This is a genomic window from Nostoc sp. (assembly GCF_036917575.1).
Taxonomy (GTDB): Bacteria; Cyanobacteriota; Cyanobacteriia; order Cyanobacteriales; family Nostocaceae; genus Nostoc.
Genome location: NZ_JBALDC010000076.1, coordinates 57,672 through 114,910 on the forward strand (window position 1 = coordinate 57,672; position 57,239 = coordinate 114,910).

At 39.4% G+C, this 57,239-nt stretch carries 59 protein-coding genes, 2 tRNA genes and 4 pseudogenes (2 of these 65 cut by a window edge); 24 read left to right on the forward strand and 41 right to left on the reverse strand.

The genetic code is table 11. The features are described from left to right. Together V7K79_RS23025 and cysK are read right to left on the reverse strand one after the other, a co-directional pair. Positions 1-471 carry the 5' portion of a LabA-like NYN domain-containing protein gene (locus V7K79_RS23025; protein ID WP_335050759.1) on the reverse strand. 228 nt of this gene lie to the left of the window's left edge, so only the first 471 of its 699 coding nucleotides appear in the window; it begins with the start codon at positions 469-471; the stop codon falls past the left edge of the window. A 675-nt stretch (positions 472-1,146) separates the two neighbouring features. Next, complete coding sequence (gene cysK / locus V7K79_RS23030; RefSeq protein ID WP_335050761.1) at positions 1,147-2,106, reverse strand: cysteine synthase A; 960 nt, start codon at positions 2,104-2,106, stop codon at positions 1,147-1,149. A gap of 1,016 nt (positions 2,107-3,122) precedes the next feature. Between cysK and V7K79_RS23035 the strand changes: the two genes are divergently transcribed. From V7K79_RS23035 to V7K79_RS23060, 6 genes are all read left to right on the forward strand, one after another. Continuing rightward, positions 3,123-3,545, forward strand: a complete 423-nt coding sequence (locus V7K79_RS23035; RefSeq protein ID WP_335050763.1) for a hypothetical protein — start codon at positions 3,123-3,125, stop codon at positions 3,543-3,545. A gap of 39 nt (positions 3,546-3,584) precedes the next feature. After that, positions 3,585-3,881, forward strand: a complete 297-nt coding sequence (locus V7K79_RS23040; protein ID WP_335050765.1) for a hypothetical protein — start codon at positions 3,585-3,587, stop codon at positions 3,879-3,881. Between the two features lie 2 nt (positions 3,882-3,883). Continuing rightward, the gene (locus V7K79_RS23045) at positions 3,884-4,195 is read left to right on the forward strand and encodes a hypothetical protein (RefSeq protein ID WP_335050766.1); all 312 of its coding nucleotides are present in this window, start codon (positions 3,884-3,886) and stop codon (positions 4,193-4,195) included. 354 nt (positions 4,196-4,549) lie between these two features. Then, positions 4,550-4,885, forward strand: a complete 336-nt coding sequence (locus V7K79_RS23050) for a hypothetical protein (RefSeq protein WP_335050901.1) — start codon at positions 4,550-4,552, stop codon at positions 4,883-4,885. Positions 4,886-5,043: 158 nt separating this feature from the next. Beyond that, positions 5,044-6,051 (forward strand): LLM class flavin-dependent oxidoreductase, encoded by a 1,008-nt coding sequence (locus tag V7K79_RS23055; RefSeq protein WP_335050768.1) that lies wholly within the window; start codon positions 5,044-5,046, stop codon positions 6,049-6,051. Then, positions 6,041-6,415 (forward strand): hypothetical protein, encoded by a 375-nt coding sequence (locus V7K79_RS23060; RefSeq protein WP_335050770.1) that lies wholly within the window; start codon positions 6,041-6,043, stop codon positions 6,413-6,415. The genes V7K79_RS23055 and V7K79_RS23060 overlap by 11 nt, the downstream gene beginning before the upstream one ends. 186 nt (positions 6,416-6,601) lie before the next feature. On the opposite strand, the gene hypB is transcribed toward V7K79_RS23060, so the two are convergent. The 11 genes from hypB to V7K79_RS23115 form a co-directional block, all read right to left on the reverse strand. Further along, on the reverse strand, positions 6,602-7,450 hold the full coding sequence (gene hypB, locus V7K79_RS23065; protein WP_335050772.1) for a hydrogenase nickel incorporation protein HypB: 849 nt from the start codon (positions 7,448-7,450) through the stop codon (positions 6,602-6,604). Further along, positions 7,441-7,782 (reverse strand): hydrogenase maturation nickel metallochaperone HypA, encoded by a 342-nt coding sequence (hypA, locus tag V7K79_RS23070; RefSeq protein WP_335050774.1) that lies wholly within the window; start codon positions 7,780-7,782, stop codon positions 7,441-7,443. Before hypA ends, hypB begins: the two co-directional genes overlap by 10 nt. Positions 7,783-7,951: 169 nt before the next feature. Continuing rightward, positions 7,952-9,055, reverse strand: coding sequence for a hydrogenase expression/formation protein HypE (hypE, locus tag V7K79_RS23075; RefSeq protein WP_335050776.1), 1,104 nt, complete (start codon positions 9,053-9,055; stop codon positions 7,952-7,954). Positions 9,056-9,113: 58 nt separating this feature from the next. Beyond that, a complete protein-coding gene (hypD, locus tag V7K79_RS23080) occupies positions 9,114-10,292 on the reverse strand; it encodes a hydrogenase formation protein HypD (RefSeq protein WP_335050778.1) in 1,179 nt (392 codons plus the stop codon). Positions 10,293-10,422: 130 nt separating this feature from the next. Continuing rightward, positions 10,423-10,683, reverse strand: a complete 261-nt coding sequence (locus V7K79_RS23085) for a HypC/HybG/HupF family hydrogenase formation chaperone (protein WP_335050780.1) — start codon at positions 10,681-10,683, stop codon at positions 10,423-10,425. Between the two features lie 82 nt (positions 10,684-10,765). Next, entirely contained in the window at positions 10,766-13,114 is a 2,349-nt protein-coding gene (hypF, locus tag V7K79_RS23090) for a carbamoyltransferase HypF (RefSeq protein WP_335050782.1), read from the reverse strand. Positions 13,115-13,134: 20 nt separating this feature from the next. Next, a complete protein-coding gene (locus V7K79_RS23095) occupies positions 13,135-14,349 on the reverse strand; it encodes a hypothetical protein (RefSeq protein ID WP_335050784.1) in 1,215 nt (404 codons plus the stop codon). A gap of 543 nt (positions 14,350-14,892) precedes the next feature. After that, complete coding sequence (locus V7K79_RS23100) at positions 14,893-15,738, reverse strand: NifU family protein (RefSeq protein WP_335050786.1); 846 nt, start codon at positions 15,736-15,738, stop codon at positions 14,893-14,895. 56 nt (positions 15,739-15,794) lie between these two features. Then, positions 15,795-16,019, reverse strand: a complete 225-nt coding sequence (locus tag V7K79_RS23105; RefSeq protein WP_335050788.1) for a hypothetical protein — start codon at positions 16,017-16,019, stop codon at positions 15,795-15,797. Positions 16,020-16,027: 8 nt separating this feature from the next. Beyond that, the gene (locus V7K79_RS23110) at positions 16,028-16,294 is read right to left on the reverse strand and encodes a hypothetical protein (RefSeq protein WP_335050790.1); all 267 of its coding nucleotides are present in this window, start codon (positions 16,292-16,294) and stop codon (positions 16,028-16,030) included. A 103-nt stretch (positions 16,295-16,397) separates the two neighbouring features. Then, complete coding sequence (locus V7K79_RS23115) at positions 16,398-17,372, reverse strand: hypothetical protein (protein WP_335050903.1); 975 nt, start codon at positions 17,370-17,372, stop codon at positions 16,398-16,400. Positions 17,373-17,792: 420 nt separating this feature from the next. On the opposite strand from V7K79_RS23115, the gene V7K79_RS23120 reads away from it, so the two are divergent. From V7K79_RS23120 to V7K79_RS23135, 4 genes are all read left to right on the forward strand, one after another. Then, positions 17,793-18,608, forward strand: coding sequence for an Rpn family recombination-promoting nuclease/putative transposase (locus tag V7K79_RS23120; protein WP_335050792.1), 816 nt, complete (start codon positions 17,793-17,795; stop codon positions 18,606-18,608). A 20-nt stretch (positions 18,609-18,628) separates the two neighbouring features. Next, positions 18,629-18,826, forward strand: a complete 198-nt coding sequence (locus tag V7K79_RS23125) for a hypothetical protein (RefSeq protein WP_335050794.1) — start codon at positions 18,629-18,631, stop codon at positions 18,824-18,826. Positions 18,827-19,252: 426 nt separating this feature from the next. Then, positions 19,253-20,215 carry a hydrogenase small subunit gene (locus V7K79_RS23130; protein ID WP_335050796.1) on the forward strand — a complete coding sequence of 321 codons (963 nt, stop codon included), beginning with the start codon at positions 19,253-19,255 and terminating at the stop codon, positions 20,213-20,215. A 94-nt stretch (positions 20,216-20,309) separates the two neighbouring features. Further along, on the forward strand, positions 20,310-21,905 hold the full coding sequence (locus V7K79_RS23135) for a nickel-dependent hydrogenase large subunit (RefSeq protein WP_335050798.1): 1,596 nt from the start codon (positions 20,310-20,312) through the stop codon (positions 21,903-21,905). Between the two features lie 88 nt (positions 21,906-21,993). On the opposite strand, the gene V7K79_RS23140 is transcribed toward V7K79_RS23135, so the two are convergent. After that, positions 21,994-22,443, reverse strand: a complete 450-nt coding sequence (locus tag V7K79_RS23140; protein ID WP_335050800.1) for a hypothetical protein — start codon at positions 22,441-22,443, stop codon at positions 21,994-21,996. Next, entirely contained in the window at positions 22,397-22,939 is a 543-nt protein-coding gene (locus V7K79_RS23145; RefSeq protein WP_335050802.1) for a DUF262 domain-containing protein, read from the reverse strand. The genes V7K79_RS23140 and V7K79_RS23145 overlap by 47 nt, the downstream gene beginning before the upstream one ends. 276 nt (positions 22,940-23,215) lie before the next feature. On the opposite strand from V7K79_RS23145, the gene V7K79_RS23150 reads away from it, so the two are divergent. From V7K79_RS23150 to V7K79_RS23160, 3 genes are all read left to right on the forward strand, one after another. Beyond that, positions 23,216-23,383, forward strand: coding sequence for a PIN domain-containing protein (locus V7K79_RS23150; RefSeq protein WP_335050904.1), 168 nt, complete (start codon positions 23,216-23,218; stop codon positions 23,381-23,383). Between the two features lie 265 nt (positions 23,384-23,648). Next, on the forward strand, positions 23,649-24,071 hold the full coding sequence (locus V7K79_RS23155) for a hypothetical protein (RefSeq protein ID WP_335050803.1): 423 nt from the start codon (positions 23,649-23,651) through the stop codon (positions 24,069-24,071). A gap of 187 nt (positions 24,072-24,258) precedes the next feature. Further along, the gene (locus tag V7K79_RS23160; RefSeq protein ID WP_335050809.1) at positions 24,259-24,729 is read left to right on the forward strand and encodes a hydrogenase maturation protease; all 471 of its coding nucleotides are present in this window, start codon (positions 24,259-24,261) and stop codon (positions 24,727-24,729) included. A gap of 25 nt (positions 24,730-24,754) precedes the next feature. Here V7K79_RS23160 and V7K79_RS23165 read toward each other — a convergent pair whose 3' ends face one another. From V7K79_RS23165 to V7K79_RS23185, 5 genes are all read right to left on the reverse strand, one after another. After that, complete coding sequence (locus V7K79_RS23165) at positions 24,755-25,129, reverse strand: hypothetical protein (RefSeq protein WP_335050811.1); 375 nt, start codon at positions 25,127-25,129, stop codon at positions 24,755-24,757. An 18-nt stretch (positions 25,130-25,147) separates the two neighbouring features. After that, on the reverse strand, positions 25,148-26,434 hold the full coding sequence (locus V7K79_RS23170) for a nitroreductase family protein (RefSeq protein ID WP_335050813.1): 1,287 nt from the start codon (positions 26,432-26,434) through the stop codon (positions 25,148-25,150). Then, entirely contained in the window at positions 26,397-26,885 is a 489-nt protein-coding gene (locus V7K79_RS23175; RefSeq protein ID WP_335050815.1) for an ankyrin repeat domain-containing protein, read from the reverse strand. Before V7K79_RS23175 ends, V7K79_RS23170 begins: the two co-directional genes overlap by 38 nt. A gap of 339 nt (positions 26,886-27,224) precedes the next feature. Then, positions 27,225-28,364: a homocitrate synthase gene (gene lysS, locus V7K79_RS23180; protein WP_335050817.1), complete on the reverse strand. Its 1,140-nt coding sequence runs from the start codon at positions 28,362-28,364 to the stop codon at positions 27,225-27,227. 36 nt (positions 28,365-28,400) lie between these two features. After that, on the reverse strand, positions 28,401-29,282 hold the full coding sequence (locus V7K79_RS23185) for an AAA family ATPase (RefSeq protein ID WP_335050819.1): 882 nt from the start codon (positions 29,280-29,282) through the stop codon (positions 28,401-28,403). A gap of 301 nt (positions 29,283-29,583) precedes the next feature. Here V7K79_RS23185 and V7K79_RS23190 point away from each other — a divergent pair, with 301 nt between their 5' ends. Then, positions 29,584-29,793, forward strand: coding sequence for a TOBE domain-containing protein (locus V7K79_RS23190; RefSeq protein WP_335050821.1), 210 nt, complete (start codon positions 29,584-29,586; stop codon positions 29,791-29,793). A gap of 485 nt (positions 29,794-30,278) precedes the next feature. On the opposite strand, the gene V7K79_RS23195 is transcribed toward V7K79_RS23190, so the two are convergent. From V7K79_RS23195 to V7K79_RS30070, 12 genes and pseudogenes are all read right to left on the reverse strand, one after another. After that, a complete protein-coding gene (locus tag V7K79_RS23195) occupies positions 30,279-30,578 on the reverse strand; it encodes a 2Fe-2S iron-sulfur cluster-binding protein (RefSeq protein WP_335050823.1) in 300 nt (99 codons plus the stop codon). Positions 30,579-30,808: 230 nt separating this feature from the next. Continuing rightward, positions 30,809-31,183, reverse strand: a complete 375-nt coding sequence (locus tag V7K79_RS23200) for an iron-sulfur cluster assembly accessory protein (RefSeq protein ID WP_335050825.1) — start codon at positions 31,181-31,183, stop codon at positions 30,809-30,811. A 93-nt stretch (positions 31,184-31,276) separates the two neighbouring features. Further along, on the reverse strand, positions 31,277-32,083 hold the full coding sequence (locus tag V7K79_RS23205) for a HesA/MoeB/ThiF family protein (RefSeq protein ID WP_335050827.1): 807 nt from the start codon (positions 32,081-32,083) through the stop codon (positions 31,277-31,279). A gap of 10 nt (positions 32,084-32,093) precedes the next feature. After that, entirely contained in the window at positions 32,094-32,411 is a 318-nt protein-coding gene (nifW, locus tag V7K79_RS23210) for a nitrogenase-stabilizing/protective protein NifW (protein ID WP_335050829.1), read from the reverse strand. Continuing rightward, entirely contained in the window at positions 32,408-32,608 is a 201-nt protein-coding gene (locus tag V7K79_RS23215) for a CCE_0567 family metalloprotein (protein ID WP_335050831.1), read from the reverse strand. Before V7K79_RS23215 ends, nifW begins: the two co-directional genes overlap by 4 nt. A gap of 209 nt (positions 32,609-32,817) precedes the next feature. Beyond that, positions 32,818-33,294, reverse strand: coding sequence for a NifX-associated nitrogen fixation protein (locus V7K79_RS23220; protein WP_335050833.1), 477 nt, complete (start codon positions 33,292-33,294; stop codon positions 32,818-32,820). Beyond that, positions 33,291-33,704, reverse strand: coding sequence for a nitrogen fixation protein NifX (gene nifX / locus V7K79_RS23225; RefSeq protein WP_335050835.1), 414 nt, complete (start codon positions 33,702-33,704; stop codon positions 33,291-33,293). Before nifX ends, V7K79_RS23220 begins: the two co-directional genes overlap by 4 nt. Positions 33,705-33,928: 224 nt before the next feature. After that, positions 33,929-35,266, reverse strand: a complete 1,338-nt coding sequence (gene nifN / locus V7K79_RS23230) for a nitrogenase iron-molybdenum cofactor biosynthesis protein NifN (protein ID WP_335050837.1) — start codon at positions 35,264-35,266, stop codon at positions 33,929-33,931. Continuing rightward, the gene (nifE, locus tag V7K79_RS23235; RefSeq protein WP_335050839.1) at positions 35,266-36,645 is read right to left on the reverse strand and encodes a nitrogenase iron-molybdenum cofactor biosynthesis protein NifE; all 1,380 of its coding nucleotides are present in this window, start codon (positions 36,643-36,645) and stop codon (positions 35,266-35,268) included. Before nifE ends, nifN begins: the two co-directional genes overlap by 1 nt. A gap of 89 nt (positions 36,646-36,734) precedes the next feature. After that, positions 36,735-37,082: a Mo-dependent nitrogenase C-terminal domain-containing protein gene (locus V7K79_RS23240; RefSeq protein WP_335050840.1), complete on the reverse strand. Its 348-nt coding sequence runs from the start codon at positions 37,080-37,082 to the stop codon at positions 36,735-36,737. A gap of 342 nt (positions 37,083-37,424) precedes the next feature. Continuing rightward, positions 37,425-38,960 carry a nitrogenase molybdenum-iron protein subunit beta gene (nifK, locus tag V7K79_RS23245; RefSeq protein WP_335050841.1) on the reverse strand — a complete coding sequence of 512 codons (1,536 nt, stop codon included), beginning with the start codon at positions 38,958-38,960 and terminating at the stop codon, positions 37,425-37,427. Positions 38,961-39,164: 204 nt separating this feature from the next. Further along, positions 39,165-39,332 (reverse strand): annotated as a pseudogene (locus V7K79_RS30070) (nitrogenase molybdenum-iron protein alpha chain); the annotation flags it as partial. A gap of 172 nt (positions 39,333-39,504) precedes the next feature. Here V7K79_RS30070 and V7K79_RS23255 point away from each other — a divergent pair. Both V7K79_RS23255 and V7K79_RS23260 read left to right on the forward strand, forming a co-directional pair. Then, positions 39,505-40,840: pseudogene (locus V7K79_RS23255) on the forward strand (site-specific integrase); the annotation flags it as partial. A gap of 173 nt (positions 40,841-41,013) precedes the next feature. Continuing rightward, on the forward strand, positions 41,014-41,292 hold the full coding sequence (locus V7K79_RS23260) for a TetR-like C-terminal domain-containing protein (protein ID WP_335050844.1): 279 nt from the start codon (positions 41,014-41,016) through the stop codon (positions 41,290-41,292). Positions 41,293-41,577: 285 nt separating this feature from the next. Here V7K79_RS23260 and V7K79_RS23265 read toward each other — a convergent pair whose 3' ends face one another. Both V7K79_RS23265 and V7K79_RS23270 read right to left on the reverse strand, forming a co-directional pair. Continuing rightward, the gene (locus V7K79_RS23265; protein WP_335050846.1) at positions 41,578-42,180 is read right to left on the reverse strand and encodes a hypothetical protein; all 603 of its coding nucleotides are present in this window, start codon (positions 42,178-42,180) and stop codon (positions 41,578-41,580) included. A 183-nt stretch (positions 42,181-42,363) separates the two neighbouring features. Then, positions 42,364-42,903: a DUF2267 domain-containing protein gene (locus V7K79_RS23270; RefSeq protein ID WP_335050848.1), complete on the reverse strand. Its 540-nt coding sequence runs from the start codon at positions 42,901-42,903 to the stop codon at positions 42,364-42,366. Between the two features lie 284 nt (positions 42,904-43,187). Between V7K79_RS23270 and V7K79_RS23275 the strand changes: the two are divergent. After that, positions 43,188-43,409: pseudogene (locus V7K79_RS23275) on the forward strand (dienelactone hydrolase family protein); the annotation flags it as partial. 125 nt (positions 43,410-43,534) lie between these two features. Continuing rightward, positions 43,535-44,119, forward strand: a pseudogene (locus tag V7K79_RS23280) (dienelactone hydrolase family protein); the annotation flags it as partial. Between the two features lie 45 nt (positions 44,120-44,164). On the opposite strand, the gene V7K79_RS23285 reads toward V7K79_RS23280, so the two are convergent. After that, positions 44,165-44,812: a class I SAM-dependent methyltransferase gene (locus V7K79_RS23285; protein WP_335050850.1), complete on the reverse strand. Its 648-nt coding sequence runs from the start codon at positions 44,810-44,812 to the stop codon at positions 44,165-44,167. Positions 44,813-45,176: 364 nt separating this feature from the next. Then, the gene (locus tag V7K79_RS23290; RefSeq protein WP_335050852.1) at positions 45,177-47,363 is read right to left on the reverse strand and encodes a sensor histidine kinase; all 2,187 of its coding nucleotides are present in this window, start codon (positions 47,361-47,363) and stop codon (positions 45,177-45,179) included. A 420-nt stretch (positions 47,364-47,783) separates the two neighbouring features. Between V7K79_RS23290 and V7K79_RS23295 the strand changes: the two genes are divergently transcribed. Next, positions 47,784-48,668 (forward strand): glycoside hydrolase family 75 protein, encoded by an 885-nt coding sequence (locus V7K79_RS23295; RefSeq protein ID WP_335050854.1) that lies wholly within the window; start codon positions 47,784-47,786, stop codon positions 48,666-48,668. 239 nt (positions 48,669-48,907) lie between these two features. Here V7K79_RS23295 and V7K79_RS23300 read toward each other — a convergent pair whose 3' ends face one another. Both V7K79_RS23300 and V7K79_RS23305 read right to left on the reverse strand, forming a co-directional pair. After that, entirely contained in the window at positions 48,908-49,333 is a 426-nt protein-coding gene (locus V7K79_RS23300) for a hypothetical protein (protein WP_335050856.1), read from the reverse strand. 917 nt (positions 49,334-50,250) lie between these two features. Next, complete coding sequence (locus V7K79_RS23305; RefSeq protein ID WP_335050858.1) at positions 50,251-50,892, reverse strand: TraX family protein; 642 nt, start codon at positions 50,890-50,892, stop codon at positions 50,251-50,253. Between the two features lie 243 nt (positions 50,893-51,135). Here V7K79_RS23305 and V7K79_RS23310 point away from each other — a divergent pair, with 243 nt between their 5' ends. The 4 genes from V7K79_RS23310 (at position 51,136) to V7K79_RS23325 (ending at position 54,345) form a co-directional block, all read left to right on the forward strand. Further along, the gene (locus tag V7K79_RS23310) at positions 51,136-51,714 is read left to right on the forward strand and encodes a hypothetical protein (protein WP_335050860.1); all 579 of its coding nucleotides are present in this window, start codon (positions 51,136-51,138) and stop codon (positions 51,712-51,714) included. Positions 51,715-52,026: 312 nt separating this feature from the next. Then, positions 52,027-52,102: transfer RNA gene (locus V7K79_RS23315), tRNA-Met, on the forward strand. Further along, positions 52,102-52,176 (forward strand) — tRNA-Met (locus V7K79_RS23320). The genes V7K79_RS23315 and V7K79_RS23320 overlap by 1 nt, the downstream gene beginning before the upstream one ends. A gap of 642 nt (positions 52,177-52,818) precedes the next feature. Next, a complete protein-coding gene (locus V7K79_RS23325) occupies positions 52,819-54,345 on the forward strand; it encodes a slipin family protein (protein ID WP_335050906.1) in 1,527 nt (508 codons plus the stop codon). Here the strand turns inward: V7K79_RS23325 and V7K79_RS23330 are convergent. Beyond that, complete coding sequence (locus tag V7K79_RS23330) at positions 54,253-54,450, reverse strand: DUF5615 family PIN-like protein (protein ID WP_335050862.1); 198 nt, start codon at positions 54,448-54,450, stop codon at positions 54,253-54,255. The genes V7K79_RS23325 and V7K79_RS23330 overlap by 93 nt on opposite strands. Continuing rightward, a complete protein-coding gene (locus V7K79_RS23335; protein WP_335050864.1) occupies positions 54,447-54,698 on the reverse strand; it encodes a DUF433 domain-containing protein in 252 nt (83 codons plus the stop codon). The genes V7K79_RS23330 and V7K79_RS23335 overlap by 4 nt, the downstream gene beginning before the upstream one ends. 390 nt (positions 54,699-55,088) lie before the next feature. On the opposite strand from V7K79_RS23335, the gene V7K79_RS23340 reads away from it, so the two are divergent. Further along, positions 55,089-56,162, forward strand: coding sequence for a lipase family protein (locus V7K79_RS23340; RefSeq protein ID WP_335050865.1), 1,074 nt, complete (start codon positions 55,089-55,091; stop codon positions 56,160-56,162). A 462-nt stretch (positions 56,163-56,624) separates the two neighbouring features. Here the strand turns inward: V7K79_RS23340 and nifD are convergent, their stop codons facing one another. Next, positions 56,625-57,239, reverse strand: partial view of a nitrogenase molybdenum-iron protein alpha chain gene (gene nifD, locus V7K79_RS23345; RefSeq protein WP_335050867.1) — the 3' portion only. 774 nt of this gene lie beyond the right edge of the window; only the last 615 of its 1,389 coding nucleotides appear in the window; the start codon falls outside the window, past its right edge — the gene reads right to left on this strand; the stop codon is at positions 56,625-56,627.

Sequence of the window (57,239 nt, forward strand, 5' to 3'; positions counted from 1 at the left end):
GTAAGGAGCTAAAGTTATCATATCTACAGCAATTTCTACGTTCAGATTTGATTTTTTGAAATTCTCGCTTGGTACAACGAGTTCCTTTGCCACTACGCGATAGCCATTACGACGCATCCACAATAAAAAACCCTGTTGCTTTTCATTACTGATATCAACTCCAGTATAGAAAAAAGCACGCAACAGTCTGGAACCGCTGGTTAAATGACCAAGCAATTTAACGTAGTCAATTTCTATACCGAGTTGTAAGGCTGTATGGAACAGGCTTAAGCCATCAATAAAAATAGCAACTCGACCGCGATTTAAGTTATTCAAAATCAAACTATCTGGTGCAGGATCTTGCATCTTGGTATCTTTACCTTTGACAGCAGTATCGCTCAAATTTTGCCCTTGCCAATGTGGTTTAGTTTTGAGTACTTTAGTAGATTCCTTAAATTCATTTCTTTGTTTGCTAAAATTAGTTATAATCATTGATACCTCTGATTTTAAAGCTGGAAAGAGTTTTGAGTAAATTGTCTATAGTATAGTCTGTACTGATTTATAACCTAGCAGGTAATGGTCTTAAGTCACTATATGCAGATAAGCTTAACTAGTCCTAAACAAGATTTAAAATAGACAGATCAAAGTTTTCACTGCTGTTACGGTTGATTTAAGAAGATATTGCTTCTGCCCACAGATATGTTAATCTTTACCCACAGAGACAGCAAGAGTTTGGAGAAAATAAATCTTTTTGTAAGGATAGGGACTGTTTTTGGTCTCTACTGCACTCAACCCAGAAACCCTATATCTATAGTTCAGGCAAACATAAACTGTAAGACATCTAATAGGGGCAACCTAATATAAGCAAGTTTTGCACAAAAATACCACGGCTTTTAAGAGGAATGAGCGTAGCAATATTTACGCAGCCGTGGAAATTCAAGGAGTTATAAGTAGTAGTACCGCAAGCCGAAATTCCAAATTTAAAATTCAAAACGAATGCAGTATAACCGTTTCGTTGATTGGAAGGGTTAGTTTATTTATGCCGTACTGTACTAGTAATGTAATATGATATGCGATCGCACCTCAAAAGGTAAGTTGCCTTAATTTTATGTAAGAGACAAATGAGAAGGACAGGGAGGTTGATTGCTCTCTTGTCCCCCTGTCTTATTAACGCACCGCAGCAGTTTCTAAAGACAAATCTTGAAACATGGGTGTGCTGAGATAACGTTCGCCAAAGGAAGGCTGAATCATCACGATTAAACGTCCGGCATTTTCTGGACGTTTACCTACTTGAATTGCGGCACACAAAGCTGCACCAGAAGATATCCCAGACAATAAACCTTCTTCTTTTGCCAAACGTCGCCCATAGGCGATCGATTGTTCATCGCTGATTCTAATTACTTCATCAACCAATTCTAGGCGGAGGACATCTGGGATAAATCCAGCCCCAATACCTTGAATTTTATGTGGCCCGGCTTCACCGCCAGAGAGGACTGGGCTATTGCTGGGTTCAACTGCGATCGCCTTAAAAGTCGGCTTGCGCTGTTTGAGTACTTCTGCAATTCCAGTAATCGTTCCACCAGTACCTACCCCAGCAATCACAATATCTACTTCCCCGTCTGTATCTGCCCAAATTTCTTCGGCGGTGGTTTCTTGGTGAACTTTGGGATTAGCAGGGTTGCGGAACTGTTGCAGCATAAAAGCATTGGGAGTATTAGCCACAATTTCTTCGGCTTTGCGAATTGCTCCCCGCATACCCTCTGTGCCTGGTGTCAATTCTAAAGCTGCACCATAAGCTCTGAGCATCGCCCGTCGTTCTTGGCTCATAGTCTCTGGCATCGTCAAAACCAAACGGTAGCCACGTGCTGCTGCTACCATCGCTAGAGCAATTCCTGTATTACCTGAAGTAGGCTCTACTAAAATGGTCTTTCCTGGGACAATTGAGCCAGCCGCTTCTGCCGAGAGTACCATACTTAACCCGATGCGGTCTTTTACCGAAGCTGCTGGGTTCATCCCTTCTAATTTGACAACTATCCTTGCAACTACTCCTTCAGCTTGAGGAATTTTGTTCAGTTGAACTAAAGGAGTTCGTCCAATCAGTTGTGTTACGTCTTGAGCAATCCGCATTACTTAACTCCTAAAATTCTAAATCTTAGTACAGAGTATTTACTTATAACAATAAGCTTCGATGTATTTATTTTGCCGTTTAATCTCAATGAGTGCATATACTATATATTCTAACTTAACCACAAAATATGAAAGTTTAGGAAGAACTTTTATTAGATATTCCCATTGATTCTCACATTAGAAGAGGCTAGCTTACCATTCTTCTAGTTTACCATTTGGAATTGCCAACTATAGTCTTTTGGGTTGAAATTCAATTTTAATAATTCTGTATATATGAATAATTTTTCCAGTATTTTCTATTTGTTATCAATATATGATTTATTTTTAAAATATTTAATTGCTTTTTCTAATTTATTATTCTATCTTTATCAAGAGACATTGATATTTTTTTGAGTGCAAATTGTGTCAGTCATAAATTGGATATAAAACAGTCTTTAACCATTGCCTACATTGCTTTTAGATTGAGTACAAAAACACTAGAACCCCACCTCATAAATACTAGAACCCCGTCTGAAAAACACTAGCACCCATACCCCAACTATTTTTTATAAAACTTATCAGGTAAGGATTACAGGCTTTGAGTACTATTTTAATGAATTTAATAATCTTAACAGGGCTGGGGTAAACTGTTTTGTGGAGAACGGCTGATATAAATCGTATAGGATTTACGCAGAGATTCCCCTCTACCCCCCAACATTCCTGAGCGCAAGCTTAGTGAACTAGGGGGGACTTCTTAATCTCTCTTTTGAGAGTAAGATGAAACCAGATTACCGAATCTAAGTGCGTTAATTGTAACTGAATAATCCTACGTTTTGTGAAGATGTTGGTAATTTTTTATTAGTTAGGGATCAGTGGTGATGAGAAGAATAACTGAAAACTAACAATTGTGAAAATTACCAATTACACACATTTTAATCTCAAAGCTGTTTGATAGGTAGAAATATACAACTACTTTAGATAAACAGCAAAAGATATTTTCTTACTGGGTGCATACTACCTAGCAAGGGAGAGCCAAGATGAAAGCCAAACTTTTAAACCTTCTTACAGTTTGCGTCATTATTTTAGCAGTGCTTTCACCAGAAATAGTAGTATTTGGCATCATTTGGGAGCGACATCTGGAATTAGTAAAATCTCAGAATTTAGCTTGCGAAGTTAACAACACGATTACAGATGCTCCCGCCTTGGCTCTCCACATAGAGGGTACACATTCCCCTCAGACTAGCATTCAATCCTTTGATCGTAATGTGGTTCATCAAATGTTGACTGTTGCTGAACAATATAAATTTGCCACTATCCTGCAATGGTTCTTCCTGTTAACCCCCATTTGTATTGGGTTAGGAATTCTTTTTTACGACAGATATCTTGTTCATCGTGCTGCTGTCTTAAAAGAGCAAGTTGAAATGTTGGAAAGACTGTGGCACCAAAGTATCGAACAGTAACTTATTCACAATTTACTCACTAAAATCAACAAAATTACCATGACAGAACAACGCAAACAACTGTATTTTAATCTGATTGATGAGTTACTTAAATGCCCTAATGGTCAAGAACCAGAAGTTTTAGAATCTCACCCCGAATTGCTTGATTCCGGTTTAGTAGAATCAATGTTGCAAGTAGCTACTATGTTTGCCCATGAAGGCAATCAAGATGGTGCCCAATTTTTATTTTTTGTGGGGCGTGAGCTAGCTAAAGAGTTAGGTTTATACCCGGAAGTTCCCAATACTGAAGTTGCAAATCCTGAAGTTACAAATCCTGAAGTTGCAAATAAGGAGTAAAAATGTTGTTGACTTCAACGGATGCGGGACAAATAGCTTTAGAACTGCTGATAGCAGACTGGAATATTTCAGAAGAGAACAGAGAGTGGTTCACAATCTTTAACTCTCGTTTGATTGGCGAGACTTGGTACACTGTGGAACTAGGTATAGAAGGATTTCCTGATAGGTGGTTTCTTCAAGTATATGACAATGGAGTGTGCGATCCAAACTATACATTTATTTCACCAATCCTTGCGAACCAAGGATTTACAGACGTTGTAAATGTGCCGGATATCATAGCAGAGGTTTTAGTTTGTGAACGCAATGCTCGGTAATAATTGAAAATTCAAAATTGATAATTCTACAATAATTCGTAGTTAAATTAAGACTTTGAGCCAGCGATCTCTAAAAATTGTAGTATTTATTATGGATAGGGTTTAAATCCCAATCTCTATATATAATTACCTTGGCAATTTTGCAAATACTATTACGAATTAAGAATTAGAAACTCTGAATTTTTAATATAAAGATGCTTTACGTAAATTTGAGGTGTTCCCGAATAAGGTACACCTTTTTTTGTCTAATATTTAATATTTTGTTCCAGCTTAATAGAAGATTTTGTCATATTTAACTGATAAAATAATGTTATATTAAATAGCGTGATAGACGCTACAGAAATATCAGTTCCAATGATTGCTGAAGATATCTTAGCCAAAGAATTCACAAGAGTCGTCAATCATTACTACCCGCAAGTTGGAGAATTGCTGGATGGGTGTTATGTGAAAGTCATCACCTGTTTTTGGGGACGACCTGCTAGACGTTTGCAATATATAGGAATTTATTGCTCTGACGAAATGATTTCCTGCGTGCAAGCTCAAAAAGAAATACTCAGAGAAGTAGCAGACAATATGGGTTTAATCCAAGTTGTTTGCATGAATGCCAAGCGATTGTTGCGTGATCCGATGTCGAAGGTCAAAGAGAACAACCCACATTTATGGTTGGAGTTGCAGTGGGTTGTAACTTAGTGATTCATCGCATTCATTAATTGAGAGGGGTAAATACTTTTGTAGAGAGGATTTTATTCCTCAAATTCAAATATTTAAGCACTAAAGTGCTTACTACAAACCTGTCGATCGCTAGAATAACTAGCACCTGCGGTGAATACAAAGTATCAACACAAGTAATGAAAACTGGAATTTTCTGCAATTACGATAATTTTCACCAAGATGCTCATCGTGCCATCTTTGAGCAAGTTGCACTGGTAAAACAGGCAGAAAGTTTAGGTTTTGAGGAAGCGTGGGTAAGCGAACACCATTTTAGTGAATCCAATCTCAGCCCGTCCATGTTAGTGTTAATGGCACATTTGGCGGGATTGACTTCAACTATCCAATTAGGCACTGCGGCGGTGTTGCTGCCATTCCATAACCCCATTAGGGTGGCGGAAGATATTGCCACTTTGGATAACTTGTGCAATGGACGATTATTATTTGGAGTTGCCAAAGGTGGCCCCTTTCCCCAACAAAACAAGCATTTTGCGACCCTCCCAAATGAATCCCGTCCCAAAATGCTAGAGGCGATCGCATTGATTCAAAAGCTGTTATATGAAACTGATGTATCATTTAACGGGCAATATTTTCAATGCGATCGCTTGACAATTTACCCCAAACCATTGCAGAGTCAAATCCCAGTGTATGTTGCCACTGGTGGTGATGACGGTATCGAGTTGGCTGCTAAACATTCCTTCAGCTTGATGGGTGGGCCGCCATTTTCCTTAGAGAGATTGAAGGATACTGTTAGCAAATATCGAGCCTTAAATTCTAATGGTACGGAAAACTTTGTGCTGGCACGCTTCTTTTTTGTTGGCAAAACATTTGACGAGGCAGTGAGTGAAGCGTTACCTTTTGTTCGCCAATTTAGCCAGAAAATGAAAGCTAATTCGGCTCAACTATTGCAGAATAGTGCGAATCCCAACCAAAAACCATTCGATCGCACAAATATTTGTTTCGATGAAGACTATTTGATTGAGAACTCAATTATCGGTGATGTGGGGACTTGTCGAGACAAAATCAAGAAATTTCAGGACGAATTAGATTTAGGTACGCTAGCACTCAAACCCTCGTCTGCGAATCTGGAAAAAAACCTGGAGAGTTTGACGCGCTACAACCAAGAGGTGCGAAATTATGTCTTCTAAACTATACTTGCTTCCTCCCGATGACTTACCTCCAACTGAGGTAACAAAACAGGATGGAATGCTGCAAATGGAGCTAGAACAGTCTACTGGCAGATGCTTTTATCAAGCTTGCGATCGCATTACGCGAGTACTGTTATCTAATTGTCAGTGGTATCTGACAACAAATGCTAGTATCCTCACACTAATTATTGATTGCCCTGACTTAGTATCTTACTGGCATATCGTCAGCAATATTCCCCAGTTGGGTAATAGATTAGAGCGGTTTACTAGCAATGGTAAAATCCGCGTTTATCCGCCATTTGGCAAAGGGATGCCATTTGAAATCAGCGTAAATGAAATATCAGCTTATCGAGATTGGCTTTGAGGTAAATAGAAACTGGGAATCACACTAAATATATGCTGTCTTTCACCCTGTACTCCTAAAGTGCAGGGTGTTGCAATTTTGAGCAAAATAATTTCCCAAAATTACAGTTTTACTGAATATAACAATCTGATTTGATATCTGAACTTACTTGCACGACAGTCGTGACAATCTTGTACAGTTTAGTAATTAGACAGGAAAAGGTGTTGATAAATCTGTTACCTTTTCAGTTAGCCATTTATACCAATTATCTAATCCTATATTAGTAGTTGCAGAAATCTGAAAAATCTGAATTTGAGGATTTACTTCTGTAGCATAAGCAATGCACTTTTGAACATCAAATTGTACATAAGGCAGCAAATCAATTTTTGTGAGAATCATAATGTCACTAGCACGGAAGATATGCGGATATTTTAGCGGCTTATCTTCTCCTTCTGTAACCGATAGAATCACAACTTTTGCATTTTCTCCCAAATCAAATAAAGCTGGACAAACCAAATTTCCGACATTTTCAATCATCACAACTGAGTTTAATGGCGGATTCAGTTGTTGTAAACCCCTATCGATCATTGATGCATCTAAATGACAGCCTGTTCCGGTGTTTATCTGAATTACTTTGCAACCTGTTTCTTTAATTTTTTGAGCATCATTAGCAGTTTCTTGGTCGCCTTCAATGACATTAATAGATAATTGCTGCTTTAAATCATTAATGGTTCGCGTTAAAAGAGTTGTTTTCCCTGCACCAGGAGAACTCATTAAATTTAAGGTGAGAATATTTCGACCTTTAAACCATCCGCGATTTTGGGCCGCTATTAAATTATTCTTTGCTAATATATCCTGTTCTAAGGATATCGTCGTGTTGTGTATTTTGGCATGAAGTTGAGGCACTTCTATATGAGTGTCGTGACTGTGAGAATGAGTGATTATAGTACCATCGGGTAAAGTGTGAGTATGATGATGGTTATGTTCAGCTTCAGTTGCTTCTAAATTGATAATTTTAGTTTCGCCATCATCAGAACAACCGCAGGTTACACACATAATTCCTCTATTTCTATTTCTTTAATTTTCAGTTCTTCACCATTAATTAAATCTAATTGTGCGCTTTTGCAGCTACAGATTCCAAATGGTTTATCTAGAACAATTTCGGCACCACATTGGCGACATCGCCCTAAACCTGGAATTTCCAAAATTTCTAATGTCGCCCCTGCTAAAACTGTGCCTTGAGTGCAAATATCAAAACAAAACCGGATAGCATCGGGCATAATGGCTGAAAGTTTGCCAATTTCTAATGAAACTCGTTGCACTTTTGCGCCTTTGGCGTGTTCATTCACAATTGCCACAATATTTTGGGTAATTCCAAGTTCGTGCATACGATAAAATTTATTAAGATTACTGAAAAACAATGCAACAATCTTCTCTATTTATTATCTCTTCACGTCGTGCCAGTTGCTTCTCCCAAGGGGAACCGCAAGGGCGCACTGGCTTCTGTGTACTTCTATGGTTCGCCTATTAAATATTTTATTTTGAAAATTCCAAATATTAACAAATTCGTGGCAATTGGTCGCCTACTAACATATCAACAATCCTTTCAGCACCAAAAGCTGTTTTTAATGAAACGATACCTGGAGGTGAGGTAATAACTTCGCCAATTATACAAGCATCTTTGCCTTCTGGGTGAATTTTCATAGCTGATAAAACATTGTCAGCATTCTTTTTTGGAACCACCACAACTAACTTCCCTTCATTAGCTAGATATAATGGATCTAAACCGAGAATTTCACAAACTCCGTTGACTTCTTCACGCACTGGAATAGATTCTTCAAATAAACGAATTCCCACATTGGAAGTGAGGGCAAATTCATTTAGTACTGTAGCTAAACCACCGCGTGTGGCATCTCGCATAGCATGAATTTGGGGACACACATGGAGAATAGTTTCTACTAAACTATGCAACGGTTGACAGTCGCTTGTAATATCGGTTTCTAAGGCTAATTCGCCACGGGCAATTAAAATTGCTGTCCCATGATTGCCTATTTCACCATTAATTATTATTGTATCTCCAGGTTTAATATTATGAGCAGAAATGTTAACTTCTCGCGGGATTATACCAATCCCAGCAGTATTAATAAAGAGTTTATCGACAGCACCGCGATGTACAACTTTTGTGTCACCAGTGACAATTTGAACATCGGCTTTTTTCGCGGCTGCTTTCATACTGGCTGCGACACGCCGTAATATTTCTACTGGTAATCCTTCTTCTAAAATGACGCTACAAGTAAGATATAAAGGTTTAGCACCGCTAACTGCTAAATCATTAACTGTGCCGTTAACTGCTAGTTCTCCTATATCACTACCGGGAAAAAATAAGGGGTCTACAACATAAGAATCTGTTGTAAATGCAAGTCTGTCTCCTTGTTGGAAGAGAGGGGCTAAGTTGAAGCTGGCTTGGTCTTCTAATTGTGAGAGAATTGGGTTATCAAAATTGCTGACAAAGATATCATCTATTAAATCACGCATGGCTTTACCACCGCTACCATGTGCGAGAGTTATATGAGTGTCTTGCACTTTACTTTGGCGACGGCGGGCTTGTTCTATTTTTTGGAATAGAGGATTTTGTATTGAGTTTGTGGGGTAAATATTCATATTAAAGTTTTTTAAACGCAAAGGGACGCGGAGGGAAGCGCAGAGGTACGCGGAGTATTTAGTCTGAGGAGAACCCGCAGGCGGGGAGGGGTTCTTGAGTTATTTTTGGTTTTTGGGTGATTGTTCTTTTGGCAATTGTGGAGAGTCGCCCATATTTGTAATAGGCTGCACAAGCGCCTTCAGAAGATACCATACAAGTACCAATGGGTGTTTCTGGTGTGCAAGCTGTACCAAATACTTTGCACTCCCAAGGTTTTAAGACTCCTTTAAGAATTTCTCCACATTTACAAGCTTTATGGTCGGCTATTTTGAGGTTAGGAATGGTAAATTTAAGTTCGGCATCAAATTGGGCATATTCAGGTTTAATTTGTAATCCTGAATAAGGAATGTCACCTAAGCCGCGCCAATCGAATTTATCTCGCACGGCGAAAACTTTGTTTATCGCTTGTAGGGCTACTGTATTTCCGCTTTTTTCTACAATTCGGTTATATTGGTTTTCAACTTCACAACGATTTTCTATTAGCTGTTGCAATAACATCCAAATCGATTGGAGAATATCTAAAGGTTCAAATCCTGAGACGACAATTGGCTTATTATATTGTTGGGAAATAAATTGATATGGGTCAGTGCCAATTACCATGCTGACATGACCAGGCCCAACAAATCCATCTAGTTGCAAATCGGGATTATCTAATAGTGCTTTGAGGGCGGGAATCACGAGGACGTGATTGCAAAACATACTAAAGTTATGAATTTTTTCGGCTGCTGCTTGCAGGATGGTGAAGGCGGTGCTGGGGGCTGTGGTTTCAAAGCCCAAAGCGAAGAAAACTACTTCTTTGTCGGGGTTATCTTTGGCAATTTGCAGGCTGTCTAGGGGAGAGTACACCATACGGATGTCTGCACCTTGTGCCCTGGCTTGTAGTAAAGTGGTTTTGGAACCGGGAACTCGCATTGCGTCGCCAAAGGTGGCAAAAATGACGTTATGATTTTGAGAGATAGCGATCGCATCATCTAATCTCCCTTTTGGCATAACGCATACTGGACAACCAGGCCCATGAATTAGCTCAATAGCTTGGGGTAAAATTTCTTCGATACCATATTTAAAAATAGAATGGGTATGTCCGCCGCATACTTCCATGATTTTTATGGGTTTTTCTAGCTGGTTGCATAATTTGGCGATTTCGCGGTTTATGGCTTCAGCTTTTTCAGGTTCGCGGAATTCGTCAACATATTTCATAGAAAGTGAGGAGTAATAAGTTTTAGGTATCTGTTAATTTTGCTTTTGTGGTAGAGAGTTTTTTTAACAAGTCGTGTTGGCGTAGCGTTTCTAAGAGTTGCCTCATATAGATTTCAATTTACTGCTTTCTTCACATACTAATCCCTGCTTCTGCTGCTGTTAATTCTTGGAATAGTTGTAATGTTTCTGCCGCTTCTTGTTCGTTAATTCGATTCATCGCAAAGCCAACATGCACTAGCACCCAATCTCCAATACAAGCTTCGGGGGGATGTTGTTCATCTACGATACAAGCAATATTTACTTCGCGCTTAACACCACCAATGTTAACTATGGCTAATTTATGGTTAACGTTGGTAATTTCTATAATTTGTCCGGGGATTCCTAAACACATTTTTTTATTTTTTAAGATAAACGAACCACAGAGGCGCAAAGAACATACAGAGAATTATTTGTCAGAACAATTTTGTCAAATATCAAGACTCATGTATTAATTGTGCGGCTACAATCACTGCTTGTCCTAAAGATAAGCCGCCGTCATTAGCTGGAACTAAGCTATGAGTGAGTACTTTTTTTCCCAATGTTTGTAATTGTTTGGTAACTTGCTCTAACAATATACAATTTTGAAATACTCCTCCTGTTAATGCTACTTGATAAATCAGATTTTCTTCACAAAGATGGTTAACCATTTGCACAATGGCATTCGCTAAACCTTGGTGAAATTTGGCAGCCATAACTGCTTGGGGAATCTGCTGCTGTAAGTCATAAAGTAAGGCTAGCCACATTGGGCGTGGGTCTATACAATAAATACTATCTAAAAAGCTAAAACTAAAAGGATATGTTAGCGTTTCTTTATTATTATTTAAGCTGCTAACATCTACTATAGCTTCCATTGCGATCGCAGCTTGTCCTTCATAGCTACATTCATCTCGACAAATACCGATAGCTGCTGCCACTGCATCGAACAATCGTCCCACTGAAGAAGCTGGAGGAGAGTTAATCCCTTTATTTATAAGTTGATTGAGTAGCTTAAGTGGTTTATTTTTCAAAAACTTAAATATTTCTAACTCAGCATACTTTTGTTCGCATTCATCCCAAAGATTAGCAGCTATTAATTGAGCATAAGTATTACGCCAAGGCTGATAAATTGCTTGTTTGCCACCAACCATCGCTACTGATTTAAATGTTGCTAATCGTTTAAAACTTCGGTAATCTGCTAAAAGAAATTCTCCACCCCAGAGTGTGCCATCATCGCCGTAACCTAAACCATCTAAAGCAATACCTAATATTGGAGATGAATCTAGAGGAATCCCATTTTCTGCCATACAAGCGGCGATATGGGCGTGATGATGTTGAATGGGATAAATTTTGATTTGATTTGTGTCCGCCAGCTCTTTACCAAGTTTGCTTGAGAGATATTCAGGATGTTTATCAATGGCGATTACTTCTGGATTATACTCAAATAAATTTAAGTATAAATTTAAATTTTCTTGGTAAGCGTTGAAAGTGGCAGCCTTTTCTAAATCTCCTAAATGTTGAGAGAGAATTGCTTCTCCTTCACGCAATAAGCAAAAGGTATTTTTTAACTCACTGCCCATTGCTAAAATTTGCGGTACTTTGTGAAATCCCAGTGGTAAACTAATTGATGCTGGTGCATATCCTCTAGCACGGCGAATTGTTTGAGCTTTATCACCGATAACACGCACAACCGAATCATCTACCCGATTAATAATCTCTCGATTGTGCAAGAGAAAATAATCAGCGATTGTCCCTAATTTTTCTCTTACTTCGTCATTATCAATACATTGTGGTTCATCAACCAAATTGCCACTTGTTAAAACAATTGGGCGATTCATCCGCCGCAAAATTAAATGATGCAAGGGCGTATAAGGTAGCATGAAACCAAGAGTATTTTGCCCTGGTGCTACTGACGATGCTAATTGTTTTTTATCTGAAGCCTGTAATAAAACAATTGGTGCAGCAGAACTTGTTAATAATTCTTTTTCTTTGGCGTTGACAATACAATATTGTTCAATTATCTCAATATCCCGCGCCATTAAAGCAAAGGGTTTATGATAGCGCTTTTTTCGCTGACGTAGTTTGTGTACAACAATTTCCTGTGTTGCATCGCAAGCTAGATGAATACCACCTAACCCTTTAATTGCCACAATCTCACCCTTTTGCAACAAGGTACAAACAGCATCCACATCATCCAACATCGAAAACATGGAAGCAGTAACCGATTTCCCATCAGCACGTTCTAACCAAGCTGCGGGGCCACAAACATGACAAGCTACAGGTTGGGCGTGAAAACGGCGGTTTTCGACATCGTGGTATTCCTTTCCACATTCTGAACACATCGCAAACGCAGACATACTGGTATTGCATCTGTCATAAGGAATTGCACGAATAATACTCAAGCGGGGGCCGCAATGAGTACAATTAGTAAAGGGGTAGCGATAAAAACGGCTAAAGGGGTCGAATATTTCTTGTTGACACTGTGGACAAGTGGCTGCATCAGGGGTTATTTCTGTTTTTATGGCATTATTGACACTAATAGAAATCACGAAATTATCAAATTTCAATTCACCTTCATAAGGAATTCTAGTTAGTTGATTAATTCTTGCCAACGGTGGACATTCTGTTTGCAATTTGCCAACAAATTTTGTAATTGCTTCCTCACTACCAGATACCCTAATTAATACACCTTGGCCATCATTACAAACATCTCCAGTCAAACCACAGGCTTTAGCAAGACGATATACAGTAGGGCGAAATCCTACTCCTTGAACAGTACCGCCAACTCTAATTTCTTCAGTCGCCATATAAATCTGACTTTCCAAAATTACGAATTATTAAACTGCCACAGCAATATTCGGTTATTTCCAGAATCAGCTATTACCGCCGTATCACCGCAAATTTTTATCCCGTAACACCAATTTAAGCTATCTCGTTTAGGTAGTCCAAAATTCCGATTTTCACCTTTACTTTGAAAATTTATTTGTCCTGCCAACCCATCTGCGATTACACCTTGCAGTGAGAAAATAGATTCTAGTTTTCTCCATCCTAACAAGCGAGAATTAGCAGTATCTGCAACCACCAACCAATCTCCAGCCACACCGACACCATAGGGCATACTCAAACTACTAGCACTAGGATAATAAACTCCTTGATTCATTTCCACAAAATCAAAGCTTTTTTGTCCTAAAACTACTGCACAAGGAGCATTATTTTCTGTTGGTATTCCCTGCCAAATCATCACCCGGTGATTACCTGCATCGCTGATAACCAAATCTTCTCCCCAAAGGGTGATATCATGACACCAACGCATACTCGCTGCGGTTGGAGAAGCACCGCCGTTTTCATTGCGAGATATCATATCTGGTTGTCCCAAAACTAAATCAGCAGGTTGACCATTTTCTGTTGGTAATTGATGCCAAATTAATACTCTGCGATTACCTGTATCAGCAATAAATAGCTGTCCTTGATGATAAAAAATACCATAAGGCCAATGCATTGTATTGGCAGATGCTTGTTGACTTCCTCGATTTGGTTTATTATCAATAAAATTAGCTTGTCCTAACACCAAATCTGCTGGAACATTATTCTCTTGTGGTAAATTTTTCCAAATCAAAACTCGATGATTCCAAGCATCTGCAACAGCTAACCCTTCACCACAAGCACAAATTCCAGTTGGTACGCTTAAGGTTGCGCTTCCCGGTGTACTTTTAGCATTTTGTCCTTCATAATAAAAGTCAGGTTGTCCAATTATCCAATCAGCAGGTTGACTATCTCTTGTGGGTAATTCTTTCCATCCTAATAATCGATGATGTCCTGTATCTGATACCCACAAAGGGCCGGTTTTTGATAACAAACAAGCACTACGAGGTCCAAACATTGTTGTGGGACTAGGTGCTACAGGTATCACTAATTGTTGTGGTTCAATAATATTACCTAAAATTACCTCTGCACCTTGAGGTGATAGAGGTAAATGTTGAGAAATTTCTATGGCTTCTAGCGGTAATTGTGATCTGGGATTAATTATGATTGGGATATCCATGAACCGCAGATAGACGCTGATAATTATTTAAAAACATAAATGTTAATCAGCGTGTAACAACAGTAACGATTTTTCATTATATTTTTTAAATTAAATGAAAAATTTTAAGATACTTCCCTATTAATCAATTTTGAAAAATTATATCTTACTTTCACTAGCTTTTATTATACAGGAATATTTGGCAGGAGTACGCGATGTGCTGAAAAAAGAAAGTCAAAGCTTATTTTGAGTAAGTCAAAGTTTGTTTTGCTTGCGGAAAACACTAAAATGAGTAAGTCAAAGCTTATTTTGAGTAAGTCAAAGTTAGTTTTACTTGCGGAAAACACCAAAATGAGTAAGTCAAAGTTCATTTTACTTTCTCAAAACTCTAAAAGGAACAATTAAATTACACAAATCAGAAAAAATTTTAAAATCTTGACAAAGCATTTAGATATTTTGCTTACACACAATGCGAAAGTGAATGTGCGAACTACTGATATGAAAAAGCAAAATAGCTGTGATTTCCTAATTACCAAGTATATTTGCTGAACTGTTACTTTCACATCATGATTGTTGCAGTTTCACAAAAACCTTATCGTCTTTAATTTTTACTGGATAAGACTGAAGTGAAACATCGGGTACTGTTAAGCATTCACCTGTCTCTAACTTGTACTGAAATCCGTGGGAAGGGCAGGTAATAATACCATTTTCAACTTTACCCCGATCTAAAGCAGATCCTAAATGAGCGCAAGCATTACGGTAACATCTTACTGTAATACCTTGACGATGTAAAATTAATGAACTACCAGCAACTTGTACTGCTAATACATTAAATTCAGGAACTTGCTCAATAGTAGCCACTTTGATCCAAGTAGAAGTTATTTTGGAAGAAAATGGACTGATTAAACCAGAAGTTGTATTGTTACCTGTAGGGTTATTGACCGCAACTACTCTGGTAATTTCGGGACAATGATTTTTGATTGCCTGTTCTACTCCCTGAGATAAAGTCAAAGTAGAAGCTAGACAATTGCTGCAAGTTCCTATTAATCTGACTTCTACCGTATCTGGAGGCTTAATTGCCACTAGTTCTACATCCCCATTATGGCTTTTTAAACCTGGGCGAACTTCTTCAAGGGCTGTTTGAATTCGCTGTGCTAATGGTGGTTTTGGTGGTTTTACTAGTTCGTGATAAAGTAGCACTGCGTATACTACTTCATCATTAACAGCATGGCGCAAAGCTGACATTGATTCTTGCTTGAGGCTTTTAATTAAATTAGTCAATGCTGCTTTGTGCAAAGCTTCAATTGCTGTTTTTAGACCAACTGCTACACATCGTTGGCTTTCATCCCACTCGGATATAATTGCCTCAAAGCGGTTAATTTCTCGAACTAATTCTTCAAGGTTTGTCATTGGTCATTGGGCATGGGGCATGGGGCATTGGTTGTTCATAAATGATTAAGGAAAAACTACTTCATTTTGAAATCCTTGAGGAGAAATGGCATAATCAAACCTGTGACTAAGCTAGATAATGTTATTGGTAAGTAGAAGGGAATGTCGAATTGTGCAGATAACACTAGTAGTAACGAACCTACAACAGTAGCAATAGCAGTTTTTTGGACAAAATAGATAGGGTTACGTAGTAACTTTCCTTTTAAAAACAACTTGGCAGAAAACCAGCCAATTTCTAACATATTTACTCCTAATAGATTCTCAATAAATTTATGATTACAAACCCTAAGAGAATAGCAGGAATTACACCAGCAGGCGCAAATAATGCCCCAAGCATTGCTGAAAACCGATAGCCGATATCTTTTCCAGCTAATAGCATTCCACCAATAGCACCGCCGATCATAGATAAGGCTGTTGCTATGACTATCCACACTAATCCTGTTACTATATTTAAGTCACCATTTGCTAAACTTGTGAAAAAATCTCTCAGAGAAGGGTTTGTTAAAATATCTCTCATGCTGTTTTTTTCCTGATAATTAGAAAAGCGAAGGCATAAAGGAGATGAGGGGGATGAAGGAGAATAGCCAATTTCCAATTCCCAATGCCCTATTCCCTACTGCCTACTGCCTACTGCCTATTTCTGCTTCAATATCTTGTAGGGCTTGAGCTACTATCTCTGCTTGTCCTGTTTGTTGATTTTGGGTAAATATTTCCAAAGCTTGTTGATAGTAAATACGTGCTTGTGAGAGATTTTTAGGATTTCCAAATTCTGGTTTTTCTGAATTGTCGGGTAAGTTGAATAAAGCGTTAGCTTTATTTGAAATTGTGTTAGCGTACTCTAGAGGTGTATCTTTGAGATTACGAACTTTTAACGCTTCGTCATAAGCTGCGATCGCTCTTAAGTTATTTTCCACAGGATGGGAACTCACTAAATATTGCAAAGCGTTACCTAAGTTGTTTTGCAACATTGCATATTCTCTAGGATGATCAATCAAATTAATATGCTTTAGTGCTACCTCAAATGATTGCACAGCTAACCCTTGACGCAAGTATTCCCGTTCTGATGCTAGGGGCATAGAAAGGTAAGCGATCGCAATATTGTTATATAAAATCGCGTATTCTTGGGGGTAATCTTCCCAAGTAAACACCCGCAAAGCTTCATGATAAGCCTGAATGCTGTCAGTTATCCGCGCCAAATTGAATGGCACTAGTGACTGCAACACCAGCCCAAAATTCATCTGTGTCTCTGCTACTTCCTCAGGCGTTGCTAATTGCTGTAAAATCGGTAACGCCTCTTCATAACCGACTTTCGCTTGCATCAACAGTTGGTAATCAGCATCCGGTATTGCCTGTAACGTCCCTGCCATCCCCACTTGCGCCCTGGCTTTTAGTAGGGGATATTCCTCACCACACATTTCATAGGCGCGGTAATATAAGCTAACCGCATTCCGCAAGTCTTGGGCTGTTTTGGGCTTTTTTTGAAAACCCTGTGCGATCTCAATCAGCATTTGGATTTTTTCCTCTGCTGAGGCTGACTCCGATGCAACAGCTGCAATTGCAGCCTTCACTGCTGAATCTGTAATGCTGGGGGTCATAACTCTGCCGTACTCTAGCCAATTGGGAATTGAGTCTGTCAACACCCATGAACGATCGAGACACGCGATCGCATCTCATCACGGGCCATACTGATTTACGCAGGCTTCGAGTCCTTTAGGCGGAATTCCCCTTTTTAGTCTGAGACTAGGATTAATGACTGGAGGTTAAGGAAGAGTTTTCCCAGTCCCCAATCTTTAAAATATAAAACACCCTATTTCTAAAATGCTAGGGGAAAATTGCTAATATTAATGTCAGCTTTAAACACCTAATATTTTTTAAATACTTTTTGTATCATCATCTTATACAATTGAAATATTTTTATTGAATTATTGACATACATAATATTTAGTGTACTTTAAATATTCACCACGGAATCGTCGAAGTGTAAAATACATTCATCAACTGTAAAATAAGCCCCCTTGAAAACAGACAGCATCTTCTATCGGATTTTTCAAAGTATCCCCAGCACTTTCTTTGAACTGATTAACCAACCACCCCAACTAGCTAGTGCTTATCAATTTTCTTCAGTCGAAGTCAAACAACTAGCCTTTAGAATCGATGGTGTCTTTCTTCCAAATGCAGCAGAACTGCCCATTTATTTTGCCGAAGTGCAATTTCAACCAGATAAAAAGTTATACTCACGTTTATTTACTGAAATCTTTAACTATCTTGACAAAACTGAATTAATCAACAATTGGCGTGGTGTTGTCATCTTCCCCAACCGCAGCGTTGATACTGGAGATACCGAAAGATATACAGAATTGCTTAACTCACAACGGGTAACTCGCGTCTATCTTGACGAATTAAGCTTAACTGAAGCATCATCAATCGGTATAGAGACAGTTAAACTGATCATCGAACCTGAATCAACCACGACAACAAAAGCTATCGAAATAGTCAACAGTGCCCGACAGCAAATTTTAGATGTTGCTACTATTAGAGAAATTATACAATTGATAGAGACGATATTAATTTACAAGTTGCCGCGATTGAGCCAGGAGGAGATTGGAAAAATGTTTGGATCAAATGACTTGAGGCAAACTAGATTTTACCAAGATGTTTTTGCAGAAGGTAGACAAGAAGGTAAACAAGAAGGTAGGCAAGAAGGTAGACAAGAAGGTAAGTTAGAAGCTATACCCCAGTTATTAGGGTTGGGTTTAAGTATTCAGCAGATAGCTCAAGCGTTAGGTTTGGACGAACAACTTGTTAGGCAAGCTGCACAACCGAAATCCTAAAACAGGAGGAGATCGGAAAAATGTTTGAATTAAATGACTTGAGGCAAACTAGATTTTACCAAGATGTTTTTGCAGAAGGCAAACAAAAAGGTAGACAAGAAGGTAAGTTAGAAACGATACCCCAGTTATTAGCACTGGGGTTGAGTATTCAGCAGATAGCTCAAGCGTTAGGTTTGGACGAACAACTTGTTAAACAAGCTGCACAACCGAAATCTTAAAACAACTGATATATAGCTGGCGGGGCATAAAATCTTGCGCCCCTATATTTTGCTATTTTTGGCTCAGATATTGCATGAAAATCTGACGGCTAAAAATACTCATCACCTCAAGTAGATTAACAATTGATAGTAATTGTTATTAATAAATTGAGAATTTTAACGTGATAAATTAAGTATATTGAGGTTATTAACATCAAGACTTAAAAACATTTGCATTTATCAAATGTGTCACATATATAACAGACATAGCTTTTAAAATAATCTTGAGGTAATTTAATTTTTTGTTAATGATTAATTCTTTTTTCATAAAAGTAAATTAGATAAAAAATATCTTACCATTGATAAATAAATATTGATAAACAGGTGAGACTTTACAAGCATTATCACCTAGCTCATGCATGGGAACAATACAAAAATATCTAGCCGATGACTAACGTATTATGGCTACAAGGTGGTGCTTGTTCAGGCAACACCATGTCATTCCTCAACGCTGAAGAACCGACAGTCTGCGATTTAATTGCTGATTTTGGCATCAAGGTACTTTGGCATCCATCCTTGGGATTGGAAATAGGCAAAAACTTGCAAACACTGCTGTGGGATTGCATTTCTGGCAAAATTCCTTTAGATATCTTGGTGTTTGAAGGCAGTGTTGTTAATGCCCCCAATGGCACTGGTGAATGGAATCGGTTTGCCGATCGCACCATGAAAGATTGGTTACTAGACCTGGCGAAAGTTGCTCATTTTATCGTAGCTGTAGGAGACTGTGCCACTTGGGGAGGAATTCCCGCCATGTCACCCAACCCCAGCGAATCGGAAGGTTTGCAATTTCTCAAACGTCAAGAAGGCGGTTTATTAGGCAAAGACTTCGTATCACTAACCGGATTACCTGTAATTAATATACCTGGATGTCCCGCCCATCCCGACTGGATTACGCAGATATTAGTTGCGATCGCTACTGGACGCATAGCAGACATTGCTTTGGATGAACTAAATCGTCCCCAAACCTTCTTCAACACATATACCCAAACAGGTTGTACCCGCAACGTCCACTTTGCTTACAAAGCCTCAACCGCCGAATTTGGTCAGCGTAAAGGCTGCCTATTCTATGACTTGGGTTGTCGCGGCCCCATGACTCATTCCTCTTGCAACCGCATCTTATGGAACCGCGTCTCATCCAAAACTCGCGCCGGAATGCCTTGTTTAGGTTGCACAGAACCAGAATTTCCCTTCTTTGACCTCAAACCAGGAACTGTATTCAAAACCCAAACAGTAATGGGAGTTCCCAAAGAATTACCGCCAGGAGTGAACAAAAAAGAATACGCTTTACTCACAATGGTCGCCAAAGATGCAGCACCATCTTGGGCAGAAGAAGACTTTTTTACAGTTTAGTCATTAGTCATTAGTATTTTGTCATTTGTGAAAAACCAATGACAAATGACCAATGATAAATGACCAGTGACAAATGACAAAGGACAAATAACAAATGACAATTCAATCATTAGACATATCGCCTGTTGGTAGAGTTGAGGGCGATTTAGATGTTCGAGTTGATATTGAACATGGACGTGTAGTCAACGCCTGGACACACGCTGAACTATTTCGCGGATTTGAAGTTATCTTACGCGGTAAAGACCCCCAAGCCGGATTAATTGTCACACCTCGCATTTGCGGTATTTGCGGCGGTTCTCATCTAACTTGTGCATCTTGGGCATTAGATACAGCTTGGGAAACAGAAGTTCCTCGCAATGCAATTTTAGCCAGAAATCTCGGTCAAATTGTCGAGACAATTCAAAGTATCCCCCGCTATTTTTATGGATTGTTTGCCGTTGATTTAACCAATAAAAAATACCGCAATAGTCGCTATTATGAGGAAGCTACCAGACGTTTTGCTGCTTTCACAGGCAAATCTTACGAATTAGGCATCACAATTTCCGCTAAACCCGTAGAAATTTATGCACTATTGGGCGGACAATGGCCCCATTCTAGCTACATGGTTCCCGGTGGCGTGATGTGCGCCCCTACTTTAACAGACATCACCCGCGCTTGGGCAATTCTAGAATATTTCCGCACCAATTGGTTAGAACCAGTGTGGTTAGGTTGTTCTTTAGAACGCTATGAACAAATCGAGACTTATGACGACTTTAGAGACTGGTTAGATGAAAGCCGAAATCATCGAGATTCCGACTTAGGTTTTTATTGGCGGATGGGTTTAGATATCGGTCTAGATAGATATGGCGCTGGTGTTGGTAAATATGTCACTTGGGGATATTTAGCCCATGAAGATAAATACCAAAAGCCGACTATCGAAGGACGAAATGCGGCGATGATTATGAAAAGTGGAGTGTACGACAGCTTCACACACACTCACACCTTAATGGATCAGTCATTTACCCGCGAGAATACAACTCACTCCTGGTACGATGAAGGGACAGAAGATATTCATCCTAGCGATCGCACCACTAAACCCACTGCAATCAATACAAAAGACTTAGATAACGCCTACTCTTGGTCGAGTGCCGTCCTGCACAAAGACTTCGGACGTTTGGAAACTGGCCCCTTAGCGCGTCAATTAGTCGCAGGTGGCAAACATGGCGAATCTTGGCAGCACTATGACCCCTTTATCCTCGATGTCTTCAAACGAATGGGTGGTGCTAGTATTCATGTGCGTCAGCTAGCACGAGTTCACGAACTTGTCAAGTTATATCGTCAAGCTGAACACTGTTTACGCGAATTCAAGTTAAACGACCCCTGGTATATCAAACCCACTGAAAAAGATGGTCGTGGTTGGGGTGCAACGGAAGCAGCGCGGGGTTCCTTATCTCATTGGGTAGAAGTGGAGGGCGGTAAGATTAAGAATTACCAAGTTATTGCGCCTGGTACTTGGAATATCGGCCCTCGTGACGGTGATGGAATGCGCGGGCCCATTGAAGAAGCTTTAATTGGCACACCTATTTACGATTCTAGCGACCCGGTGGAAGTTGGTCATGTGGCGCGATCGTTTGATTCTTGTTTGGTGTGTACAGTCCACGCCCATGATGCGAAGACGGGTGAAGAGTTGGCGCGTTTTCGGACTGCTTAAGTTTAAACGCAAAGTGGCGCGAAGGTAAGCGCAGAGGTACGCAAAGAATTTTCTATCGTACCTCTATCTTACTTTTAGATAGTAGTATTTACTTGATAGTTGTTAACTCTTCTTCCAAATCATCAACTAAATTCGATTGTCCTTTTTTGTCTATTTCTTGCTTAATGATTCTTTTGGAAATTTCTCGACTTACAACTTTTGCTCTTTCAGATAAAAACTGCTCATAATCATCATTCCAAATACCAAAAGTATCTAAATTTTCTATTAAATGAGTTTTCATACTAGTCCCTAAGTCATGATTTCTTGCTTGAAATTCAGCCATGTACTTTGAAGGCGCATTTGCCTTAATTTCTCTTTTGTTCAAAAAGTCGTCTACTATGGTGATGTTTAGAATATGGTTGATGTACCAATCTAAGTAATCCTGTTTTTTTAAATGCGCTTTTGGGAAAAAGTGATGATAATTTTTGCTATTTGCTTGTTTTAGCCAATAGTTACTGATAGCTTTCAATCCTATTTTTATAAGCTTGAATTTTGTCATGATAGTTCTGAGGATATGCTGCTAAAAGCAAAAAACTCCCTTTGAGTAAATTGAGAATACTGATCAAACTTTTTTCATCTTTACCCGCAATATCAGTAATGACGATTTGCTCAGAGTCTTGAGCTTCTAAATCGATGAATATTTGTGAAAAATTATCTTTTCTTCCGTCTTCTCTGGTTAAAATAACGCCTTGCAGACTAGCAAATAAGCTAGTTAATCGCTGCTGTCCATCTAAAACGTAATCAACAAACTCACCTGGCTTTGGTTCTGGTAAATCTAACTTACCAATGTTTTTCACTGAGCGAAGACGTTCATTAGTGCGCCAAAAAATGAATGTGCCAATGGGATAACCTTTAATAATGCTGTCAATAAGAGCAGCAGATTTATGGATTGTCCAAACAAATTCTCTTTGAAATTGGGGAATTTTAATTTGACCATTTTCAATTTCTCCTACCAAAGTTGAAAATGTTTTTGTTTGAGGTTCTGGTAGTTTCAAATCGCACTCCTAGATAAATTTTTTATTTTGGCCGCTTCATCATAGCCTTTGCAATCAACTATGTCAGCAAAGTAAAGAAAAAAATTAGTATCTAATTGTTTGATCAGTTAAAGCAAGTGTTGACGAAAAGCGATCGCCCATATTGCCGATGAAACAAATGAATTGTGGTTCTCAGTTGCCAGTATTTGAGAAATAGGGATAAAAGTTGCGATTGGAAAGTTACCACTAATAGATCCCCTAGACAGTTATATTTCTAGTGGGATGACGGTGTTGGCAATGCGCTCGCTAGAGATTACAGCTGCTCATGCTTTACAAGCGGCTGCATTGCCTTTGCATCACCGAGATCCTTTTGAGAGAATGTTGATTGCACAGGCTCAGATAGAAGATATGACGCTTGTGAGTGCTGATTCAATGTTTAATCAGTACGACATTTCCCTACTTTGAGCAGCCAAATCGTAAGACCTCACCATCTTAAAACTTATTAGACAAAAATGCGTAGGCGTAGCCCGTTGGAGACATTGCACCATCAACTATTTTAACCAGGGAGTGAGCAGTGAGGAAAATGAGGGAGAAATAACCTATTTCCAATGCCCTATTCCCAATGCCTCATATTCAAAACTCGTAGCGTAACACACTAAAACTTATAGAAATAGTGGGTTAGGCTTGCGTTAATGCATTTGCATAAAACAGCAATTTACACGGTAAGCTTGTGTCTGATTTAGCGCTACATAATTATCTCCCTCGCGTTCCCGATGCAGCATTGCAAGAATACATAGAATGGTGTGTTATAGAGCAGGCTCAAGCCGCAGAATGTAACTTTACTCCTGATAGAAGTAAGTTAGATAATTTGCCACCAGCAGACTACGTTCCGAAACTTGTCGAGCAGTTCATGAAAGTTAAACCAGACCCAATTAAAGCAGGTTTGGTAGCAGCGATCGCTGGTAAGGAAGCTGACAAACACGCTTTATCTGGTTTAGCGATCGCAGCAGATTTTGTGTCTCTTTATATCAAGTACTTAATTCCTAAAGAGGGAAGTACTAAAGAACAGGCTGAAGAGATATTAACTAAAGTATCGCAAGATCAGTATGATAAACTTACTGAAATTGCCAAGCAACATGGTGTACAGTTCTAGATTCATGCTGAGAATTTAGTTTTTCAGAGGCTTTGTCTATATTATTAGTCAGAGCCTCTGTTTTAGTCACTACTGATTGCCTAATTTAGAAACTTTACTTAGCGTTGATTATTGAATTGCGATCGCTCCATCTTTTAATCGCGCCTTAACTGAATTTGCAACTGCTTAAACAATTAAATCTCATCTCATGCTAACTATTATCGGTTGTGGCAATCTCAATCGCAGTGATGATGCAGTAGGCGTAATCATTGCCCAACGCTTACAGAAATATCTAGCTGAAAACCCTCATCCTCATGTGCGAGTATATGACTGTGGCACCGCAGGGATGGAAGTAATGTTTCAAGCTAGAGGTAGTAAAGAATTAGTAATTATTGATGCAAGTTCAACAGGTTCAGAACCGGGTACTGTATTTAAAGTTCCAGGAAAAGAACTAGAAGCTTTGCCAGAACCTAGTTATAATTTGCACGATTTTCGTTGGGATAATGCTTTAGCCGCCGGACGGAAAATCTTTCAAAATGACTTTCCTGATGAGGTGACAGTTTATTTAATTGAGGCGGCAAATCTTAGTTTGGGACTGGAGCTAAGTCCTGCTATCAAACATTCTGCTGATTTGGTTTTTGAAGAGGTAGCTGCACTTATCAACCAGAATAACGAGTAAAAACTTCTAGATCCCGACTCTTTTCTTAAGCCCAATCTCGATAAACAGAAAGTTCATCTACCCTCATTTCAAAAGGTATACCTTGAATTTCTGGCGGACAAACACGGATTTTGGCACTGCTGATAATTCCATACAGTAATGTTCCCATTGGCACGATTTGTTGCAAAATACGCCAATTAGTAACTGTATCGGGACATTCAATTACCAATGTTAGAGCATTGGCATGGGTTGTGACATACCACCGACAATTAGATAGAAGATTTTGAATCATGCGATCGCACGCATCATAAAAATATCTGCTAATAGAATCCTCTAGTTGTTGCCGCAGTATAATATCCGCAGATGTCGGTTGTATAGGATGTGAATCATCACTATTTAAATAATACATCTTTCTAGCCATCTCTCTTTAGTTTCCTGTTTATATTCCAATCACCATTCCATAAAGTACATCTTTATTTGTTTCTAATAATTCTTGGGTTTCGTCATCATAATACGCACCAATACCACTACACTGAATTCCCAAATAATTACTAGTCAAATAAAGTCTCTGTCCAAGAAAACCAGCTATTTGCATAGCAGTTTGATAATTTAAATAATCTGACACAAAAAATAAAGTTACAGCGCCATCTCTAGCAATAGCCTGATTAATACATAAGTAACCTGTCTTTTCACTGAAATTACCCGTTTTAACCAGATGTGTACCTCTATATAACCCAGGTATCATTCCTTCGACTCGATGCACCACTGAGTAAATTTCTATTTCCTCATAATTTTCTGTCGGTATTGGCTGCTGAAGGTGTTGCACTACATATAAATAATCTTCTTGAGAAATAGACTCTTTCCGGAAACGTCTAATAGAACGTCTATCCCAAACAGTTTGGTAAAATTTATCCCGCTCCAAATCAAATTGAGGATACTCTAATTTCTGCTGGCGACTCTTTTGTAAAGCAGTTGCTTGATATGCATCTTCAAGAAATTGATTGGATTCAAAATAATCAGTACCACAGACAAAAGGAACTTTTAGCCTTAAATGTCTGATTTTCTTGTCTTGTATTTCTCCTGACACCGCACAAGCAGTGATAAACTCTTTGTTTTCAAATCCCAAATCTGAATTGAGCGCAAGTTTATCAAAGTCAAAAACTAGTTGTATATCTTTTTTATGGAGATAAGCTGAAGCCGCGATAGCACCTAAATGATGTCCGCTATCTAAGAAGCAATATCTTATGCTCCTGTTTTGATATTTCCAGCTAGACCTATAATAAACACAACTAATTAAAAAGATGAATCCGTTGATACTTTTACCCGGTATAATATAACTCTCTAACCCATCATCAATTAATTCATAGATGAGAGTTAGACAATTATTCTCAACTTCTAGATGGTATATTCCATTTACTATTCCCTCAATACCACGAACCTGTACGTAAACTTCTGTAGGATACAGAGCGCCTGCTGATGGATTCACTCGTAGTTTTAATGGGCCATCTTTATATACTTTTTCTAGGGTTATCGCACTGGTTAATGAGATAAAAGCATGAACAGGATTATTGAGATTTAATTTCACTCTTCGATAAAACTTGGGATAAACTTTAAATGAAGATGGCTGTGTTGAAGCATCTACATAATTTGGATCAAGTTGTACCGATAAGTAAGAATGCTTGGTAGCGTCATGATAGGCTTTGCCCGATATCTGACTTGATGGCATTTTTAATTATCCTTAAGACTTCTACGTTACTAGCAAAATCTATCGCTTTATAATCGTCTAAGTTTTTTAAATATAAATTAGGACGATGTTGTAAAAGTAACTTGACGACTTCTGTCTTTCCGGCTGATGCTGCATACATTAAAACAGTTGCGCCATTATCATTTTGGTTATTAATATTAATGTTGGCAGACAAAAGTAAGTTAATTAAATCGTAGTGATTACCAAAACAAGCGAACCACAGAGCATTGTTGCAATCGCTATTCCGAGCATTGATATCCGCACCTGCATCAATTAGTTCTTGAACAACTGTATAAACTCTTTCTCTTGTCGCTTTCATCAACGCTGTGTCGCCATTTTCACCCGGCTGATTTAAATCACTAGGATTATAGCCTTTTGCTATTAGCCATTGGGTTGTTACTTCACTCAAATTTTGACTATTGGTTCGATTCATCAGTGTTCCTTAGTTAACTTTATTTCTGGTAATTTACTAATATAAATTTGCTTGACAAATATAATGGTGAGCAATGCCCACCATTATTTAAAAAATGTTATCTAAATTATTTAAACTTACATATATGCTATCAATATTATAAATTTAAATTATAAATCATTTATAAAGATAGCCCGATATTTATCTTCAAAAAGCTTGAAAAATAATAAATAAGCAGTAATGATTACAGTTTTATTTGATAATACAGATTAGTAGCAGATATGTCATTAAGGTGAATTTAAATCCCCGATTTGTTCAAGAAGTCGGAAATCTAAGCAATAAGTGTGTATATTTTTAAATTTACTGGCAATGATAAGAATATAAAATATTGTCTACATCTTCAATAGTAAGATTTTGTTTATCAGCTAAAGTTTTCAATCTGTAAGTAATATCTTTAAGCTGGGATAAATTAAATGAAAGTCCTAATTCATTAGCTCGATGATTAACTGCTTGTTTTCCAGCCAATTTATGATTGATTAAAATTGAGCGGGTTACACCAAAACTCCGGGGATTAATAGCTTCATAAGTCTCCGAGTTATTAAGCATAGCCTTAGTATGAATGCCAGCTTTATGACTAAAAGCATTCTCTCCAAAAACACAGTGGTTAAAAGGAATAGAAATTCCAACTTTTCTCGCAACTAATTCATGCAAGTAACCGAGTCGCTCTAAGCGATATTTAGACTTAATCTGCTCTGGATTTGTAGCATATAATCTAGCGATGAATCCAGCTAACGAAGTAATACCATTACGTTCACCAATACCCAGAACACAAGTGTCAATATGAGTTGCTCCTGCTTCCAGTGCTGTATAACTGTTAGCATTTGCACATTCTGTATCATTATGACCGTGAAACTCAATATCTAAATTGGTGAACTGACGCAAAGTCTTCACTAATTCAAATACTTGCATCGGCGTAATAATTCCTACTGTATCAGCAATTCCGATGCGTTTTACAACTCCTAACTTTTCAATTTCTGAGTAAATTGTGATTAAATCATCTGTGGAAGTGCGTGATGAATCCTCAGCAGAAAATCGTAACTCAATATCAGGAGCTTGCTGATGAATAAAAGTTAAAACTTCAGATGCTAAATCAATAATTTGATTAATATTTTTACCATGACTGAACTTACGCATCAAAGAAGAACTACCGATGGTTAAATTAATCCCAGCGACGCCTGTCGCTAAGGCAACTTTAGCATCTTCTAAGTGGCAGCGAATGTGAGTTAATATTTTGGATGGCAAGCCTAAGTGAGCCAATCGTTCACAGTCTTGTCTAGATTGAGGTGAAGCAATTGGTGACGTTAACTCTATATATTCCACTCCAAATGCAGCAAGGGCCTCAGCAATTTCGACTTTATCATCTGAAGAAAAATTGGCTTTGACAAATTGTTCGCCTTCACGGAGAGTGCTTTCTACAATTGCAAATTTAGATAGCGACATTGACAGTCCCTTTGTGCTAATTGTTACTAATTATGTTTATTTATTAGTTTTAATATCATTATATTTGCATAATTGAGAAATAATTGCTTTAGCAGATTCTTGAGGACTGACTATAGTATCAATTATAAGAGAGCGATCGCTCGTATCCATCGCCTCTAAAATCTGTTTTGTCGAAACCGAATCATAGTTCTGACTCTCTTCGACAAATATTTTTAGTTTTTCCCGTAATTCAACACCTGTAACAACTTGTTGACTTATAAGTTCTAAGATTTGTTGTTCTTCTTTAGAAGTAAAATAAGTAGAAGCCTCTGGTACGCCCAAACTAGCAAAATTGGTCGGTAAATCTGGGATAATTTGCATATAATCGTATAACTCTTGATTAGCAATTCGGTCAAAAGAATCATGACGTTTTAGAAGCCTTTCTAAACGCACTGTATTTGGTGCAGTCAACATTACAAATTTAGCATTTTTTAAAGCATTAGCTGCATAGCGAATCTCATTTTCACCACGCAAACTATCGAAAATTAACATAGAATTTACTTGTTGTGGATTGACGTGTAGCGAAGCTAAAATGTGACCCATTCCACCAGGGAAGTATTCTCGATAAAGGCGAGTATAAGTTAGGCGATTAATCCGGCAATGGGGTTGCATAAGTTTCTCTTGCATTTTTAACATCGGCGCAATTATTATGCGTTCGGTTAAAACACGACGATTAGGTAAAAGTGTGAAATTCAAGCCTTCTTCAGCTAAAGCTTTTGTAATTGTGCTTTTTCCCACGCCAGTCATACCCACTATGATTAATAAAGGAAAACTTGTGATTGGCAACCAGCCTTTAGGGACAGGAAATCCTACGCCTATACCTAAACTTAAGTTTTCAAAATATAGATTTTGTCTTGTTGTATTAACTTGATACTGCACAATATAAACCTCTTTTTAGCCAAGTTATTATAAGTACGAAAATACCCTATGGCATCAGTGTTTATACATAAATAGTTAGTTCTATTAAATTGATAATAATATCCATCAAAATTATTTCTTAAAATTGTTTTATCCTACTTTTTACAGGGAATAATCACGCATTTTTGTAATGTTATCAAGTAGAGCTATCACCGTTAAGTAAATCAGATAATTTCAAAATTATTAAGATATCTTAAAGAAAGCCAGTTTTAAAAACAGAAGTTACTAAAGTATAAATAGTTAAAATCTGCAAAGTAAAAAAATGGAAATTAGCGCTCGTAATTCTTTTAAGGGTACTGTCAAAAAAGTATTACATGGTTCAATTAATACTGAGGTAATTTTAGAACTAGCGCCAGGAGTAGAGCTAGTGTCAATCATTACAAAATCCTCAGCAGAAAAACTGGGACTTTCAGAAGGAAAACAAGCTTATGCTGTGATTAAATCATCAGATGTAATAGTTGCTATTGATTAAAAAATAGAGTTGGCTTCCTTTGCAAGCCACTCTATTTTTCATATCAAAAATTATCTTTAAGTTTTTAATAATTGAAAGTTAAATAAAAATCTAGTTTTACTTTTATTATTTTTGCTATTTTTAAGAATAATTAGTTAATCTTGTTATCTATAATACAAATAAAAAGAGCTAAAGTAATTTTTAAACATTAGATAAAAGCTGTATTATAAATATTGATAATCAATAATGAAAAGTATTATTTTAAAATGATTTAGTTTACTAGTATCAATTTAAACTTCTTCAATATTTTTTAATTTTGACTTTTAGAAAAGATGACAACTACTCACTCTTTCGGCTTTAATAATTTTAATTAACATTCAGTTATATTAAAGCAGATAAAAGTTTTAATTTTAAATTTCTAATTTAAAAGGAAGAAGGAAGTATATTTTCATCCTTCATCCTTCATCTTTTATTTAGTTGCAAAAGGCAGCAACCAAAGTAAGATTTTAGACCAAATATGCTTCTTGATGTGTTTTAATTGTGCAATTAGAACGAGGATAAGTTACACAAAGTAAAGCATATCCTTTTGAAACTTGCTCGTCATCTAAAAAGTTTTGATCGTCTTGATTAACTTCACCTTCGACAACCTTGCCAACACAGCTAGAGCAAGAGCCTGCATGACAAGAAAAGGGCAACTCAATACCATTCTCTTCTGCTGCTTCTAAGATGGTGGTTTCTTCGTCAACTTCAATTATGGTGTCGATGTCTTCTTTTTTGTTGATTAATCTAACTTGATAGGAAGCCATTTACCGATTCTCCTCAAACGTTATACAGTTGGTGTAATATCCGAAGTTTTTGAACAACCTATCCTACTTTTTGCTTCCCTTCTACTTATGGAAATGCTACGCTTAGTCGGCTTCTCTATAGGAGTAAGGATGCAACGCGAACTAGAAGCTACCTCAAGCATCTATAAAAAACTGCGCGGAGTGCGTCTATGCAAAGGCTCTACAATTGACTTGGCGCTAACGGAATGATGTTATTTGCAAGATACACCAGTAGACTTACCGTCGCCTCCTTTGAGGGACTTTCCACAACCACCGCATTTATCAGTTGCATTGGGGTTGCTGAACTTAAAACCGCTTTCCATCACTCCCTCAACGAAGTCAACTACAATTCCTTCTAATAACGACGCACTTTTGGCATCGATGTAAACCAGGACTTTGCCTTGCTGGCTTACCAAATCATCTGGTTGGGGCTTGCTGGTGATATCCATTGCATATTCATGGCCATTGCAACCACCATTTTTTACTGAAATGCGGATACCTTTAGTTGCGCCATTAGCGTTGGGTGCGGAACCTTGGAGCAATGCCTCCAGATGAAATTCTGCTTTTTCTGATAAAGTAACGGTCATCAGGTCTCCTGATTTGTAGCGATTAGTTGTTCTGATTTCAGATGTGGGTTGTCCTTTGTCAGTTGTTATTTACTAATGACCAATAACCAATGACTAATGACTATTTTGTGCAATACCTGTAGCTTCCATCGAATTGGATTGAGCGTGTCTCCAAGGGGCATTATTACCGCATACTGGACAAGAGCGATCGCGGTGAGAACGGCGTTTAGCAAATTCCATCCGATTCAAGTCGATTGTCAGCAATTGCGACAATAGAGGCTGACTAAACCCAGTGATCAGCTTGATAGCTTCCAAAGCTGTTAGACAAGCTAGTGTCCCAGAAACAGCGCCTAAAACTGAAAAGCCGCGCTGATCCCAATCAGGCTTTTCTGGGAACAGACAGGACAAACAAGGAGTCACACCAGGAATAATCGTTGTTAGGTAAGCCTCCATCCCATTCATTGCGGCTTCTACCATTGGCTTACGCGATCGCACACAGGCTTCATTTAACAAATTGCGCTCTGTAAAATTGTGGGCGCAATCAAGAGCCATATCAGCAGATTGCACTAACGAATCTACATTTTCCGGGGTGATGTAGTCATGAACAGCTTCCACTTGGACATCAGGATTAATCGCATCCAGAGTTTCTTTAGCTTTGAATACCCTTGGCTTACCTACCCAATCATCGCTCATGAGAACCTGACGATTCATATCATCTTGTCGCAAGTCACCACCCCGAACTAAGATTAGCCGCCCAACGCCTGCTACTGCTAGGTAAAGCGCCGCCGTACCACCTAATCCCCCCACACCCGTAACCAGAACTGTCGCTGACTTCAGGCGCTTCTGTGCTGTTTCGCCAAAATTTGGAAGCATCATTTGGCGACGATAGCGTTCTAATTCGGTAGGCGTCAGGTTAACCAATTTATACCTCCTAATCAGAAGTGATTTCTGTCAGTGTGACTACATTTTTCGGCTTGTCGTTAAACACTTTGAACAGCTTTTGTTCGTGGGGTGTTGATTCGATAAATACCTGATAAGCTTTTTGCAAAGCCAAAGAATATTGATTTAATTTCTCTTCTTGACTCAAGTCAGGAGAATTATCATCAATTTCCTGGATGTATTGAGAAAACTTCTTCAGAATATGTAGACGATTTACATTCACAACTTCCAAATCGTAGGACATATTAAAGAATTGAAAAAATTCTTCCGCATCTACGAGTTTCTTGAACTCATCAATATTTCCACTCATTTAGCATTCTCCAATTGTTTTAGATGTTGCTTAAGTTCATCTAACTGGCGATAGATTTCATAAGTTGCAGCTGCAACATCCATAAGTTGTGTGTAATCTGTTGGCAGACCTTCAGCTAAATCATGCAGATCCATTTTCATTTGACCTGCTTTGCTGTTGAGGCGTTTGATTTGCCCTTGTAATTCCTCAATTGTCATTTGTCCTTCGTCTTTTGTCCTCTCTTACAAAGTTCTGATTGGAGGAAACCTCCGCTCAACGCCAGTGACGCTCCTGCGTCGCTACCGCTGACGCTCGATGACTCGCTAACGCTTCGCTATCGCTAACGCCCAAGTCGGGAAACCCTTCCTGTGCGAATGGCTCGACTTTGCGCTTTGTGATTAGTCATTTATCTTTTACTAATGACCAATTAAATTTTGCCAACTTCAGGAAAGCGCTTCGCCAAATCAAGACCTTTTTTGACGTAGTTTTCTCCCTCTTCTGCCAATTTATCAAGCGAGTCGAAGCCAAAGCGATGAGCATCTCGTAAGGTTTTTACAGCTAGTAAAAGACGACCAGAAAAAACTAGCGCCCAGCCAAATCCTTCATGGCTCAAATCAATTACAACTTGGGATATCAAACCTGTTTCTTCTTCAATCCCAGCCGCGACAGCTCGAAAAAATGCCATAATCCGTGCTTGAGTTATCGGATCGACTTCGCCTTCAATAGAAATTTCCCGTTTTTTCTGTTTGGTGACAAGAAAGGGTTTAAGAATCAATTCATCCGACCAATTACGATAAACTCCATAACTGTCTTGACCACGGATTTGTTTGATTAATACCTTCAGAAAAGGTGAGTTCAAGACTTCAGTTGTAGCGGTTCCGTTAACACTATTATTTGCGGTCATACTGTTGCCTCATCTTCAACTTCATCGGCAAAATTTGTGGGTTTTTGCTGTAAAGCTTTACGCAACCAAGGTGGAGGATTCCCTTTGAGGGTTTTCACTAGCTTATTTAGTACTTCGGTAATTTCTTCTTCTTCCGATCGCGCCTTCACTGGGGTGACACCTTTCTTGATTAAACGAGCGGCAGCGCTACCACCAATTGCTGTTACGTAAACAATCGTACAGTCGCCTATTGACTCAAGTTTTGGGGTGATTTTGTCTTCATTCCCATCTTCTTTGAGTTCGCCTTCAAAATTAAGGGTTTCTACGAAGTGATATCCCTCATCAGAAATTTCGTAAACATCAATCATTTTTGCCCATCCGAAGTGAGCATTAATATGAACTCGGTCACTTGTCGTGAAGGCTATTTTCATCGTAATTCTCCTCTCTAAAGTTTTGAGTTTTGAATTGATCAGAAGGAATTCAGAAGTCAGAATTTAGGAGTAATTAGAGTTCGACTGGCAGAATTAAATCTGCATATTTCTACCAATTCTGTTTGGAGATGCGCCAAAGTATATGAGAAACGAACCGCAAAGGCGCATAGACACAAAGAACGAAAGTATTCTAAATTCTGATTCCTGAATTCTTGAAGAAGAACTCAAAACTCTGCGCTCACAATTCCCAACTCTTGGAACTGCTTAACTCTTGCTTCTTCTGCCTCTAAAAACAGGTTGCCGATACCAAACACAAGTTCCATCGTGCCTCGATAGCCAACTTTGGTAAATTGACCATTACCTAAACGATCATAGATAGGCAATCCCAGACGATAAAGAGGAATTGAAAGCCGTTTAGCGATCGCAGCGACATTCGAGTTACCAATCAGCAAATCAGAACCGCCTGCTAGACTCTCAAAGTCTTCTAAATCGCCGATGGTGATACTTTTTACTGGGAGTTTTTCTAGTAAGTGCGATCGCGTGGTTGTCACCGCCGCATGAATCTGCGCTCCCATTGATTGCAGAAAATGCACTGTTGACCACAGCAAATCTGGTTCTAGCGCTAGAGAAACTCGTTTTGCACCGAAGTAAAAGTGGGTATCCAGCATTGCATCTTGCAACTGACGGCGTTGGCGGCGGTATTTTTCAGGTACACTGTTACCGCTCAGAAACGCCAATGCTTGGATAAATTCATCTACTGGTTCTAATCCCGTCAGTTGGCCAAACACCTCATAAGGTGTACTAAAGCGTTCTTCGAGAATCTTTGCAGCTTCCCGCATACTTTCACCCAATGCCAGGGTAAAAGCAGAATTACCTACTTCTCTTAGCTGTTTTAAGGTAGTCCCACTGACTGTAACCGCACTATAACTATCCTCTAAGTGTCCATCTAAGGAAGCGCCAAGATCGGGTACAACTATCGGCACTAATCCAAAGGATGTGACTATCTCTTTGATTTCCTGTACATCCCCTGGTGTGAAAGCAGAACCCGCCAAAATTGTGACTTGTTCAGTTCTAATTCCACCCGCGCAAGGAATTTCTTTGACTATGCTTTCAACAGCAACGGCAAAACCATCTTGCAACGCTCCTTTAAAATCTGGGGTAGGTGCAAAAACGATCGCTAAATCATTCAATTCGGGGTGGCGATCGCGGATTTCTTTCAGAAAACCCTCAATGTCATCTCCTCTAGTTTCAGTCAACCCAGTAGTACATAAACCAATAATTTCTGGCTTAGCCTTTTCCACCAGAGTCAGAATTGCTTGTTCCACATTCTCTTCACCACCCAAAATAGTAGTTACTTCCGTCATCGCTGTGGTAGCTAGGGGAATCGCTTCCCGGAAATGCCGCACCAGGACAACTTTGGCGAAAGCAGTACAACCTTGAGCACCGTGGAATAAAGGCATTGTCCCTTTCAATCCCAGAAAGGCTAAGGTTGCACCCAAAGCTTGACTTTGCTTGAGGGGATTAACTGTCAGTGCTTTGTTAGAAACGGTAACGATCGCCATTAAACTTCCTCCTCGTCCCAAGGAGCGGGTTTACGTATTTGGTCCCAAATCGGGCTATACAGAGCTTCGTACAGTTCCCGCGCCATCTCAATCATTCCCACATAACCTGCATAAGGATGGTGGCGTTCTTGGTTGATATCAAGGAAAGGAATTCGAGCTTTCAAAGCGGTGTATTGGTTACGACCACCAGCAATTAGCATATCTGCTTTGGTGTTTTCAACCACTTGTAGCAATTCCTTAGCGTTGCCCTTCTCTAACATAATGCCATCGTTGCCGAGCAACTTCTTAATTTTGGCTTTATCTTCTTCAGTACTTTTGCGAGTACTGGTAGCAACAACTTCAATGCCCAAGTCTCTAGCCGCCGAAATAATCGACCAACTTTTGACACCACCTGTATACAATACAACTCGCTTACCTTTAAGTCGAGCGCGATAAGGAGCCAGTGCCAAATCTAAAGCAGCCGTTTCTTCTGCAATCAGCTTTTCTGTCCGCTCCTGTAAATTAGCGTCGCCTAATTTTGCAGCGATGTTTCGCAGACAGCGATTCATATCATCGATGCCGTAGAAAGACTCTTCAATGTAAGGGATGTTGTAACGCTCCTCCATCTTTCTCGCCATATTGAGCAACGCTCGTGAGCAGATCATGACGTTGAGCTTGGCGCGGTGGGCGTAGCGAATTTCATTGTAGCGAGCATCGCCCGTAATTTTAGACAAAATACGGATGCCTAATTTTTCTAACAGTGGTGTTACTCCCCACATTTCCCCGGCGATATTGTATTCACCGATTAAGTTAATATCATAAGGCGTTGTATGTTCCGGTTCTGCTGTGCCGACAACATATTCCAACAAAGATTCACCGCCAAAACGGTTGCCGAGATTTTTACTGCCAATGAATCCTGGGGCAATGACCGGAACAACAGGAGTACCAATTTTTTGGGCCGCAGCTTTACAGACAGCATCGATATCATCACCAATTAAGGCTGTAACACATGTGGCGTAGACGAATACTGCTGCTGGTTGGTAACGCTCGTGAAGTTCCAGAATTGCTTTGTAGAGTTTCTTTTCGCCACCGAAGATGACATCATTTTCACCCAAGTCAGTGGTAAAGCCCATTTTGTAGAGTTGAGGGCCAGACGACAAACTACCACGACTACCCCAGGAATTACCAGCACAGGCTATCGGCCCGTGAACTAAATGAGCAGCATCTGCGATCGGCACTAGGGAAATCATTGCACCATCAAAAGCGCAGCCCCCTTGAGCCGCGCCAGGTTGTGCCTGTTGAGCGCATGACTTGTTTTTCTTTTCTGTTTGTTTGTGCTGATTATGTTCGCATCCTGTCTCAGTCAGCAGTTCGTTGATTTTACCTTGGGTGATTTTCATCTCTCTTCTCGTACTTAATTGTTAATTGTCCTTTGTCATTTGTCATTTGGATAACTAACAACTAATGACTAATGACCAATGACCAATGACTAACAAATGTATTTTGTGACATCCTCTCCACATACATCAGTGAGGTAAGATAAAGACCGAAAACGCAATCCTACAAATTCGTCATATAAAGGATTGAGTTTACATAGTGGTGGGATATCAATACACTTCCCAAATAATTTAATTTGTCGCTCAAAGGGACAACAACAAGGAATTGTTTGGCAAATTAGATGAGCGATGCGATTATTTTTAACCTGAATTCCATCCACCACACGGCGCAACGGATTAAGAAGATTGTTGAACCACCCTGGTCTTTTATGGTTAGGTGGATGGTAATTAGGATGAGGATGAGTGTGAGTGTGTTCGTGAGTGTGATTGATGGTTTCCATTTATAGATACCTTGGGTAAATGCTAAATTGGGTACTGGGTATTGGGTACTGGGTACTGGGTATTTGGTATTTGGTATTGGGTATTGGGAAAATTATTTCTTAATTCCCAGTCTCCAGTTCCCAGTCCCTAGTAGTTCGCTTTCGTGACGAAAGCTCTTTATTGGGTAAGGGGGAAGGTGGGGCCCCCTCTGGGGATAAGGGGCAGGGGGAAAGGTTTTAAATCCCAAACCCAGTTCCCTTTCCCCTTTCCCCAGCCCGAAAAAGCGCATCTTTGGGTTGGCAGACTACTAGTCCCCAGTCCCCAGTCCCTAGTCCCTAGTTACCTGTGTTTCTACGCAATTTCTAACGAATCAAATCGTAGGAAATATCTGTCTTAGAAGGAATGTTGGTGTTGCGATCGATTTCTTCAAACAGAGTATTTACAACCCAGTTAAGCAAGTTGATTAGACCTTGATAACCAATGGTGGAGTAGCGGTGTAGGTGGTGGCGATCCATGATGGGGTAGCCGATTCTCACCAGGGGAGTCTTGGTATCGCGCCACAGGTACTTACCGTAGGTGTTACCAATCAGGAAGTCTACTGGTTCGGTGAACATTAGAGAACGCATGTGCCACAGGTCTTTACCACCCCAAACAGTTGCATTCCTACCAAAGGGGCTAGAAGCAAGCAGTTCTTTCATTTCTGCTTCAAATACGTCGTTGGTGTTGTGAACCAAGATATGCACAGGTTCAGCACCCATTTCTAGCATAAAGCCAACTACGCTGTATACTAAATCTGGTTCGCCGTAGATAGCGAAGCGCTTGCCGTGAATCCATGAGTGGGAGTCAGTCATGGCATCAACTGCCTGACCGCGTTCAATTTCCAATTGTTCGGGAATGGGGATACCACTCAGTTCGCTGAGTTTCATCAAGAACTCGTCAGTACCCTTAATACCCCAAGGACGGCAAACTGCGGTTGGTTGCTTCCACTCTTTTTCGATGTACTCGCGGGTTTTGAGGGTGGAGTGTGATTGCAGAGCAATTGTAGCTTTAGCATTAATTGAATCTTCTGCATCTTCTATCTTTGTACCACCTGGATACATATTGAACTCACCTGTGTTTGGTGAATCCAGGTAGTCGCTGTTGTCGGCTAGAATGGTGTAGTCAAAGCCGAACAAAGAAGCAATCCGCTTGATTTCGCGGTTGTTGCCTACGTAGGTGTCAAAACCTGGGATGAAGTTGATTTTACCATTGCTGGTTTCTTTCTTATGACCTGCGGTCAAGTTAGAAAGAATTCCCTTCATCATGTTGTCGTAACCAGTGATGTGGGAGCCAACAAAGCTAGGGGTGTGAGCGTAGGGTACTGGGAAATTTTGAGGAACTGAACCAGCTTCCTTGGCGTTGTTGATGAAAGACTGTAAGTCATCACCAATTACTTCTGCCATACAGGTGGTGCAGACAGCGATCATCTTGGGCTTGTAGAGTTGGTAAGAGTTCGCCAAGCCGTCAATCATGTTTTGCAGACCACCAAACACGGCTGCATCTTCAGTCATTGAAGAAGATACACCAGAGAATGGTTCTTTGTAGTGACGGGTTAAGTGGGTGCGGAAGTAAGCAACGCAACCTTGAGAACCTTGAACAAAAGGTAGAGTGCCTTCAAAACCAACAGCAGCAAAGATTGCTCCTAATGGTTGACAACCTTTAGCGGGGTTAACGGTTAAAGCTTCACGAGCGAAGTTCTTTTCACGATAATCCCAACCTTTTGTCCACTCTGCAACCCGTTGTACTTCTTCGGTTTCGTGACCGTTTTCAAACTGCTTTTTGTTTTCAAATAGCTGTTTGTACTCTGGTTGGTGGAATAACTCTACGTGGTCTTGAATTTTTTCTGGATTCTGAGGCATTTCTGGATCTCCAAGCTTACTGAATTCTTTACTGATTGAGGAATAAGGATTTGAGGCGGGGATGGGAGATGGGAATATGATTCAAAATTCAAAATGCAAAAATCAAAAGAAATTTTAATTTTTCAGTTTTGAACTTTGGATTCCCAACTCCCCCTTGGGGTTTTAGCCCCAGGTTATCCTTACTTATCGCTCTCTTCCATTTCCCTAGACGGCAGCCTTAGCCTTAGCTTCAGCCTTCTTAGCCTGAGCTTTTTCATTCCAAGGAGCGCCAATTAATGACCAAGTTGGGCTGTTGAGTGCCAAGTCCATATCACGAGCGAAGATGGCGAAGCCGTCATAACCGTGATAAGGGCCGGAGTAATCCTTTTTGTGGTTTAATTCTTTTCAATAGTCTAATGTTTGCAGTAAACAGTGTCAGAGATAAACATTGTTCGCCAAGAACACATTTATTTTTAGGCTAAATATAGGCTAAAAACACAGCGATGCATAATCAGGTTCAGGACTCACGCATCATCTAAATGTTGTTCTGAGCCGATGTTTCTGTTCATCTCTGCAATCACTGCAACAAAGAACGCACGATGAAAACGAAAGTACTACTGGAATTAGAGAAGGTTAATCTGCGTTTGAAGTCTGCAAAGGTAAAGGTGACAGTTAGAGAATCGAATGGAAGTCTGCAATTACGGGCAACGTTACCAATTAAACCGGAAGACAAAGATAACAATGGTACTGGGAGAAAGCAATACAATCTCAGTTTGAATATTCCGGCTAATTTGGATGGACTCAAGACGGCTGAGGAAGAAGCTTATGAATTAGGAAAGTTAATTGCTCGTAAGACTTTTGAATGGAATGATAAATATTTAGGAAATGAAGCAATTAGAAAAGGATTTAAAACAATAGGAGAATTACTCAAAGAATTTGAAACTGAGTATTTTAAAAGTCATAAACGTACAACTAAAAGCGAGCATACTTTTTTTTATTACTTTTCGCGCACCAAGAGATTTACAAATTCTCAAGATTTAGCAACTGCTGAAAATCTACTCTATTCAATTGAACAAATTGATAAGGAATGGGCTAAGTATAATGCAGCTAGAGCCATATCATCATTTTGTGTGACATTCAACATCGAAATTGATTTATCTAAATATTCCAAAATTCCAGAGAATAATTCTCGAAATATACCGAGTGATGCAGAAATATTTGAGGGAATTATCAAATTTGAAGATTATCTTAATAGTAGAGGTAATCAAGTTAATCAAAATCTTCAAGATAGCTGGCAACTTTGGCGTTGGACGTATGGAATGTTAGCAGTTTTTGGTTTACGTCCAAGAGAACTTTTTATTATTCCTGATATTGATTGGTGGTTGAGTCAAGAAAATACAGATTTGACATGGAAAGTTCATAAGGATTGTAAGACTGGTGAGAGAGAAACATTGCCATTATATAAGGAATGGATTGAGGATTTTGATTTGAGAAATCCTAAATATTTAGAGATGTTGAGAAGTGCTATCGCTAAAAAAGATAACACCAATCATGCTGAGATAACAGCGTTAACACAGCGAGTCAGTTGGTGGTTTCGCAAGATAGGATTGGATTTTAAACCTTATGATTTACGTCACGCTTGGGCAATTCGGGCGCATATTTTGGGAATACCAATTAAAGCGGCAGCAGATAATTTGGGGCATAGTGTGCAAGTTCATACGCAAACTTATCAGCGTTGGTTTTCGCTAGATATGCGGAAGTTGGCAATTAATCAGGCGTTGAGTAAGAGAAATGAAGTTGAGTTGATTAGAGAGGAGAATACTAAGTTGAGGATGGAGAATGATAACTTGAGATTAGAGATTGAAAAGTTGAAAATGGAAATGGTTTATAAACAAAGTTGAATTTACTGATAAATCATACCAATTTTATATAAGTTACTATGATTTATGATGAAAAACTATAGTTAGTGGCTTTTGCCAGCCACTCAGTTGTTATAAAGTTATTTTCAAGAGTTAGGGCTGGAGTAAGTAAAAAAACAATTTACCGTTGGTGGGCTTCTAAGGCAGAGGTTGTGATGGAGGCTTACACCGCATATTCCGCTAGAGAAATTTTAATACCAGATACAGGAGCAGTTCAGACAGACTTAGAAAGATTGTTCGCCCAACTTTTCACAGTATTGACTACTACACCTGCAGGAACTGCGATGGCAGGCATTATGTCTGAAGCTCAAAGCGATGACCAACTTGCACAAAATTTTTATGAGAACTTTATAGCTAGTCGTCAAGCGATAGTTCTCAAAATTCTAGAGCGGGGAGTAGAACGAGGAGAGCTACGGTCAGATTGCACCATATAATGTGTAATAGACACATTATATGGTGCAATGTGGTATCGCTTAATGCTCAAGCACAGACCTTTAACAGCAGCATTTGCAAAAACTTTGATTCAAAAAGCGATCAATGGAATTGAGTAAGTTGGAAGACTTAAAATTAGTTATACCAATTCTGTATGAAGATGCGCTAAACCATAAGTGTACAAGAAAGAAAAACGAAAATATTATTTTGTCACAGATTTGCTTGTGAGGTAATATCATACTGCAATGCCATGCCTCCGACAAGCTACGCCAACGGCAACGCATCTATCAACTGTTTTTAACCATCCAAACAAAAAATTCGAGAATTTGTTCTACAGGTGGAAGAGGATAATCGATCAAGTCAATAGTGACAAGATTATCCTCCAGCTTCAAAAATCGCCATTGCGTACCACTGCTAATAGAACCATAGATTACGGCAACTGGACGATTTTTGGCGGCGTTGAATTTTTGTGCTGCAACCATTTCTGCAATACATTGTCCAAATCCAGTTCTTAAATCTGCTTTTTTTGCTTCTACAATGACAATTGCAGGCGCTTCAATTTCTAGTACTTCTGGCGAACGACTCAAAAGAAAATCACACATTCCATTCAGTCCAATTGCCTCATCGACTGTAAAATCTTCTCCAGAAAATAAGCTAATTTGGCGATTTAATATCCGTCTAACTTCTAATAATACTGGGTAAATTATTCCTTCGGAACGAGCTTTTTCACTTGACGAAGAAGCTAGTGGCAGACTTTCTTCAAGATATGCTCTCAGTGTAGCAGATGCTTCAATGCGTTCGGTGGCAGGAATGAATCGCCCACCTTCCTGTGTTTTTAACCCAAAAGTCTCTTTAACTTTACTGATAGTTGTAAACTGACTATAAGGCATAAGTGATGAGTACGGGATGGCTGCTAGAATACGCAAGTCAGATTATCGCCGCAAACCACGCCCAATGGTAAACCAAATAGTGAAGCTTGTGGAGTAATTAACAGTGAATCAGTAAACGTATTATATAGAAAACCTGTTTGCGATCGCTACTCACAAACAGGCTTGACTTTTTTAGCTTTCTAATTAAGCTTGTTCCCAAAGCTGACGTACATAGTCAGGTAGCCAGCTAGCAATTTCCTGAATCCGTTCTTCGGAAAGCTCGTCTTTGGTGGCAGAAAATACTGCTTTAACTGCTTGCTCTCGGTCAACTGATCGCGGCATTCCACTTTCATTAGCAACTCGGAACAGGAAGCGATCAGAATCGATATTGAAGATACCTGGGCCTTTGAATGGTGGACGAACCCGGCTCAAAAATCCCACAATTGGATTGGTGTCTTTCCAGAGATCGGACACTTCAAACTGGAGTGCTTTCTCGTCAGTAGGTATAGCTTCTGTATGCAGTTCTGCCTCGACGCGATCGCTGGCTTCTGTGGTCATCACGTCGCGCATCACGCGAAACACAACTTCGGTAAAATCTCTGGCATCATAAGGCTCTGCAAATCCGCCTTTCACCTGAACTTTTTCCAGGAAGGAGCGATGTTCGTCGGCGATTGCAGCTCTATCATCTTCAATTTCCGTTGGGTCAACTTCTGGAACGTTTGTTCTAAAACTTTCGTCGGGCATTGTTTTTTGTTGTAATTATTAGTTTTGAGTTTTTATGCTTACTTTATGTAAGGTCGCACAAATCAAAAACCCTTGGGATCTTCCAGAAGTTTGAGATACCATCTACTCAAAAGTTAGAAATTCATCCGATCTACCGATCGCAGTAAAGTCATACTTGAGGTAAGTATATTTCCCTTTATTGAGCAGAGTAACACTCTAGTGTTTCTGCCTGTCGTAGTTATCGCCCATTGGTGTAAAAAAACAGTCAGAATAGATGAATTGGTATAAATTCCGTCCAAACAAAGATGCTAGAAACAACAAACATCGAAATTAACACTTGCTATGTCAAAGTATCTAACAATGACTTAGAAATCGATGCTTACTTAGCTCAACCATCACAAAAGGCAAACTTTGGCGCAGTTATAGTTTTTCCAGAAATTTTTGGAATCAATAGTAATATTCGAGATATCACCGAACTAATCGCCAAACAAGGTTATGTAGCGATCGCTCCGGCGATGTATCAACGTATTGGACTTCTTGCAGAAGTAGGGAAAAGGGTAAGGGGGAAAGGGAAAAGGAATAAAAAAAACCTTTCCCCTTTAACCTTTCCCCTTTTCCCGCCTCTTGCAAAAGTTACTTTTGCAAGAGGTCTATTGCTCCCGGTTTTGAGGCTGATTTTAGCCCAAAAGATGTTGGCTACAGTCCAGAAGCCTATCGGCTGGGCTTGGAATATTATCAACAAGTAAAATATCAAGAGATATTCAGTGATATTCAAGCTACCATTATTTACCTGAAAACTTTACCCAATGTCAAAGATGATGCCCTCGGTGTCATTGGTTTCTGTTTTGGTGGTCATGTTGCTTATATAGCTGCAACTTTACCGGATATCAAAGCCACAGCTTCGTTTTATGGTGGCGGGATTACCACTGCTAGTTATGGTGAAGACACTCCAACCATTAATCGCACCTCTGAAATTAAAGGTACTATCTATACATTTTTTGGTACAAGAGATGCATTAGTTTCCCAGGAAGAAAACCAGCAAATTGAAGCTGAATTAAAGAAACACCAAATAAATCATCGTGTATTTCGATACGATGCCGGACACGGATTCTTTGCTGGATTCTTTAAAGACCAATACCCATTTTTAGCCCAGCACCCAAGTTATAACCCAGAAGCGGCTCCTGATGCTTGGCAACACGTTTTAGAACTGTTTCAAAATCACTTGCGATCCGACTAGTCGTAAATATCGCACTCATTGAGCAAGAGTGCGATATTGTCGCCTTTAAGCTTTTGAGTTTTTCAGCAGTAATTGACAACCACATAAAAACGGATTTGGACTTTCTATGCGATTGTCTGCAAGCACTTCAATGGTCAACTTGCTATTGTAAATCAATTCGTCATAATCCATCAATGCATCCCACTTGATCTTGCCAGTCGGGAAGCCTAGCTGTGAACTAGCGTCATATATTAATTCTTGCCATTTCTGAATCTCTGGATCTTGTGATTTGCAGTAATCGAGAATGGCAATCAAGGCATCAGGCTTAGTAACTCGCAGAATCTCTGCAAGAGCACGAACTGGATCGTTAACGACACAGAGGGTAAATCCTGATGCTGCTGCATCAAAACTATTATCAGGAAAATCAAGATTGCAGAGATCCGATACCTTGAAGGTGATGTCTGCGGATACGGGCTTTTTACGTGCTTCATTTATCATCTTCTCAGAAAGATCGACACCGACGACACGTACACCTTCAGGATAGCCTGGAAGATTAAGACCTGTTCCTACCGCAGCATCCAGGGCAGTTTGTCCTGGTTTTAGCTGCAAGGAAGCAATTAAGGGTTCGCGTTCAATGTGCCAGTAACGCTTCATAATTGCGTCATAATCCACCGCTCCTTGATCGTAGGTTTCAATCACCTGATGTATCTGCATAAATTTTTTAACAAACAGAACTACTGATTTTAACTACCTGTTCAACTGTATAACTTGTTAGCGTCCAAAACTTCTATATTATCTTATTAACAAAATAACTTCACAATAGATATATTCTCTATTATCAAAAATAGCGATGCCTACAGCGGGCTACGCCTACGCAACAGTGCCATTGATGCAATAATACACAGCGATCGCCCTAAACAGCAAATCATTGTTCAATTTTCGGAAATTAGCAAAGGGATTGTTACTTAAAGCACTTTACAAGTTAATGAAGTACACCCTCCTCAACTTGAAATCTGCTGTATAATCCAAAACTCTTTATATCTTCCTTTTCCTGCAAGCCTCAGCTATAATTCATAGTTCAACCATTCTTTAATTGCAAAGGAATTTGAATGATAAACTCGGTTCCTTTTCCAGGAGTTGAGAAACACTCCAGTTTACCGTTATGTTTTTTTGTGACGATTTGGTAACTGATGGACATACCCATTCCGGTTCCTTTGCCAATGGGTTTAGTGGTGAAAAAGGGATCGAATATTCGTTGCTGAAATTCTTTAGAAATACCAACTCCGTTATCCGCGATCGCCACTTGCAACCACGTTGAATTAACTATCGATGTGCAAATCTTAATTTGACTACGATTGTTCTCAATCTCCTGATAAGTACGCTTTGTATTATTTTCTTCTAAGGCATCAATCGCATTTACTAAAATATTCATAAATACCTGATTAAGCTGTCCGGCATAACATTCTACTGAAGGTACATTGTCGTAGTCTTTAATTACCTCAATTTCCGGTTGTTCTGGTTTACCTTTGAGGCGGTGCTGCAAAATCATCAAAGTACTATCGATGCCTTCATGAATATCGACCCGTTTAAATTCTGCTTCATCAATGCGAGAGAAATTCCGCAGCGACAGTACAATTTGGCGAATGCGATCCGTGCCGACTCTCATAGAAGACAATAATTTTGGCAAGTCTGACTGCAAAAACTCTAAATCGATGTCTTCGACAAGAGTTTGAATTTCAGCAATAGGGTAAGGATGATATTGCTGATACAACTGCATAAGTAATAATAAATTCTGCGTATATTCTTGCACATGGGCGAGGTTGCCATGAATAAAGTTGACTGGATTATTAATTTCGTGTGCGACTCCAGCAACTAATTGTCCCAGACTAGACATTTTTTCACTTTGAATAATTTGAGATTGAGTGCGCTGCAATTCCTCTAATGTATTTTTAAGTTCAGTGGTACGTTCTTCTACCCGATCTTCTAGTTCTTCTTTGCTTTTCTCTAAAGCTGTAAACGATTCATGCAGTTGTCTTGCCATGTGGTTGAAAGAGTTAGACAGGGTATTAAGTTCTCGAATACCGCTAGTTTCTACTGTCTGATTTAAATTGCCGGCTGCCATTGCCTCACTTGCCCAATTCAAACGTAGAATCGGGTGTACAATCCAATGAGAGGTAAACACACCTATCGCTGAGGCAACAACTAATGCGCCCAAACAAAGTGCGATCGTGGTTTGGGTATTAGCATTAATTTGGGTCATGAATGTGTTCTCTGGCACACTCACCACCATCAACCAATTCAAACCATATTTGTCACGCCAAGGTATAACATTGACATAATTCTGTTTTCCTTCCACCTCAACTTGAAAATTTGTATCTTGGGTAATAGAGGCAAACCCGGAGGTTTGGAGGTGTCTGGCAATGTTCTGTATTGTTGGGTCAGAACTGTTGATCGCCTGCAATCGCTGGATCTTTTGATTGACGAAGACAAAAGGCTTCTCTGTACCAGAACTGGCGATTAATGTGCCATCCCGCTCCAAAAGAAATACCCGCCCAGACTGACTAATATCCAAACTGCGTAAAAAATCGCTGAGTTTCAACAGATGAATATCAGAGGCAATCATTCCTAATAAGCGATTTTGCGAATCATAAATTGGACGACTGGCAGAAGCAGCAATGTAGGGGCCAGTGGGATAATTTCCAGTTACAATCTTTGCCCAAATAGGTTTATCAGCAGCAATGGGTTCGGTATACCAAGGTTCGTTAGAATTTTGCCAAGTCCATCGAGCATTTACCTGAGTTCGATTACCTTGATTATCTGTGGCATAAGTAAAAGTATTATTGGGAAGCTTGGCAGTCCAATCATCAATAGTAATTGTCTTGCCATCATAACGAGCAGCACCCAGCCCCTCACCTGTCGTTAGTCCAATACCAATATAAGTCAGGTCATACGCCTGCATCTGATCCCAGAAATACTTGCCAAGGGTTTGGCGATCGCGTACATTTAAAATTCCTCGATGGATGGTGTCTGCGTTGATCTGATTAAGAGTTTGTGGAATGGAAAGATAAGACTTCAGGTGTTCATCCACCACATCGCTGCTGCGATCTATCAACTGCCCTGCCAAATCGTTAACTGCTCTTTGTCCATTTTTAAAGGACAAATAACCCACTAAACTGACTGCTGCAAAAATTTGAATCACAAAGGGAACAATAAGAACAATCTGTAATGGTAACGCCTTAGCTTTGCTGAGATAGTGAGTCTTCATTGCTGGAAGCTGAAAGTTATGCTAATTTGATTTACTTATATAGTTCCCAAGATGTTCGTATACTCACCTTTATTGAAATTTTTTTTCAAATCAAAGGTGACTTTAGGGTGGAATGGTACTTTTTAAGCAAAAATTGCTGCTCAGACTCGCAACTTCTTGAAGAAGTCGGGGATCTAAATCCAGCGATTTAGTAAGTGATATCTAGATGTGGCGTGGATTGCGAGGGTTCGTTTTTTTGTATTGCCTTGCTTGCTTCCAGGGAAATTAGATATTACCCGCCCAACTGACTCGCCATTGTAGCAGCTGGCGCGACATCAAAAAATCAGAGTTTGAGACTACATATTAGCAATAGCATCAGCACAAATATTTGGTTTTTTTAATGTATTTTCATGAGTTCAACTTTTAAATTTGGAGTAATTTATGCAGCAGTTTCAAGTAATCTCAGATAGTTTGAATATACGTTCAGCACCGATTGTTGACGAAGTTAATCAAATAGCATCTCTTCCAAAAGGATATATTGTCACTAAAATTAAACATTTGGATAATGACAAGTGGTGGAAGGTGGCAACTATTCTTAAAGGTAAAACTTTAGAAGGTTTTGTAGCTCAAAAATTTCTTAGTCCAGTCACAAAATTTTCTATCAAGACTGTTCTTAAAATTGCTGAAATTCCCATTCTCCAGGCAAATGGAGAATCTGCATTTTTCTATGAAGCAGGTATGAGCATTAATGCTGATGGTGCGCCTAATGCTTATCACCCCGCAGATAAAGGAATTGATTTTTTGGCAAATGCTGGGTATTCAGATAACTGGTGGGCACTAGCTGTAGATAAAAACGGCAATCCATTTATTCAAGGCAGTACCGATCCATATCCTGGATACTATATTTCTACGACTGCATTATTCGATTCTGGATTTGTTAAACAAGATCCACGTCGCTATGTTGATTCAACAAAGATTCCGTATATTGTTCTTCCGGGAAATAATGATTTTATAAAGGCTACAGGCGTTAAATTAGGAGATTTTGCAGTTGTTTACAACACTAATAATGAAAAACTCGCTTTTGCAATTTATGCTGATGTTGGCCCTAAAAACCAGATTGGAGAGGGTTCAATAGCTTTGTCTCAGGCTGTTGGAAACGATCCATTAGTACAATCAAGAGTCAGGCGAGGAATTCCCAAAGATATTGTTTATGTTGTTTTTCCAGGTTCTGGGAATGGACAGCCAAGAACAATTTCAGAGATAGAAGCTGAAACTAAACGGTTTTTTGAAATATGGGGCGGTGTAGAACGGATCAAGTCTCTATAAAAGTTGCAGTAGAGACGTAGCGCTACTACGTCTCTTTCTTACCGAGAGCGATTGTCTACTAAACGCTTTGCGAATGCGTCTATGCAATCATTTTTGCTTGAAAAAAGTTTGCGTACATAGCATATACACTAGTTTGCAACAAGCGTGAGGTACAAAACCGAGGACTCAAAAATTAAATTATTCTTCCTCTTGCCTCAAAACCAGTGATTTTGTACTTCATCCAAACAAAAACTGCTGTATTAAGTTGTCGCTGCTGGTTTCTTTCCATTGTTGTTCTCCATACTGGCAACAAATGACGGTTGCTCATCATTGAGAGTTGGTGACTTTTCTCGCTGTACCTTACGACGCTGATTTTTAGGAACTCCCCCTGCCATGCCATACTCTATACTGCTTTTGCCATATCGAGTTCCAACTGCCATCAGCATTTGCTCTGTCATATCTCCCAACTTGCTTTCTGTTTCTAGCATTTCTCGATACAACTTATCCAAGCTGGAAAGGGCACTATTGTAGGTATTTTCTTTAGATCGCATCGTCTCGATCAGAGTTGAGAAAGCAGGTAAGGTAATTCCATTACCTAAATCTAACCTCGGATCAATTGAGTTTATGCTAGCCGCACGGCGCACTGCTTTTTCTAATACTACAGAAGTTCTTTTTCTACGAGCCATGATCTACACCTTGTAATCTAGTACAGTTAATATTCTTTACTTTAAAAAATTTACGTATAGATCGGCTTGAGAGAATTCCGGCAAATCTGCAATAGTTTTTGCTACATAGCGATCGTTGTCATGAATGCGCTAACTACTGAAATGAGAAAGCAAACTGGGGTTTGAGTAAGTCAAAGTTGATTTTACTTGCGGAAAACACCAAAATGAATAAGTCATAAGGCATTTTAAGTAAGTCAAAGTTGATTTTACTTGCGGAAAACACCAAAATGAATAAGTCATAAGGCATTTTGAGTAAATCAAAGTTGATTTTACTTGCGGAAAACACCAAAATGAATAAGTTATAAAGCATTTTGAGTAAGTCAAAGCTGATTTTGCTAACTAAATTTGACTTTATCTATATTTTTGTACTGTGATGACTAGTTTTGATCGGTGTGATGGTGGTGCGATCGCATCCCTCCTATAATGTGCATTGTGCTGCACGAGAACACACTCTATTACTGGCAATTTGATACGATTAGCAAAGTGAGCGATCGCTGATAATAATCTGGGCGATGTCAACAACAGGCTACGCCCATGTACTCTTCAGCAGAGAAAGCAAAAACACTATAGCAAAGCCTAAAAAAATAATCTAGCAAAATTCTTGTCCGCCTCACTGCCAGCCCTTATTAATTTTAAAGGATTGGATACCAGCTTTCTTATGCGATCGCTGTTTAGTTATATCATGTCCGGTTAATTAGTTATAATTCCCGTAATCTATGCAGAAACCAGAAAACCCTCTTTCCCCCTGCTAAGAACTGCGGTCTTAATGATAAGTCTTTAATCGGACACGATATTAGAAAATTACTTTGCTTCAATCCGTGAAGCCAATTGTATTAAGGTTATCTGTATTGCTATATATATAGTTAATCCTACTTAGACTAAATTAAATAATTGATTATACCTAAAACAATTAAATGAGCCGGGTAAAACACATAAAACCATCTAGCTCGTGAACCTTGTTTTCCATTGAATTGAAAAACAATGAATCCTGCAATAATTGCCCAATATTGCACTATATCACTTATAAATAGAGTTACTAAAATAAAGTGAAAAAAGCACCAGTAAAGCAACCATACATTAGGCTTTAGTTTTTCTATTAGGGACATCAAAAAAATTACTGCAATCCCATATACTCTATATTCAACGCCCAAGCCCTCGGCAACTACTGCACACAAGCCGATAATTATTAATTGCTGCCATAATTGTGAGTAACGCTTTATTAAGCGCAACATCACAAGTCCAAGAAAAAGCGTGAACAGAATATTAAGTGATAAGCTTTGAAAAACAATAGTGTAGATTGGTTGAGATATTATTGCTGTAATTAATAGTCTCCTCCCATAGCGGTATGCATTTTGGGTGTGTTTTTCGCCTTTAACCAGAAGCCATGCAAAGAGGGGAAAACTGAATCGCCCAACTAAGTGCAAAATTCTTAACTCTGGCATTAGCAAATAGCACACGTGATCCATAACCATGAACACTGCGGCTAAGATTTTAATGTTAAAAGCTGAAACTTTAATCACAACGTTACAGTTACCTTGGATTCCTTGATATAGAATCCCAAAAATTTTATTTAATTTTATTTATTTAATATAAGAGTTATTCAAAATACTAGCAATTTGATAACATTAACAAAAAGGGCAATGTCTACGATGGGCTGTTACTTTCCTGTGTGGCTTTAAGCATACTCCTACGGAGAAGCTATGCCAAAGGCTTTACGTTAAGCTATCGGTGACGCCCTCTTCAGCAGAAAACGCAGAAACACTATGGCAAAGCGTAAAAAAAGCAATCTTCAGTGGATAAAAGAAACGCTTGAACTCAAACCCGATCATCGTTGGGAATCTCCATCAGGTTACAAAATTTTTGTAGCAGATCGAGGCGCTGTTCGTTTCAATGTTCCACAAAATTGGGTTTTTGAGCCACAAGAGAAATCCTTCAAGTTCATGGATAAAAAACCACCTAACGATGATTGCTGTCTAGAAGTATCTTTTAATCGCCTGCCACCCAATGACTGGAGCCAGTTTCCGCTAAAATCCACCTTGAAGAAAGTCTTGGAAGACGACAGTCGCAACGTCATTGAGAGGGGAGAAATAATTACCGTCAAGCGTCAAACTGCCAGAATTGTCTGGACAGAGATGAAGTTCATTGACATTCAAGAAGAACCACGGGAAGCTTTTTCGCGGACTTGCATTGGTTTGGGGTCGAATGTTCAATGCTTAATTACATTCGATTATTGGGTAGATCAAGCAGAACAACTAATACCCGTTTGGGATGAAGCAATGCGTAGTCTGACATTAGGGTTGTATATTAGTGACCCCATGACTGGTTTAGCTTTCCCAGACTAAAGCCCAAAAATGAGCGCAAACAGGTATCAACTGCACCGTTATGTGACTTAATGCGATTGCTGTCAATTCAACTTGAGGTGAGGGTACTGATGTAATTACACTTTCAGTGAAAGGGGGATGACGGGGGCACAGGGGTACAGGAGATAATTTCTAACTCTTAACTCAACACTCCCAATGCCCAATTCCTTTATGTTAAATTTGAAGCGGGATAGTAATAAAGTTACAAAGCTATAGTTTAGGTTCCATAAGCCTAACTGGTGCGCCAACCTTTGGTATAAGCGTATATCGCTGAGTACTTGAAACTATACCATCGTTTGATTAGCTCAGTTGGCAGAGCAATCGACTCATAATCGATGCGTCACAGGTTCGACTCCTGTATCAAACCCCAGGAAGTTAGCTCACTGGTAGAGCAATCGACTCATAATCGATGTGTTGTAGGTTCGATTCCTATACTTTCCACCAAAAACCCTCGCCCTAGGTAAGGGCACCTTGGTAGGGACAAGGCCGCAGAATTGTTGGGTATTCAAAAAACCCAATCAAAAAAACTTTTTGTTTTTTCTACTCTGTCATGCAGGTATCTATAACAGTAAAAAAGCTAGCGCAACTGTATCTCTCCCTAATTTGAGTATGTTCCTTCCTTTTCCTACATCCGGTTTTCCTTCGGGGATTCTGGAGTGGCAAAGCGAACGGCATATTTGAGCGCGGTTCTCTTTTTTTAGATTGCCATTGAGCAGTTTAGAAAAAGTAGCAGCAATCTTAATCCAGTTTTGGAGAAGCTTTTGCCCGCACTGAAACTGTAAAAACCTGCACTGGCAGAGTAAATATTTTTTGTAGTATATTAGTAGTACAAAAGGCTAAAATTAATCTTTTAGCTTTTGTTTACAGAGTTGTAAAGCTCAAAGAACCTCAAGATAAATTCTGTCTACTCCAGTAGTTAAGCTGTGAGACACAGGTGGTATTTGAGTTCAAGCAAGGCTATAAATGTGTTGAGCAAATTTTCTTAGCTAGTTGCGTTGGCGTAGCCCGTCGTAGACATCGCTACGCCCAATCCAGGCATCGCCTAACTTACTTAAGTTATCACACAAATTATTTATGCAAATTACTATGTGGCAAACGTTTTATATTAAACCTAACGAAATCGGCATCTTATATCACCGCAGTGACTTTAAGAAAATTTTGCAACCCGGTACGCATACATATTTAGGTTGGCATTGGCAAGTAAAAATTTATGACCTCAATCAGCCACTAGCTCAGATTGAAAACCTAGAACTGTTGTTGCGAAATCAACAAGCCGAACTACAAAAAGATTTATTGATTATCAGAACTGCATTCAATCAAGTTGCATTAGTCCGCTACGGTCAGAATTGGGTAAGCGTTGCACCAAATAAATTGATTGCTTTTTGGCGTGGTTTTATTGAGGTAGAATCTCATATATTCAACTTGGAAGAAAGCTTAGAATTACCTAGTTACTTTGTACAGCAATTGCGCTCAGTTGCGTTGAATGGACTCAAAAAGTTCCAAATTTCAGAGTATGAGATTGGTTTGCTATATGTGCAAAATAATTTTGTGCGACCTCTAGAACCAGGAGAGTATGCTTTTTGGTCGCTAGATAGAGATGTTACTGTCAGGACTCTTAGCCGGATTATCCCTAACCCAGACTTTCCCCTGGAAGATGTACTGATTGAAAAACATCCTGACTTTATAGCTGCCTACTGTGAAACCGTGCAATTACTGGCTTGGCAAGTTGCAATTGTGCGATATCGAGGTAAAGTGATTTCGATTTTGCCACCCACCAGCCGCAAGTTATTTTGGCAAGGTGTTGCAGTGGAAATTCTCGACATTAGTGCTGATGCTCAGTTACAGCCTGCTTTAGTGGCTGAGTTGGTTGAAGGTTCAACAGAAGTGAAATTGCTCAGTCGCAACTGTTTGCATATTTGCCAAGTTCCCGCCCAGCACGTTGGATTAGTATATATTAATCAAGAGTTTCAAGGACAGCGATCGCCAGGAGTGCACGCTTGGTGGTTATTTGGACGCTCTTTTCAAACCGAAACCATTGACCTGCGACTGCAAAATATGGAAGTATCCGGTCAAGACATCCTCTCTAAAGATAAAGTACCTCTGCGGTTAAATTTGACTGCTGGCTTCCGCATACTCGATCCATTGAGAGCAAAAAACGGGTTGTCAGATATTTCCGGCTTCTTATACAAAGAATTACAGTTTGCTTTGCGTGGTGCGATCGGCGAACGCAACTTAGATGCTTTATTAGAGGATAAAGGTGCAATGGATAGAAGTATATCTGAATATATCCACCAGAAAGCCGCAGACTATGGAATTGAAGTAGATTCTGTAGGTGTCAAAGACATTATTTTACCTGGTGAGATTAAGACTATATTGAGCAAGGTAGTCGAGGCAGAAAAAACCGCTCAAGCAAACGTAGTCAGACGTAGAGAAGAAACTGCCGCTACTCGCAGTATGCTAAACACTGCCAAAGTGATGGAGGATAACCCCGTCGCACTGCGTCTGAAGGAACTCGAAGTATTAGAGCGGATTGCAGAGAAAATTGATCGGATTCAAGTTAACGGCAGCTTGGATAGTATTTTGACAGATTTGATTCGGATAAATCCGCAATAACTTGGCATCCAGCCCATGAAACTGAACGTGACTGGAATCGGGGAAAACGTCTGCTAATTGAGTTACTAACTTGCGACTCAAATTTTGATCAAAAACCAGCTTCAAACATCACCTACCGTTGGCGTAGCGTCTGGTAGAAAAGCAACTAAACGATGTTCACGGTCAGCAGCAAACTCTAGACTTGCCCTAATGTCTTCTTCTGTTAATTCAGGGAAGTCGTCTAATATCTCCCCATGAGACATACCAGCTGCCAACCAGCCGAGAACATCGTACACAGTAATTCGCATCCGTCGAATGCAAGGTTTACCACCTCGCTTGTCCGGCTCAATTGTAATAATATTGTGATAGCTCATGTGATTATAAACTGCATAGCATCTTTCTAAGTCTAGAACAGCTTCACATTGCGGTGCAACGAAGCGATCGCTAAAACAGTCTACTTCTTATATATTTCACACACAATCTCTGTCATGCGATCGCAGTTCAACTTGCTGTATATTCCCATCTAATGTCCAAATAGGGATATTTAGATGTAAACAATTTCTGGCAAATTGTTCTAATTTAAGTAACTATACTGAATTACATCAGATAATATTCAAGTATGGTATTAGATGGAAAAATTACATATAAGTATCCAAAAATCGGGTAATTAGACGGAAACTTTCAGTCTAATAACCGGATAGAGATTATTGGCTACAGAATAGCTGAAATGACAATTGCTTTAGATTGCTACGGAGGTGAAACTGATGACTTCTTTATTAAATTCCAATACACCAATAGAACGGGGAGAACGGGCAGATATAGCTTTTTTTGACCCTACCAGCTATAAAGAATTTGACCCTTCCGTAGCTAAAGAATTGACAGAGTTACTCCAGAAAGCATACAAGCATTTTGATCAAGTTTATGAGGCTTTTAAAGAGACAAAGATATCGCCTGATCGAACAAGCAAGCCACAACTTGATGCTGCTTATCAGTTGAAAGGTGTGTTTTATGATGAAAAAAATTTTCCCTTCGGTTTTGTTGCTTCTAAGAATAGTAACAATGATGTGTTTATTATTTTTCGTGGCACTAAGACATTTGCTGAGTGGTTTAAAGATGCAAATATTCCACTGGTTTCTTATCGTGATGGTAAAAGTCAGGATGGAAAGATACTGAAGGTTATTGGGAATGCGTTGGGTCTACTTCAGTCTCCAGTTGAGATTTCCAAAGTTGGTGATTTTGGTTGTGTAGCTGTGGGTTTCAGACAGATTTACGTTAGTCTGCGAGACGCAATGATTGAGGCGCTCAAATCCTGCAAGCAAAGCTCTCAGATTTTTGTAACAGGACATAGCCTTGGCGGTGCATTAGCAACCTTAGCAATCCCAGATATTCTCAGCAACACCCACTTTAATAAGCCTAAACAAGTTACTCTATATACTTTTGCTAGCCCTCGATGTGGCGACAGAGAATTCGCCATTAAATTTCAAGGCACAGAAGTAAGGCATTGGAGAATTGCTAATACTGAAGATTTTGTAACTATGATTCCGTTTCCCACAGGAAACGTTTTCCAGCCAGCATCATCTGAAACACCACCTGAGTTAGACATATTGCCTGAAGATCCTGAAGCTAATTTGGGTATCGGTGGAGTCACTGGGCCAGACAGAAATCCCAATCCACTTTTTGGCTTCATTAAGGCAATGTATGACAGAAACAAAAGAAGAATGCCAGATTACGCACATACTGGCACACCAGTTTACTTTACGATTCATGCAGCGGCTCTAGAGAGGCATCACAATTTAGAAGAGATTTATATGCGTGGAATCTTGAGATTTCTACAGTGAGTTAGAAAAACGGTTTAATGAACTTCAAACTCGTTTAAGGGATTTGCGTAACGGCAGCGATGTACGGACTGCTAGGTGGTGTGAACGACAGGCAGAACGAGAAATTAAGCGGCCTAACAACTTTGTTGGAGCGGATTGACGAAAGATCCTGGTGTAGGTGCAAAGGTTACTGGCAACTGCTCAACAGACGCGTTAAGTTAAATTTAGGTTTAGCATCTCCCAGATAAATTATTCCCGCTTTTTCTGATCGCACCATTTAATCTAAAAAATCGTCATTAAAAATAGTCTTTTCTTTTACAGTTTTTCTTTGAGCAAAATGCAAGCAAAATCTAAAAACGAGACTGCATAAGAGTTATATTGTCTAAACCATCAAAACAGATTATTATTGGATAACCCTGGAAGTTGTATTTAGGCTAGAAATAGGCTCTTTTTTCTCTTGCCGCGAAAAAGCCTTGCATTATATCAATTGTAAGAGCGATCGCTAGGTTCGGAGTAATCCCAAGAGTGCATTTGACGGAAAGGAAGACCCATCTTTTGGAAGACGTACTTCTCTTTCACACCAGAAGCTACAAGGTCAGGCTTCAGCGCTTTGATAAATTCCTCGAATTCGTAAGCGGTAACGTCGTCATAAACGATGGTGCCGTTTTCGATGTAGCCAGCAGTACGTTTGTAGTCGTCATTATGAGCGAACTCATAACCTGTACCAATCATCTTCATGCCCAAGTCTTGGAAAGCTGGGACAACGTGGCGAGGACGCAGACCACCAACCATGATGGCAACAGTCTTACCTTCTAAGCGGGGGCGGTACTTACCAACTACCGCATCCATTGTGGGCTGATACTTGGCGATGACCTTCTCAGCGTTTGCTTGGATTGTTTCGTCAAACTTGGAAGCGATTTCCCGTAAAGATTCAGCAATTTTGGTGGGGCCGAAGAAATTATACTCAAGCCAGGGTATACCGTAAGCTTCTTCCATGTGACGGCTGATGTAGTTCATCGACCGATAGCAGTGGATGAGGTTCATCTTCACATTGGGGGTCATCAACATTTCGTTGATGGTGCCATCACCTGACCACTG

What these genes read in the sequence shown, in the direction of transcription:
- V7K79_RS23110 (WP_335050790.1), bottom strand. Translation starts at nt 16,294, where the DNA reads ATGAGAGATATTTTAACAAACCCTTCTCTGAGAGATTTTTTCACAAGT.
- V7K79_RS23190 (WP_335050821.1), top strand. Translation starts at nt 29,584, where the DNA reads ATGGAAATTAGCGCTCGTAATTCTTTTAAGGGTACTGTCAAAAAAGTA.
- V7K79_RS23215 (WP_335050831.1), bottom strand. Translation starts at nt 32,608, where the DNA reads ATGACAATTGAGGAATTACAAGGGCAAATCAAACGCCTCAACAGCAAA.
- V7K79_RS23100 (WP_335050786.1), bottom strand. Translation starts at nt 15,738, where the DNA reads ATGACAAACCTTGAAGAATTAGTTCGAGAAATTAACCGCTTTGAGGCA.
- hypB (WP_335050772.1), bottom strand. Translation starts at nt 7,450, where the DNA reads ATGTGTGTAACCTGCGGTTGTTCTGATGATGGCGAAACTAAAATTATC.
- V7K79_RS23130 (WP_335050796.1), top strand. Translation starts at nt 19,253, where the DNA reads ATGACTAACGTATTATGGCTACAAGGTGGTGCTTGTTCAGGCAACACC.
- V7K79_RS23105 (WP_335050788.1), bottom strand. Translation starts at nt 16,019, where the DNA reads ATGTTAGAAATTGGCTGGTTTTCTGCCAAGTTGTTTTTAAAAGGAAAG.
- V7K79_RS23310 (WP_335050860.1), top strand. Translation starts at nt 51,136, where the DNA reads ATGGCAAAGCGTAAAAAAAGCAATCTTCAGTGGATAAAAGAAACGCTT.
- V7K79_RS23240 (WP_335050840.1), bottom strand. Translation starts at nt 37,082, where the DNA reads ATGGAAACCATCAATCACACTCACGAACACACTCACACTCATCCTCAT.
- V7K79_RS23260 (WP_335050844.1), top strand. Translation starts at nt 41,014, where the DNA reads ATGGAGGCTTACACCGCATATTCCGCTAGAGAAATTTTAATACCAGAT.
- V7K79_RS23175 (WP_335050815.1), bottom strand. Translation starts at nt 26,885, where the DNA reads ATGAATCGAACCAATAGTCAAAATTTGAGTGAAGTAACAACCCAATGG.
- V7K79_RS23055 (WP_335050768.1), top strand. Translation starts at nt 5,044, where the DNA reads ATGAAAACTGGAATTTTCTGCAATTACGATAATTTTCACCAAGATGCT.
- cysK (WP_335050761.1), bottom strand. Translation starts at nt 2,106, where the DNA reads ATGCGGATTGCTCAAGACGTAACACAACTGATTGGACGAACTCCTTTA.
- V7K79_RS23265 (WP_335050846.1), bottom strand. Translation starts at nt 42,180, where the DNA reads ATGCCTTATAGTCAGTTTACAACTATCAGTAAAGTTAAAGAGACTTTT.
- V7K79_RS23325 (WP_335050906.1), top strand. Translation starts at nt 52,819, where the DNA reads ATGTGGCAAACGTTTTATATTAAACCTAACGAAATCGGCATCTTATAT.
- V7K79_RS23270 (WP_335050848.1), bottom strand. Translation starts at nt 42,903, where the DNA reads ATGCCCGACGAAAGTTTTAGAACAAACGTTCCAGAAGTTGACCCAACG.
- nifW (WP_335050829.1), bottom strand. Translation starts at nt 32,411, where the DNA reads ATGAGTGGAAATATTGATGAGTTCAAGAAACTCGTAGATGCGGAAGAA.
- nifX (WP_335050835.1), bottom strand. Translation starts at nt 33,704, where the DNA reads ATGAAAATAGCCTTCACGACAAGTGACCGAGTTCATATTAATGCTCAC.
- V7K79_RS23335 (WP_335050864.1), bottom strand. Translation starts at nt 54,698, where the DNA reads ATGAGCTATCACAATATTATTACAATTGAGCCGGACAAGCGAGGTGGT.
- V7K79_RS23165 (WP_335050811.1), bottom strand. Translation starts at nt 25,129, where the DNA reads ATGGCTAGAAAGATGTATTATTTAAATAGTGATGATTCACATCCTATA.
- V7K79_RS23295 (WP_335050854.1), top strand. Translation starts at nt 47,784, where the DNA reads ATGCAGCAGTTTCAAGTAATCTCAGATAGTTTGAATATACGTTCAGCA.
- V7K79_RS23160 (WP_335050809.1), top strand. Translation starts at nt 24,259, where the DNA reads ATGCTAACTATTATCGGTTGTGGCAATCTCAATCGCAGTGATGATGCA.
- V7K79_RS23060 (WP_335050770.1), top strand. Translation starts at nt 6,041, where the DNA reads ATGTCTTCTAAACTATACTTGCTTCCTCCCGATGACTTACCTCCAACT.
- V7K79_RS23085 (WP_335050780.1), bottom strand. Translation starts at nt 10,683, where the DNA reads ATGTGTTTAGGAATCCCCGGACAAATTATAGAAATTACCAACGTTAAC.
- V7K79_RS23220 (WP_335050833.1), bottom strand. Translation starts at nt 33,294, where the DNA reads ATGACCGCAAATAATAGTGTTAACGGAACCGCTACAACTGAAGTCTTG.
- V7K79_RS23050 (WP_335050901.1), top strand. Translation starts at nt 4,550, where the DNA reads ATGATTGCTGAAGATATCTTAGCCAAAGAATTCACAAGAGTCGTCAAT.
- V7K79_RS23290 (WP_335050852.1), bottom strand. Translation starts at nt 47,363, where the DNA reads ATGAAGACTCACTATCTCAGCAAAGCTAAGGCGTTACCATTACAGATT.
- V7K79_RS23150 (WP_335050904.1), top strand. Translation starts at nt 23,216, where the DNA reads ATGCGCTCGCTAGAGATTACAGCTGCTCATGCTTTACAAGCGGCTGCA.
- V7K79_RS23200 (WP_335050825.1), bottom strand. Translation starts at nt 31,183, where the DNA reads ATGACCGTTACTTTATCAGAAAAAGCAGAATTTCATCTGGAGGCATTG.
- V7K79_RS23140 (WP_335050800.1), bottom strand. Translation starts at nt 22,443, where the DNA reads ATGACAAAATTCAAGCTTATAAAAATAGGATTGAAAGCTATCAGTAAC.
- nifE (WP_335050839.1), bottom strand. Translation starts at nt 36,645, where the DNA reads ATGAAAATCACCCAAGGTAAAATCAACGAACTGCTGACTGAGACAGGA.
- V7K79_RS23340 (WP_335050865.1), top strand. Translation starts at nt 55,089, where the DNA reads ATGACTTCTTTATTAAATTCCAATACACCAATAGAACGGGGAGAACGG.
- V7K79_RS23035 (WP_335050763.1), top strand. Translation starts at nt 3,123, where the DNA reads ATGAAAGCCAAACTTTTAAACCTTCTTACAGTTTGCGTCATTATTTTA.
- lysS (WP_335050817.1), bottom strand. Translation starts at nt 28,364, where the DNA reads ATGTCGCTATCTAAATTTGCAATTGTAGAAAGCACTCTCCGTGAAGGC.
- hypF (WP_335050782.1), bottom strand. Translation starts at nt 13,114, where the DNA reads ATGGCGACTGAAGAAATTAGAGTTGGCGGTACTGTTCAAGGAGTAGGA.
- V7K79_RS23125 (WP_335050794.1), top strand. Translation starts at nt 18,629, where the DNA reads ATGTTTGAATTAAATGACTTGAGGCAAACTAGATTTTACCAAGATGTT.
- nifN (WP_335050837.1), bottom strand. Translation starts at nt 35,266, where the DNA reads ATGGCGATCGTTACCGTTTCTAACAAAGCACTGACAGTTAATCCCCTC.
- V7K79_RS23170 (WP_335050813.1), bottom strand. Translation starts at nt 26,434, where the DNA reads ATGCCATCAAGTCAGATATCGGGCAAAGCCTATCATGACGCTACCAAG.
- nifK (WP_335050841.1), bottom strand. Translation starts at nt 38,960, where the DNA reads ATGCCTCAGAATCCAGAAAAAATTCAAGACCACGTAGAGTTATTCCAC.
- hypA (WP_335050774.1), bottom strand. Translation starts at nt 7,782, where the DNA reads ATGCACGAACTTGGAATTACCCAAAATATTGTGGCAATTGTGAATGAA.
- V7K79_RS23135 (WP_335050798.1), top strand. Translation starts at nt 20,310, where the DNA reads ATGACAATTCAATCATTAGACATATCGCCTGTTGGTAGAGTTGAGGGC.
- V7K79_RS23115 (WP_335050903.1), bottom strand. Translation starts at nt 17,372, where the DNA reads ATGACCCCCAGCATTACAGATTCAGCAGTGAAGGCTGCAATTGCAGCT.
- V7K79_RS23095 (WP_335050784.1), bottom strand. Translation starts at nt 14,349, where the DNA reads ATGGATATCCCAATCATAATTAATCCCAGATCACAATTACCGCTAGAA.
- V7K79_RS23195 (WP_335050823.1), bottom strand. Translation starts at nt 30,578, where the DNA reads ATGGCTTCCTATCAAGTTAGATTAATCAACAAAAAAGAAGACATCGAC.
- hypD (WP_335050778.1), bottom strand. Translation starts at nt 10,292, where the DNA reads ATGAAATATGTTGACGAATTCCGCGAACCTGAAAAAGCTGAAGCCATA.
- V7K79_RS23285 (WP_335050850.1), bottom strand. Translation starts at nt 44,812, where the DNA reads ATGCAGATACATCAGGTGATTGAAACCTACGATCAAGGAGCGGTGGAT.
- hypE (WP_335050776.1), bottom strand. Translation starts at nt 9,055, where the DNA reads ATGAATATTTACCCCACAAACTCAATACAAAATCCTCTATTCCAAAAA.
- V7K79_RS23040 (WP_335050765.1), top strand. Translation starts at nt 3,585, where the DNA reads ATGACAGAACAACGCAAACAACTGTATTTTAATCTGATTGATGAGTTA.
- V7K79_RS23300 (WP_335050856.1), bottom strand. Translation starts at nt 49,333, where the DNA reads ATGGCTCGTAGAAAAAGAACTTCTGTAGTATTAGAAAAAGCAGTGCGC.
- V7K79_RS23045 (WP_335050766.1), top strand. Translation starts at nt 3,884, where the DNA reads ATGTTGTTGACTTCAACGGATGCGGGACAAATAGCTTTAGAACTGCTG.